Here is a 55,975-nt window from a genome sequence, read left to right as displayed (position 1 = left end):
GCAGCCAATACGCATGACTTGCTTGCCTCAATCGGGGCCGACGACCCGATCATCATGGGTCACTCGATGGGCGGCATGCTGGCCATGCGATATGCCGTCCAGTACGGCGAGGCGGTCTCAGGTCTCGTGCTGGTCAACCCGATCGGTCTTGAAGACTGGCGCGCCAAGGGTGTACCGGCCGTAACGGTCGATGCGCTTTACGAAGGCCAGCTGCAAACGACCCGCGACAGTATCAAGACCTATCAGCGCGACACCTATTATGCCGGTGAATGGCGGCCGGCCTATGATGAGTGGGTCGACATGCTGTGGTCAATGTATCAGGGCGAGGGCGGCAGGATCGTCGCCTGGCACCAGGCGCTTACGGCGGACATGGTCTTCAACCAGCCTGTTGTCCACGAATTTGACCGCATCACCGCGCCGACCTTGATTCTGATCGGTGAACAGGACACCACCGCGATCGGCAAGGGGCGGGTTTCCGACGACCTGCGCGCCAACCTCGGAAACTATGGCGATCTTGCGCAAGAGACAGCCGCCGCTATTTCGAACGCCAGGCTCGTGACCTTTCCCGAGCTCGGGCACAGCCCGCATATTCAGGCACCGGAGCAATTCTACGATGCGCTGCTGACCGGCTTGTCAGCGTTTTAGGATGTCTCGATCTGGGGTTAACCCATTCAGCTATTGCCCCGAGACGGCGATGATGGGCACTGGTCCAGAGGAACGGTAGCATTTCCGGACTGCGACAAGGGACCTTTGCCGATCTCTCGCGGCTGAGGCGTCGAGAAGATCGCCGACGAGAAAGTCAGCCTATTTGGCTGCTTCCTTTTCTTCTTCGGCAGGCTTGCGTTCATTGAAGCGATCAGTCAATGCCTCCGCTTTAGCATCGTCGATAGTCTTCCGGGCAAGGTCGAAGACATCTTCTTCTTCCTCATCGACATGGTGTTCGATGTCGTGCTTGAGCTGTTTGAATTTCGTCAGCCAGCCGGGCGAGGACATGTCCATGTCCTCAATCTCCTCAACGAGGTCCGCCGCGTCCTTGTGTTCGGAAACCGAATGCCGGGTCTGGTCCGAGGCTTCGGGATGGCTCATCAGTTCAGCATAGAAAGTCTGCTCTTCGGCAGAGGCGTGGGCTTCGAGCTCGACCCGGTAGCGCCGCCACAGCGCGCGGCGTTCATTGCTGTCGCCTTCCGTCTCGACGATTTTCTCGCCGAGGGCGCGCTGGGTGTCGTGGTCTTTTTTCAGACGGGCGTAGATATCCATGTTGATACTCCTTGCCGTGACTTCAGTACAGCTAAGGAAATATTGTCCTGAAGGTTCCCCAGTCTGACAGTCGATTAATGCAAGCAAGGTTCAGGGCTTCGCCAGACGACCGCCCTTTCTGGCATAGTCTTGCGAACCGCGATGGACCACTTCTGCCTCAGCCAGGATCGTATCAACCGGGTATTTGTCATCAACGCCCTGCAACCGGTCATAGATCGGTCCGAAATCGGTATCGACGGTGGCGTGGAACAGATCCTCATAGCTGTCGATGACGAAATAAGTCTGCTGGAAATCATCGATGCGATAATCCGTGCGCATGACGCGCTCGAGGTCGAATTTCAGCCGGTGGGGTGAGGGGTCCTTCAGCGAGAAGACGCTTTCCGAGGCTGACGAGACAATGCCGGCGCCATAGATGCGCAGGCCATCATCGGTCTGTACGAGGCCGAACTCCACCGTGTACCAATAAAGCGCCGCGAGGTTCTTGAGGCAGCCGGAGTCGAGCGAGCGCAGCCCGCCCTTGCCATAGGCCTGCATGTAATCGGCGAAGACCGGGTTCGTCAGCATCGGCACATGGCCGAACACGTCATGAAAGACGTCCGGCTCCTGGAGGTAGTCGAGCTGGTCAGCGCGGCGGATGAAATTGCCGGCGGGGAAGCGGCGATTGGCGAGGTGGTCGAAGAACACCTCGTCCGGTACCAGCCCCGGCACCGCAACCACGCGCCAGCCGGTCAGGCTTTCAAGCTCGTCCGACATCGTTTCGAAATTCGGGATTCCGCCGCGACCGAGGTCGAGCGCCTTCAAGCCGTCAAGGAAGGATTGCTCCGCCTTGCCCGGCAGCAGCTTGACCTGGCGCTCATAGAGCGTATCCCAGGTCTGGTGTTCTTCGTCGCTATATCCTTCCCAGCCCTGGGGGATGGTGTAGTCATCCGCCATGATTTCGCGGACTTCCCGCGGGAATTGATTAATATCCGTGTGCGTTTCCATAGTCCTAATATAGGACTGAGGCCGCAAAAGTTCCTGCCAATCTCAGGCTTCTCCTTGGCCGGGAATAGCGGGAAAGGGGGCTGCGGGCAGCAGAAAGGCGATAAGAGCCGCTAAAAAGCGGCGCGCAGCAGGAAGGCAGGGGTATGATCGCCCATGCCGACAACCGAATCATCGTCGCCCTTTTTCTTCGAGCGACCACGGGAGGGGGTCCTTTTGCCCGTATCCTCAGCCGATGCCACGGTGCCGCCGGAAGAATTCTGATCCGTCTGGTCGTCGCTCGATGCTTTTCTGGCGGGTGCCTCGGTGCTTTTGGCCGGTTCGTCGCTGGTTCTGGCAGCGCGCTTGCGGGACGGTCTTGCCGTCTTCTCTTCCTTGTCGTCGGGCTTGTCCTGCGTAGCGTCCTTGGCCGACGTGTCCCTGGGTGTTGTGTCCCTGGGGGGCGTGTCCCTGGGGGTCGTGTCCCTGGGGGTCGTGTCCCTGGCGGGGCCTTTTCTCGACGCGCCGCGTGGCTTTCTCTCGGGCTGATTCTGCTCGAAGAAATCGCCAAAATCTGCTTCCTCGATCGCATCGGCACCGATCGTCTTCAGGACTGACTCATAGGCCTTGCTGTCAGCCGGGGTGACCAGCATGAACGCCGCGCCCGGGCGACCGGCCCGGCCCGTACGGCCAATGCGGTGGACATAGTCATCCGCGTGAATGGGCACATCGAAATTGAAGACATGGCTGACAGCGGGAACATCGAGGCCGCGGGCGGCCACGTCGGAGGCGATCAGCAGTTTCAGCTTGCCGGCGCGGAACATGTCCAGCGTCTCGGTACGGAAGGACTGGGCAAGATCGCCATGTATCGGCCTGGCATCATAGCCGTGCCTTTGCAGCGACTTGGCGACGATATCGACATTGGTCTTGCGGTTACAGAAGACGATCCCGTTCTGGACATCGTCATTGTCGATCAGCTTGCGCAGGGCGGCGCGTTTCAGCTTATCGTCGCGGGCCGGCACGCGGACGATCTTCTGGGTGATCGTCTCGGCCGTCGTTGCCGGGCGGGAAACCTCGATCCGGGCTGGAGCAGACAGGAACTGGTCGGTGATGCGCTGGATCTCCGCCGGCATCGTCGCCGAGAAAAACAGCGTCTGGCGCGTGAACGGCGTCAGCTTGAAGATTTTCTCGATGTCCGGGATGAAGCCCATGTCGAGCATGCGGTCTGCCTCGTCGACGACCATGACTTCGACGCCGGTCAGCAGCAGCTTGCCGCGCTCGAAATGGTCGATCAAGCGGCCGGGCGTCGCGATCAGCACGTCAACGCCGCGTGTAAGCTTCATATCCTGTTCCGTGAAGGACACGCCGCCGATCAGGAGCGCCATGGAAAGCTTGTGATACTTGCCGTATTTCTCGAAGCTTTCCGCCACCTGGGCAGCAAGCTCGCGTGTCGGGCACAGGACGAGGGAGCGCGGCATGCGTGCTTTCGAGCGGCCCTTGGAGAGGCGGTGGATCATCGGCAGGGTAAAGCCCGCCGTCTTGCCGGTACCGGTCTGGGCAATGCCGAGCACGTCCCTGCCGGCGAGCGCTTCAGGAATCGCTTTCTCCTGAATCGGCGTCGGGGTTTCATAGCCCGCTTCGGCAAGGGCTTTCAGTATTTTGGGCTCGAGCCCAAGGTCTTCAAAACGCATGAGTGTCCTGGTTGCTTTGTCTGTACGTGGCGGGTCTGGTTTATCTCAACGCCCCGTTGCCGCCAGATGCAAACGATGCGCCATTGCGTGTGTGGATCCCGAAAACGGTAAGTCGACGGGATGTCAGCCGGAAATGGCCCGGCGCGGGCGTCTTACTTTTCGCATGCCAAACGGCAAGGCTGCACCAGCGCGAGTAAGCGGGAATTAGGCAAAATCGGCCTACAGGTCAAGCTGCGCCCCGCCTTCCGCCTGATTAGCACATAGGTGTGCCATTTGTGCAACGCAAGGGCGCAAAGGGTGCGACTGCATCTGGATGGCGACAGGCGAGGCATGCTCTGGCAGGAATAGAGACATGAGTATCGATGACCCGACCCGCGTTTTTGCCCCTGCCGACCTCGACTATCCGCCTGTCGTGCCGGTCGAACCGAAGCGGCATGTCTGTCCGGTCAACGGGCTGGAGCTCAGCTATCTCGTTTGGGGCGATGCAGCCAAGCCGCCGATCGTGCTGGTCCATGGCGGCAAGGATCACGGTCGCATGTGGGACTGGACGGTCGCCGACATGATAGACGAGTGGTGTGTGATCGTGCCCGATTTGCGCGGTCATGGCGATTCGGGCAGGGCGCCAGGCGGCGGCTATGAAGGCGAATATTTCATCTCTGACTTCGCCGGGTTGATGGCGCATCTGGAACGCGAAGGCTTCGCCCTGCCGATGCCGCTGATCGGGCATTCCCTCGGCGGCAATATCGTCCTGAACTATGCCGCGATCTATCCGGACAAGGTAACCCGCCTGATCGCGCTGGAAGGGCTCGGCGCCTCCGAGAAGCATTATACGGAGTTCATGGAGAAGAGCCCGGCGGAGCGCTATCGCTCCTGGATCGACCGGCGGCTGAAGCAGGATGCGATCGACCAGCGCCGGTTCGACAGCCCTGAAGAGATGGTCTCGCGCATGGCCGGCGTGCACAAGAACCTCGATGAGACCCAGGCGCGCCATCTCGCGCTGCATGCGGCCCGGCACTATCCCGATGCCATGGGGGGCGGCTGGGGCTGGAAGCATGACCCGCTGACCGGCATCTGGCCAAGCCCGCGCATGACGGCGCCTGCGGAATATTCGCGGATCTACGCCGAAATCACCTGTCCGGTCCTGCTGATGCGTGGCGAGGATTCATGGGCCTCCGATCCGGAAAAGGATGGCCGCATCGAGGCTTTCAGGGACGCCCGACTGATCAATTATGACAAGGCGGGCCATTGGCTGCATCATGACCGGTTCGACGCGTTCATCCGTGATGTGAAGACTTTCCTGGCGCAGTAAATTGTTGCGGGCAGCGAGACGCGCGATACAGTGCGGCGGGAGAGGAAACCCGTCATGAAAGCCATTCACGTCAAGCTCGCAATCGCGATCATTCTCGATCTGGCCGACTTTTTCATCGGGCGCATTCCCGGCTGGGGGACCGCGTTCGATTTCGTGCTCGCATTGATCGGCTTCGCCATGTTCGGGTGGAAGGGCTTCGTCCAACTGTGGGAGGTGGTTGATTTCACCGACCAGATCGATGGCTTCGTGCCGACCCTGACTCTGATCGCGCTCGCCGAGCTGCGCGAGGAGCGCAACGCAGCTGGCAAGGCTGGCGGCAAGCTGAAATAGATCAACTGTACCTTTTCCTTGGCGGCTGGGCTGAGAGGCCTATCCTCGGTCGCAACAGCCGGAAAATGAAAAGGAAAGGGCCAGCCATGAGCATTCCCGAAACTGCGAAGGAAATTCATCTCGTCGACTACCCCACGGGCAAGCCGACGCCCGAGATTTACGAGGTCGTCGAGGCGCCGGTGCGCGAGCCGGGCGATGGCGAGATCCTGATGCGGGTCGTGTTCATGTCGGTAGACCCCTATATGCGCGGGCGCATGAACCCGCATGTCAAAAGCTATATCCCGCCATTCCAGAAGGGCGAAGCGCTCGATGGCGGTGCGGTCGGGCAGGTCATCAAGTCGAACAGCGAGAAATTCGCCACGGGCGATTATGTCGTTGGCTATAATGGCGGCTGGCGTGAGTATTACACCGGGCCCACGGACGGGTTTAACAAGGTCGATCCGTCGCTGGCGCCGCTCTCGGCCTATCTTGGCGTGCTCGGCATGCCGGGCTTTACCGCCTGGGCCGGGATGAGCCAAATCCTGGAGCCGAAAGAGGGCGACGTGCTGTTCGTCTCCGGTGCGGCCGGAGCGGTTGGCTCCATGGTCGGCCAGCTCGGCAAGCTGAAAGGCTGCAAGGTCATCGGGTCCGCCGGTTCGACGGAAAAGTGCGACTGGCTGACCGGCGAGCTCGGCTTCGACGTGGCGCTCAACTACAAGGATTATGCGAACTCGACGGAGCTGACCAAGGGGCTGTCGCAGGCCGCCGGCAAGGGCGGTGTGAACTGCTATTTCGAGAATGTTGGCGGCATGCACCTGGAAGCGGCGATCAACTGCATTGCCTTTGGTGGGCGCATCGCCCTGTGCGGCATGATCTCCAATTATAACGATACCAAGCCGGAGCCGGGGCCATACAACCTGACGAACCTTATCGGGCGCGGCGTGAAGATGCAGGGCTTCATCGTATCGAATTTCATGCTTCTGGCGCGCGATTTCTATGCTGAAGTCGGTCCGATGCTGGCGGGGGGCAAGATCCATTTCCGCGAAACGGTCTATGAAGGGCTGGAGAAGGCACCGGAAGCCTTCAACGGCCTGTTCGAGGGCGCGAATACCGGCAAGGCCGTCGTGCGGGTCGCTCCGGACACGGCCTGAGGCCAGCTCTTCTGGTTCTTGTCTGGAGTGGAAAAACAGGCTCAATTTTTTCTGCCATGGGCACCCGATAGTGCTTGACGATGCATCGGGTGCCTATTAGACAAACGCTTCTCGCCGTCAGGCGAACCTTGTGAAATGCGCGGGTGTAGCTCAGTTGGTTAGAGTGCCGGCCTGTCACGCCGGAGGTCGCGGGTTCGAGCCCCGTCACTCGCGCCATTTCACGCTTCGATTTCCCATAATACTGTCTCTGCCCCGGTCGCCGATAGCGCGATCCCCTTTATATGGTGCCGTGTAGCAGTGGCTGAACGGGGCATTCAACATGACGAAAATTGCAATCATCGGCGCGGGACTGTCCGGTCTTGTCGTGGCAGAGCGTTTGCATCGGCTCGCAGATGTCGAGATCTTCGAGAAATCGCGCGGTGTCGGCGGCAGGATGGCGACACGCTATGCCGACCCGTTCGAGTTTGACCATGGCGCCCAGTATTTCACTGTCCGGCGGCAGCGGTTCCAGGAGTTCCTCGAACCCTACCTGAACGACGGCGTGGTTGCCGAATGGCCGCTGCGCATGGTCATGCTGGAGGAAGGGCGGACGCCCGAACCGATGGACACGGATCATGTCCGCTATGTCGGTGCGCCAAAAATGAATGCGTTTGCCAAGGCGCTGGCAGAGGACAAGACCGTGCATCTGCAAACGCGCGCTGAGGCCGTGGTGCCGGATGGTGAGAGCTGGCAGCTTGTCAGTGACGATGGACGCGATCTTGGGCGCTTCGACTGGGTCGTGACGGCGGTGCCGTCGCCGCAGGCGTCGTCCATCCTGCCGGACGGATTCGTGCATCAGGATGCAATCGCGCGCGTCGGGATGAGCGGCAATTTCACGCTGATGCTCGGTTTCGATTCCGACCTGCCGCTCGACTGGGACGGTGCGCGAACCCGCTATTCCCCGGTTGGCTGGATCGCGGTCAATTCCGCCAAGCCGGGGCGAGACACGCGAACCAGTCTTGTTATTCAGTCCACGAATGAGTGGGCCGAAACCTTTCTGGAGGAAGACAAGGACAAGGTCATTGCCCATCTGCAGGAAGATGCAGAAAAGCTGATCGGGTTCAGCCTGCCCAAACCGGCGCTTGTGGCGATCCATCGCTGGCTCTACGCCGCTGTGCCGTCGCCTCTGGGCGAGCCATTCCTCGCCGACGAGACACAGCGCCTCGCCGCATGCGGTGACTGGTGTGTCGAAGGCAAGGTCGAGGACGCGTTCGAGAGCGGTATGGCTCTCGCGGATTACCTGGAAGAACGTCTGGGATAGTCACCCACGATCAGCTCGGCAGTCTCAATGATGATGATGGTGCGGCTCGGTGTTCAGCCGGCCGCACTTGCCGCATTTGACGACAACGCCGTGGGCGTCGTGATGGGCGACATTGACGAGCAGTCTGGTCTTGCAGCCGCCGCAGCGATAGGTTTCGTCACCGCCGCCTTCGCGGGCAGGACTGCCGACGGTGTGCTCGACGATGTCTGCGCCTTTGGCCTGGTCTTCTGATAGAATGATCATATCGAACTGCGGCATTCAAGGTCTCCGGATTTGATGGATTGTCACCTTGTCACCAACCGCCTTTTTTTGCAAAGGCGTTTGGCGTCAAGCCTCAGCCTTTCATCACATCCATGACGATTTCCAGTGACCGCAGGCGCGCCGCCGGGTCGTGGATCGAGGAAGCCAGAATGATTTCATCCGGCTCGACCCGGGCAATGAAGCTGCGGAGCTGCTCGCCAACGCGTTCCGGCCCGCCGACAGCGCTATAGGCAAGCGCCTGTTCTATCCCGGCCGTTATTTGCGGTGGAAAATCCAGGCCGCGGCGTGGTGCGGGAAGCGGACCCGCTTTGCCGAGACGCAGATTGGCAAAGGCCTGCTGCAGGGATGTGAACAGGAAATCTGCCTCCTCGTCGGTTGCTGCAGCAATCGCATTTGCCGCCATCATGACCTTTGGCGCGTCCAGATAGGGCGACGGACGGAAACTGTCGCGATAGACCCGGACGGCCTGAAGCAGAGCCTGAGGGGCGAAGTGAGACGCAAAGGCATAGGGCAGCCCGAAATGAGCCGCCATCTGCGCACCGTAGAGGCTGGAGCCGAGGATCCATACCGGCACATCCAGCCCTTCACCGGGAATGGCTCTGACCTGGCGGGAGGTTTCGGGCGCCGAGAAATAAGTGAGCAATTCATCGACATCCTGCGGGAAACGGTCTTCTCCGCCCTGCATCGTCCGGCGCAGGGCGCGGGCGGTGGTATGGTCGCCGCCAGGCGCACGGCCGAGGCCGAGGTCGATCCGGCCCGGATAGAGCGTTTCCAGCGTGCCGAATTGCTCTGCGATGATGAGCGGTGCATGGTTGGGCAGCATGATGCCGCCGGCCCCGACACGGATTGTCGATGTTTTCCCGGCGACGTGCCCGATCAGGACCGACGTCGCGGCGCTGGCGATGCCGCCGATATTGTGGTGCTCGGCCAGCCAGAAGCGGGTGTAGCCCAGCCGTTCGGCGGCCTGCGCCAGCGCGACCGTGCTCTCGAAGGATTGAGCAATGGTGCCGCCTTCTGTGATCGGCGCAAGGTCGAGGATAGATAACGGGATCAAGGCTGACACACTTCCTGAGATATCGAACGGACATTACAGGTAAGGGGTCGTTTGCTCATGTAAAGCGATTGCAGGCAAATTCTCCCGCCTGCGAAACCGATCGCATCGGCACCTGCAGACAGTCAGGGGGCGGTGACGCTCACAAGTCGGACCCTGCGCGCGCCACCGCTGCCTCGCAGCGCTGCATCAGGCCGGTATTCTCCGCACCATGATCTGCCGCGGAGTCTACGGTCACGTCGCCATAGGGCATGAATTCCTGATAGCGGTCCATCAGGGCGATGGTGACCCCGTTGGTCCAGCCAAAGCCGTCCTGGGTCGGATACTCGCCGCCACCGCCGGGCCGGGGTTCGGTGACGTCATATTTCTCGACCATCTTGCCGGTCTGGCAATAGGTGCGGGCGACGGTCTGCAGCCATCGCCTCGCGATGGTGCGCGACAGGTCAGTGTGGCCATAGTCGGCGAGGCCCTGAACCGCGATCCAGTGCAGGGGCGCCCAGCCATTGGGCGCGTCCCACTGCTCGCCGGTCTCGTTCGGCGTGGTCAGCAGGCCGCCCGGCGCAAGCAATTCTTCCTCGATCATGAGCGCTGTCGCGTCGGCTTCGGCCTGGCTGGCAAGCCCGAAGAACAGCGGGTAAAGCGCCGCCGCCGTAATATTGCCCCTGGGCGTGCCGTCGACGAAATCGTAATCGTCATAGGCGCCGGTGTCGTCGTTCCACAGATAGTGCCGCATCGCGTCGGAACGGGCGTCCGCCATCTGCCGGTAGTCTGCCTCGCAGGCGCGGTCTCCCTTGCGGGCGCACGCAGCGGCAATCGCGGTTTCAAGACCATAGAGAATGGCGTTGAGATCCGGCGGGATGATGTCGGTCGTTTCGATGGAGGAAAGGTCTTCGCCCGCAAACCAGCGCGAGGAAAAGTCCCAGCCGCTTTCCGCGCCGGCGCGAAGGTTGCGGTAGACGATCTCCTTCGGGCGGCTGGCCTCCTGCGCCGTGAGGACGTCGGCAAGATAGCTTTCATCGCGCGGAATCGAGAGATCGTCCCAATAGCGGCTAAGCAGTGCGCCGTCGGCAAGGCGCACGACGCGCTCTGCCGCTGTGCCCGGGGCCAGGGCGCCGGCGCCGTTCATCCAGAACGCATGCTCCGCTTTCAGCTGTGGCAGATATTCCGCCCACGAATAGACAGGGTCATTCGGCGTCAGGAGGCCGACCATCTTGAAAAAGAATGGCGGTTGCGACCGGCTGAGATAATAGGTGCGGTTGGCATTGGGGATGAAGCCATAAGCATCGATCAGCCCGGCGAAATTGTCGACCATCGAGCGTTTTATCGCATCATGCTCAGGGCCCATGCCGGTCATCGTGAAATAGGCATCCCAGTAATAGACCTCGCGAAACCGCCCGCCGGGCACGATATAGGGTTCGGGCAGGGAAAGGAGAGATGACCAGCGCTCGGCGCGGACCGCATCATGGGTCAGCTCCGGCCACAGGCTCTCGATATGCGCGCGCATCGACTTGTTGCCGCCGGGGGCAAGGCTGGTTGTCGCTTCCCCGGGCAGTTCGAAAAACTCAGCGACGAAAACGGAAATCTCGAGCCGGCTGGCTGGCTGGCGCTCCTCCCATGCCGCCATGATGATAGCGGGATCTTCAAAGGGCAAAGCATCGACCCAGTCCTTGGCGGGATAGAGCTCTGCCTGTGCGACGGTCTGGAACAGGGCGGGGAAGAGCTGCGACGGCGGCTCGGTCTTCTTTTCTGTCGCGATCGCGGGGACGGGAGCGGCTGAAGCAGCCGGCTCGCCTGGCGCGGGCGGACCTTGCGTCTCGCACGCTGCCAAAATCAACAAAATGCCGCAGAGAAGTGGCAGGAGGGGTCGGCCTAACAGTGTCTCTCTCATGGACAGGAGATAGGATTGACGGCGGGGATGGCCAATTCACGCTGCAGCGAGGCCATCAGACTTGATTTTTCTCCGGCGAGACCGGAATGCTTACCCGGAAACACATGCAGGCTGGAGACCCAAGATGAGCGAAGCAGCGATGCGCTGGCGGCAGGGCGGGTGCCACTGCGGGGCTGTACGGTTCGAGGTGGCGCTGCCCGAGCGGATCGAGATCGAGGACTGCAATTGTTCCATCTGCGCTATGGTCAGGAACACCCATGTCATCTTGCCGGCGCGCCGGTTCCGGTTGCTGCAGGGCGCGGACCGGCTGAAGACCTATACGTTTAACACGCATAAGGCCCAGCACACATTCTGCTCGGTGTGCGGCGTGAAGAGTTTCTATACACCGCGATCAAACCCGGACGGGTTCGCGGTGACGTGGGCCTGTCTCGATGACCCGAAGGATTTCGACGAGGTGGTCGTCAATACCTTCGACGGCGTGAACTGGGAGAAGAACGCCGCCGCGCTGGCGCATAAATCGGTGGAACCGGGCCAAGACGCTTGATGATCCGCTCCTTTTTGACGCAACGGGGCCGCAAATGTTTGACCGGCCCACCGGCAACGCGTAAATGCTCATGAAATCTAGTGACTCGAACGACAGGAATATCCCGTGGCCGGATCCGACTTTTTGCTGGAATATCTGCCTATCCTCATTTTCATTGGGCTCGCTGCCATTATTGGTATCGCGTTTCTGGTGCTGCCGACCATTTTGGCACCGTCAGACCCCGATCAGGAGAAAGTCTCCACTTATGAGTGCGGTTTCGAGGCGTTCGACGATGCCCGTATGAAGTTCGACGTGCAATTCTACATCGTTGCAATCTTGTTCATCATCGTCGATCTCGATGTCGCGTTCCTCTTCCCGTGGGCGGTTGCGCTGTTCAACCCCGAGTTGGGCATGGACCGCGATTTCCAGATTTTCGCCTTCTGGTCAATGTTCGTGTTCCTTGCCGTGTTTTTCATCGGCTTTGCCTATGAGTGGAAAAAAGGAGCGCTCGAATGGCGGTAGATAACAAGAACGCCAAGCAGGGCAGCGGACACAGCCCGGCAACGGGCAGGGACATCATCGCGCCGGCCTATGGCCAGGCGGCGCGGGCGAGCGGCGAAGGCTATCTGCCGACCGAAAAAGACCCCTTCTTCACCCAGCTCTCCGATGAGCTTGCCGACCGCGGTTTCTTCACGACGTCCTCTGATGCCGTGATCAACTGGGCCCGGACCGGCTCGCTGATGTGGATGACCTTCGGCCTTGCCTGTTGCGCGGTGGAGATGATGCAGGCTTCCATGCCGCGCTATGACATGGAGCGGTTCGGTATGGCGCCGCGCGCCTCGCCGCGCCAGTCCGACCTGATGATCGTCGCCGGCACGCTGACCAACAAAATGGCGCCCGCCCTGCGCAAGGTCTACGACCAGATGCCGGAGCCGCGCTACGTGGTCTCGATGGGGTCCTGCGCCAATGGCGGTGGCTATTACCATTACAGCTATTCCGTCGTGCGCGGCTGCGACCGGATCGTGCCGGTCGATGTCTATGTGCCGGGCTGCCCGCCGACCGCCGAAGCGCTGATCTATGGCCTGCTGCAGCTGCAGAAGAAGATCCGCCGCGAGGGCTCGATCGTCAGGTAACCCGCCATGAGCTTCGCCGTTCTCTATCAATGGAAGGTCGATCCGGACCGGATCGCCGACTTCCGCTTGGCCTGGCGTGAGCTGACCAAGGGGTTCATTGAGGAATGCGGCGGCATGGGCTCGCGGCTGCATCACACGAAGGACGGCTGGTGGGCGGCCTATGCGCGCTGGCCCGACGAGGAGAGCCGCGACAAGGCGCGGCTTTCCGAGGCCTATGTCGATGCGAGCACTGTGATGAAGGAGGTCGTCCTGGAGCGCCGCCCGGAGATCACCATGATCATCACCGACGATCTGCTTACGCAGACGCATCACGGAGTGGAGTAATGGTGTTTCACCTGTTCAGAAAATGGACCGCGCTGTCAGTCTTGACCGGTACCCTGTTCGCCCTGGCCCCGGCCCTGGCGCAGGACGTCTCCCGCAAGACCGATCGCGAAATTGCCGCGGCGATGGAGCTGTCCGGTGATGGTGATCGTGCTGCTGCGGTCGCACGTATCAGTAGTCGGCTTGACGATCGCGGGCTGAACGATGCCGACAGGGCCGCCCTGCTGCTGGCGCGGGCCAAGGCCCATGTCGCCGGTGAGGGCGGTGACCTTGGCGCCGCCGAGACGGACCTGCAGGCGGCGCTTGCGCTGCCCGGCGTGCCCGGCTGGCAGCGCGACGAAATCGTTCAGGCGCTGGCCGAGCTCTATGTATTTCAGGGCCGGCCAGAAGAGGCGCTCTCTGTCCTGCGCGAGCATGACCGTCTCTATGGCTCTGCCGACACGATCCAGCAGATGATCCACGAGCTGGAAATCGAGACGGGCGTAAAAATCCCGACCGATCTGCCGGACAGACCGATGAAGCCGGTATCGACCCGCGCGCCGAGCTTCCCCGCCGGGTGTGCACGCGGCGCGCCGGAATACAGGGTCTCGGTGGTGTTCGACGTCTCCGTCACCGGCGACCCGGTCAATATTCGCATCCTCGATTCGACGGACCCGTGTCTTGCGCCGGCGGCCATGACGACTGTGTCGTCATGGCGTTTTGACCCGGCGATCCAAAGCGGCTATTTCGTCATCACGCGGGACGTTCCCGTAACCGTTACCTTCACGGCAGGTTAGGCATTCATGACCAAAGACGAGCTTTTAGAACTCAAGGAACACCTCGAAGCCCAGCTAGGCGACGCGATCATGAGCGCCGAGATCGCGTTTGGCGAGCTGGCGATCACCACCAGTACGTCAACCGTCATCCCTGTTCTTAAATTCCTGCGTGACGACCAGCTGTGCCAGTTCCTGCAGCTGATTGACCTGTGCGGTGTTGACTATCCCGAACGCACCAAGCGCTTCGACGTCGTCTATCATCTGCTCAGCCTGCATGCGAACCAGCGTATCCGCGTCAAGGTCGCTGTCGGCGAGGACCAGACGATCCCGACCTCCATCGACGTCTTTCCGTGTGCCAACTGGTTCGAACGAGAGGCGTTCGACATGTATGGCATCCAGTTCGAGGGCCATCCGGACATGCGCCGTATCCTCACCGATTACGGTTTCGAGGGCTATCCGCTGCGCAAGGATTTTCCGCTGACCGGCCATTACGAAGTGCGCTATGACGATGAACTGTCGCGCGTCGTCTACGAGCCGGTGCAGTTGACGCAGGAATACCGCAATTTCGATTATCTCTCCCCGTGGGAAGGCGCCGAATATGTGCTGCCTGGCGATGAAAAGGCGGAGTAGTGGGTGGCGAATGGTGGGTAGTGAATTGTGAATGGTGAAAAGGCAATCACTGACTATCGCGATCTGGATGTCTGGAAATATGCCATGGATTTGAGCGTAGAGATTTACAGGATTACATCAGCTTATCCGCGTGAAGAACAATTTGGGCTTGTCTCGCAGATGCGTCGCAGCAGCGTTTCAATTCCTTCCAATATCGCAGAGGGATTTGGGCGAGAGACCACTCAGGCTTTTATTCAGTTTTTGCGCATTTCCCAAGGATCCCTGAAAGAACTTGAGACACAAATCCTTTTGTCGCGAAGGTTGGAGTTTATAAAGGAGCAGGAGGCTGGACACTTGCTTGGTCAATCAACCCGCATCGGCAAAATGCTCAATGGCCTTATCCGCAAACTGATTGGCAGGAAAGATCGCTAGCCATGCACTATTCACCAATCACCAATCACCAATCACTTACCGCTGGAGGCGCCACCCATGGCTGACGGAACCAAAGTCGTAACCGTTGAAGACTCCGCCTCCGACAAGGCTGGCGAGCGCAACTTCACCATCAATTTCGGCCCACAGCACCCGGCCGCGCACGGCGTGCTGCGGCTCGTGCTGGAGCTGGATGGCGAGGTTGTCGAACGCGTCGATCCGCATATCGGCCTTCTGCACCGGGGCACGGAAAAGCTGATCGAGTACAAGACCTATTTGCAGGCGATCCCGTATTTCGACCGGCTGGATTATGTCGCGCCGATGAACCAGGAGCATGCCTTCTGCCTCGCAGCGGAGCGCCTTCTGGGCATCGAGGTGCCGCGCCGGGGCAAGATCATCCGGGTCATCTATTCGGAGATCGGCCGTCTTCTGTCGCACCTGTTGAACGTGACGACCCAGGCCATGGATGTCGGCGCGCTGACGCCGCCGCTCTGGGGCTTCGAGGAGCGCGAGAAGCTGATGGTGTTCTATGAGCGCGCATCCGGCAGCCGCATGCACGCAGCCTATTTCCGCATTGGCGGCGTTCACCAGGACCTGCCGCAAAAGTTGATCGACGATATCGATGTCTGGTGCGACCATTTCCCGAAGGTGCTCGACGAGATCGAACAGCTGATCACCAATAACCGCATTTTCAAGCAGCGCAATGTCGATATCGGCGTCGTGACCAAGGAAGAGGCGTTCGACTGGGGCTTTTCCGGCGTCATGCTGCGCGGCTCGGGCGTTGCTTGGGACCTGCGCAAGTCGCAGCCCTACGAGATCTATGACGAGCTGGAGTTCGACATTCCGCTCGGCAAGAATGGTGATTGCTATGACCGCTATCTGTGCCGCATCGAGGAGATGCTGCAATCGGTCAAGATCATCAAGCAGTGCATCAAGCTGCTTGAGCCGGGCCCGGTCATGAGCGAGGACGGCAAGATCGCACCGCCGCGCCGTGGCGAGATGAAGGGCTCGATGGAAGCGCTGATCCATCACTTCAAGCTGTATACGGAAGGCCCGCATATTCCGGCGGGTGAGGTGTATGCCTGCGTCGAGGCCCCGAAGGGGGAGTTCGGCGTCTATCTGGTCTCCGACGGCACCAACAAGCCCTATCGCTGCAAGATCCGGGCGCCGGGCTATGCCCATTTGCAGGCGATGGACTGGATGAACCGCGGCCACATGCTGGCCGATGTTTCGGCGATCATCGGTACACTGGATATCGTCTTCGGCGAAATCGACCGATAGGCGCGTGGAACAGCTGCCGCCAGAGATGATGCTGCTGGCGCAGGGCGTGACCGCTGTGCTGTGGGCGATCATCGTGTTTGCCCTGTCATTCGTCTGGTTCAGGCCGGAGCACCGTGGCGGCAAGCCATGGCTGACCCATCTCGGCGCGCTGATTTTCGGCTTTCTGTTCGGCGGGTTCATCGGCCTCGTCATGGTGCCGCTCGGGCAGGCGGTGACCGAGGGGCGGATCGAGATGTATTCAACCGATTACCTGAAATGGTATCTGCCGGCGCTGGTCGTTCTGATCCTGATGCTGCGTACGGACGTAACCGTGCGCCTGCCGCTATTGGGCGCGCCGATCCGCGCCTATCGCTCGGCCCTGTTGCGCCGCCAGATCGCGCAGGCGCAAAAGCGGCTCGCGAAAATGGAAGGCATGGGCGCAGGGCGGGGACAACAGGATTGATGCAAGGGTATCTTTCCTTGCTTTCAAGGCTTTCATTCTCGTCTCAGCATCTGGTCGATACGTGCTGGGCTCGCCGAAACGAGGGAAGTTCTATGGAAATACCGTTTTTGTTTCAGTTACTAGCGTTCATAATATCCGTCGGCCTCGCTGTATTGATTTTTGTCACGATTGAACGAAACGCCACCTTGGCAGAATTTCTGGGTGGTTTTGTCATATGGGCCAGCGGGGCGGGATTCTTCTGGTTCTGGATTTGGTTTTGCCAGCCTAGTCTTGATATCAGGCTAGGAAATGAGTGGGCGCCTGTTTTGGTGACATTGCCCATGCTGTTGATACCCATGACGCGATCTTTGAAGCTATGCAGTGTTCCCGTTGTTGGCGGTTGGGTTCGGCAGTATCGGATCGCCATGCTAGAGCGCTCAATCCGGCAGGAGGAGAGAGCTCTCGAAAACAAGCGAAAAGCCTTACAGGATCTTTCTGAAATGGCGTGAGCTGTTGCCGCAGCAGGGTTTCCATCTTCTCAAAATATGCTAGTTCCTGTCGCTGAACGATCTTAGCACCAGTGCGCGACTATCATTGAAAGAGACGATCCATGGCATCCCGTAAACCTGCGACCAACCAGCCGGCTTCCTTCCAGTGGAGCGAGGAGAATGCGAACTGGTGCGAGACGCAGGTCGCCAAGTTTCCCGCCGGGCGTCAGGCCTCTGCGGTGATCCCGATGCTCTGGCGTGCCCAGAAGCAGGAAGGCTGGATATCGATCCCGGCAATGGAGACGATCGCGAAGCAGCTGGATATGCCCTATATCCGCGTCTATGAGGTCGCGACTTTCTATACGATGTTCAATCTCGCGCCAGTCGGCGAGTTCTTCGTCCAGCTTTGCGGCACGACCCCGTGCATGCTGCGTGGCGCGGAAGAGCTGAAAGAGGTCTGCCGCGAGAAGATCGGCCCGGAAATGGCGATCAATGGCAGGCTGTCCTGGCTCGAGGTCGAATGCCTCGGCGCCTGCTGCAACGCCCCGATGGCGCAGATCAACGATTACTACTACGAGGACCTGACGCCGGATAATTTCGGTGCGATCCTCGACAAGCTGCAGGCAGGCGAGCATGTCGAGCCGGGCACGCAGAACCCGAACCGTCATACCTCCGATCCGGAAGGCGAGAACACGACGCTGAAGGATGAGAGCCTTTATGATGGCTCGATGGCCAAACCCATCGACAAGCTGCCGAACTCGGAGCCGGCGAAGGCAGAGTAAGAAGCCTATAGCGACCCGCATTGATGGCCATCACCTATCTATTACTAAAGATTTAGTCGTAAATTGCCGCCAACGGTGATGCACTCCCTCAAAAGATACGAGGGAATTAGTAGATGGTCAAGGTCAACGTCTCTGCCACAGTTTTCGCCGCGATCGCGGTGCTGTCCGTTGGCGCCGCGGCAGCCCAGGAGGAAGCGTCTGAGCGGGACCCGGGCAGAGCCGGCTCGCCATTTGCCTATACCGAAGACGGCAAACAGGTTTTTCTGACGGGGTATTTTGAGCGCTTCGCTCCCCAGACCGCGACGGATATGCTGCGCAATGTACCAGGCTTTCAGATCCGCGAGGGCGATGAACGGCGCGGGTTTGGGCAGGGTGGCTATAATGTCCTGATCAATGGTGCACGTGTTTCCGGCAAGTCGAATAATCCGATTTCCATCCTGAGCCAGACTTCGGCAGAGGCAGTCGTCCGTATCGAGATCGTCGATGGCGCGACGCTGGGCATCTCCGGCCTGTCCGGGCAGGTCGCCAATGTTATCCTCGACCAGGAAAAGACGACAGGCAATTGGGAATACCGTCCGCAGTTCCGCAAGGGACTGGCGTCGCGGCTTCTGAACGGGTCTGTATCTGTCAGTGGCAAGAGCAACGATGTGACGTACACGCTCGGCCTCGCCAACAACTCGTTCCGCAACGGGGCGTGGGGAGATGAATTCGTCACCAATGCCGCGAGCGAGCGGCTCGAGCGGCGCTATGAGGAGGTTGAGCCCAAGGGCGAGGAGCCGGAGTTGACCGTGACCCTCGGCCACAAGAGCGCTGCGGGCAATGAAGCCAATTTCAACATGAAGCTCGGCCTGTTCGATTTCGAGAGTTCCGTCTTTTCCGAGAATTACCCGCTGATGCCCGCGGGGCCGCTGGAACTGCGCCGGTTCACCGAAGCCGAGGATGCTTGGAATTCCGAATTCGGCGCGGATTATGCCTTAGATTTCCTCGGTGGCAGGCTGAAGCTGATCGGGTTCAATTATCGCGAAAACAGCGAATACTGGCAGTCCGTTGCCAGCCATGAAGGTGATATCTATCTCGGCGGCGACCGCTATGAGCAGGAAACCTATGAGGGTGAATCGATCCTGCGCGGCGAGCAAAGCTGGGACTATGGCGAGGGCCGGTCCTTCGAACTGGCCGGGGAGATAGCCTATAATTTCGTCGATAATGAAGCCGCGCTCTACATGGTAGCCGAGGATGGCAGCCGCATGGAAATCGACTTCGGCGGCGCCGACAGCAAGGTCGAGGAGCGCCGCGGCGAAGTCTCGGCGACCTATAATTTCCCGCTTGGCGAGAAGCTGGCGCTGCAGAGTTCTCTGGCGGTGGAATATTCCGAGCTCGAACAATCGGGCGAGCTTGCCAACAAGCGCACCTTCACCCGGCCGAAGGGGTTTGTCTCGGCCACATACCACCTGGGCGAAAAAACCGAATTGCGCGGGCGCGTGGAGCGCGAGGTCGGCCAGCTCGATTTCTTCGCCTTTACCAGCTCGATCAACCTGGAGACCGAGAACGGGCAGGTCGGCAATACCGAGCTGGTGCCGCAACAGTCGTGGATTTATGAAGCCGCAATCGAGCGGACCTTCGATGATGAGAGCAAGGTTACACTGAGCATCATTCATGAGGAGATCGAGGATATCGTCCAGCAGGTCCCGATCGGCGATGGCGACGGCCCGGGCAATGTGCCGTCTGCCACCTCGACACGCCTGCAGCTGAACGGCACGCAGATGCTGACCAATTACGGTGTAAAGGGCGGCGAGATCACCTATGATTTGCGGGTGCGCGATTCAGAGATTGCCGACCCCTTCACGGGCGCCATCAGGCGGTTGAACGATCAGACGAAATGGTTCTACCGGTTCGAATACCGCCATGATATTCCGGATACGGATTATGCCTATGGCGCGTCCATCGAGGATTTCGAGCTGTCGCCCGTCTATCGCCGGTCCCAGATCAGTCAGTTCAGCCAGTCCAAGCCGACCGTGGAGATCTATGCCGAGCACAAGGATTTCTTCGGAGCGACCGCGCAGGTCTATGTCTTCAATATCCTCAACTACACCGAGGATTTTACCCGTGATCTCTATGCCGGGTCGCGGGCCGATTCCGCATTCCTGGTCCGGGAGGCGCGGGAATGGGCGTTCAACCCGATTGTCGGCGTGAACCTTTCCGGCACATTCTAGTCCCATTGTGTTTCCAAATGCAGCGGCTTCGGATAGCGTTCGCAAAAGTGGAGAACGGGATGGAAACGATCAAAATTCGTCGATTTGTGAGCCGCGCCATGGCGCTGGCGGTTCTGGCTTTTTCGGTGCCTGCAATGGGGCAGCAGATGACCGGCAAGCGCATCGCGCTGACCTATGACGACGCGCCGATGGGAGACCGGCAAATGGGCGGCGAGGACCGCGCCGCCCTGCTGGTCGATGGTCTGGCTCAAGCGGGGGTGGAGCAGGCGGCCTTTTTCGTCACGACTGACGGCATTGATTCCCCCACGCGCCTTGCCCGAATCCAGAACTATGCTGCCGCAGGCCATGTCATCGCCAACCACAGCCATTCCCATCCCTGGCTGCGCGAGGTGACGGCGCAGGACTATCTCGCCGATATCGATATGGCGGAAGCGATGCTTGCCGTGTTCGAGAACCGCCGCGCCTGGTTCCGCTATCCGTTCCTGAACGAGGCCCCCGATCTTGAGAAGCGCGATGGCGTGCGCGAGGGGCTGGCACAGCGCGGGCTGGCTAACGGCTACGTCACCGTCGATACCTATGACTGGTATCTCGACGGGCTGTATCAGACGGCGCTCGGTGACGGCGAGGCTGTGTGCGAGGCAAATCTCGGCCGTCTTTATACGGACATGATCGTCGATGCGGCCAATTTCTATGACGAGGCGGCGCGCGACTATCTCGGCCGCCCGGTCGCGCACACGCTGCTGCTGCACGAAAATGATATCGCTGCCATGTTCATCACCGATCTGGTCGCTGCACTGGAGGCCGATGGCTGGCAGATCATCACCGCCGATGAGGCCTATGAAGATCCGATTGCTGCGATACAGCCCGACACGCAGTTTCTCGGCATGGGCAGGGTCGCAGCCCTGGCGAGCCTGGCCGGCAAGCCGGGCCCGGAATTCACCTTCCTGGCGGTAGAGGAAGCGGCGATCGATGAGGCCTTCTTCGAGACCTATGACGTGGTGGGGGCGTGCAGCGAATAGCTGTTATTCTGTGGCGATCGGTCCCGACCTGCATTGGCAATGGCAGTGGCCGCTGACAGGGACTAGCCTGGTGTTATCAGAAAGAGGTCCTCACCATGGTCACCCGCCCGCCAACGACACAAGAGATCGAAGCCTATGCCGCGACGTTCCGGGATTTCCCCAAGCCGACCTCTGCGCAATTGCTGGGGTTCGAGCCGGTAGAGATCGACGTGCCCGGCCAGCGCATCGTCATCGACTTCGTGGCGACGGACAGGATGCTCAATCCGGCGGGCAAGGTGCAGGGCGGCATCCTGACGGCAATGATGGACGACACGATGGGGCCTCTGGCGCACATCATGAGTGCCGGGAAAATGCTGCCGTCGACGACGGACATCCACACCCAGTTCTTCCGCCCCTGTGAAGTCGGGCGCTATCGCTGCGAGGCGCGGGTGACCCGCATGGGCAGGACAATGTGCTATACCAGCGCAGATCTCTTCAATGACAGGGGCCAGAAGGTGGCGAGCACGATTCAGACGGCAGTGATGCTGCCATTCGCGCCAGACCGGGAGAAATAGGCCGCGCAAACTGACGCGGGTCGCCACTTGACCGTTGATCTGACGGCAAAATCTGGCCTATGAGAGCCTGACCAATACGCATTCAGACACGGGACGCCCCATGCTTCAGGACAAGGACCGCATCTTCACCAATCTTTACGGCCTGCAGGATTACCGCCTCGAGGCGGCGAAACAGCGCGGCGCGTGGAATGCGACGGCGGAGATGCTGCAGATGGGTCCGGAATGGATCATCCAGCAGATCAAGGATTCCGGCCTGCGGGGGCGCGGCGGCGCCGGCTTCCCGACCGGGCTGAAATGGTCGTTCATGCCCAAGGAAGTGCGCGACCGGCCGCATTATCTCATCGTCAATGCCGACGAATCCGAGCCCGGCACCTGCAAGGATCGTGAGATCATGCGGCACGATCCGCATCTGTTCATCGAGGGCTGCCTGATCGCCTCTTTCGCGATGAAGGCCAATGTCTGCTATATCTATATCCGCGGCGAATATATCTTCGAGCGCGAGCAACTGCAGCGCGCCATCGACGAGGCCTATGCGGCCAAGCTGATCGGCCCGGGCAATATCCATGGCTGGGATTTCGATCTCTATCTCGCCCATGGTGCGGGCGCCTATATTTGTGGCGAGGAAACGGCGTTGCTCGAAAGCCTCGAGGGCAAGAAGGGACAGCCGCGGCTGAAGCCGCCATTCCCGGCCGGTGCCGGCCTCTATGGCTGCCCGAGCACAGTCAATAATGTGGAATCCATCGCCGTGGTCGGCACGATCCTGCGCCGCGGCGCAGGCTGGTTCAAATCGTTCGGCCGTGACAACAATGCCGGCACCAAGCTGTTCTGCATCTCCGGCCATGTGAACAAGCCGTGCAATGTCGAAGAGGAAATGTCGATCCCGCTTCGGACACTGATCGACCGCCATTGCGGCGGCGTGCGCGGCGGCTGGGACAATCTGAAGGCCGTCATCCCCGGCGGCTCGTCGGTGCGCTGCCTGCCCAAGGATATCTGCGACGACGTGCTGATGGATTTCGATGCCCTGCGCGAACACAAATCCGGCCTCGGCACCGCCGCGGTCATCGTCATGGACAAGTCGACCGACATGGTCCGGGCCATTGCCCGCATCGCCTATTTCTACAAGCATGAAAGCTGCGGCCAGTGCACGCCGTGCCGCGAGGGCACAGGCTGGATGTGGCGCGTGCTGACCCGCATGGCCGAAGGCGATGCGGAGATGTGGGAGATCGACAAGCTGCTCGACGTTGCCGGCCAGATCGAGGGCCACACCATCTGCGCCCTCGGCGATGCCGCCGCCTGGCCGATCCAGGGGCTGATCCAGCACTTCCGCCACGAGATCGAGGACAAGATCACCAACTATCGCGCGGGCAAGCCGCACGTTCAGGTGGCGGCAGCGGAGTAATCCGTGGACCACGCTTTAACCGATCTTCTCTTCAAGGACGCCGTGACCTGGTCGCTGTTCTTCTGGCTCCTCAACTGGGGCTGGGCGGTGACGGTGATCTCGACCGGTGTTGCGATATGGTATGCCCGCAAGCCCCATGTCGGCTGGGGCAGGGGCTGGCAATTTATCGCGTGGAGCCTGTTGCCGATCTTCGGCTGGTTCCTGTTTGCCGTTCTGGGCGCGCTTTATTTTGAGCAGCCCGCCACGCCGCTCGGGCAGTGGCTGCTCATCTCGCTATTCATCCTGTGCGTCTTTTCCGGCCTGTTCTATTCCGCCGGATATTTTACCCTCCGTGCCCTGAAGGCGCGCCCCGGCTCCTGACGACCTCACTCCTGAAGCCGCCAGACACGCCGAACCCCGCCGCCTGGAACGCAGGGGCGGGGCAGCTACCGTTGGCTATACGGGGGAGAGAGACTAGCCAGCCGGCAGCAACACGGTGTCGATGACGTGAATAACGCCATTGGACTGCTTGACATCGGCGATGGTCACGGTCGCGACATTGCCATTTTCGTCCGTGATCGTCACATTGCCACCGTCAAGCGCGGCGGTGAGTGTGCAGGTGCCAAGCGTGTCGATTTCGGCGCTGCCGCCGCCAGCTTCGATCAGGCCGATAACAGCCTCGGCCATGACCGTGCCGGAAACGACGTGGCAGGTCAGAACGCCCTGAAGCGTTGCAAGATTTTCATCCATCAGCAGCGTTTCGACCGTGCCTTCGGGCAGCTTGGCAAAAGCATCGTCGGTCGGTGCGAAGACGGTGAACGGGCCTTCGCCGGACAAGGTTTCCGCCAGGCCGGCCTCGGTAACGGCCGTGACAAGCGTTTGGTGGTCGGCCGAGTTCACGGCATTCTCGACGATGGTCTTGCTGGCGTACATCTTGGCACCGCCAACCATCGGGTTGTCGCTCATTTTCTTGTCGCCATGATGATCGGCATAGGCCGCCGTGGCGAAAGCCGCCGTTGAAATAGTGACGGCCGCGAGAGTGGACAGACGTTTGAACATGGGTAGTCTCCTTCCGTTGTTGCGATCTCTTACCTAGGGGGAAACGAAGTGTGGGCGAGGAAAGATGAGCGCCTCACGCATTTCTCACGGGGTGGTGATCGAAAGTATTCAATCAGTATGCGGTATGGGCCGATTTGTGCGGCAGAATGACGCGAGGGATTTCGTGAGCGGGACAGGACAGGACTTTTCGATCAGGCAGGCCAGGCCGGAGGATGCCGATACTCTCGCGGCACTCGGCGCACGTACATTCGACGAGACTTTCGGCCATCTGTATGCCGCCGAAAACCTGGAGAGCTTCCAGCGGGAAAACCACGACCGGCAGGTTTATGACCGGCTGCTGACAAGCGATGACTGTCATGTGCTGATTGCCGAGGCGCCGGATGGGACAATGGCGGCCTACGCCGTCGCCGGGCCGTGCGGCCTGCCGGTCGACGAGCCGGGACCGAACGATATCGAGATCAAGCGGCTCTATGTCGACCGGCCATTCCAGAATTCAGGGCTCGGCCGCGCCCTGCTGGAGCCATTGCTGGAATGGTGCGAGGCCCGTGAGCCGTCAGGGCTTTATCTCAGCGTCTATGCCCACAATCATGGTGCGCAGCGGCTTTACCGGCGCTATGGCTTTGACAAGGTAAAGGAGTACGAGTTTCTCGTCGGGGAGCATCGCGACCCTGAATTCATTTTCAGGAAGCAATAGGAGGGATGATCATGCGCAAGGCAGGAGTGGTGTGGGGGATATTTATGGCGGGTATCGCTGGCGTCTTCGGATGCTCCGAGCCACAGGATGAGGCCGGGCTATCAAGACCTGTCGTGGAAGAGCCGGCAGAGACCGGGATGCCTGTTACGGACCTGACCGGCGCGATCGAGCCGCTTCCGATCTTTGGCGACTGGGTCAGCAATCACTACCGGGAGAGAACCGCTATGTTTTCACAGCGCGAAGTAGAGCCGGGTGGCATCGCCATGGTCGGCGATTCGATCACCGAGGAGGGCGACTGGTCTCAACTGATGCCGGGCGGCAATGCCGTCAATTTCGGCATCAGCGGCGACACCAGCGCCGGCGTTCTGCAGCGGCTGGGCCAGATAAAAGAGGTGCAGCCTTCTACCGTCCTGTTGATGATCGGCACCAACGATCTCGGCAACCACGATATTCCGGTGCAGGAGATCGGTGACAATGTCGAGGCAGTCCTGGAGGAGCTGATGACCTTCATGGATAGTGACGACATCTATGTGCAGTCCGTGCTGCCGCGCGACCCCAGCTTCACCGCCCGCGTCCGCGCGCTCAACGAACGCCTGATGCACGAGGCGTATATGCGTGGCACGTGGTTCGTCTTCTTGGACGACGCTTTCTGGGATGAAAGCTGGACACAGCTCGACCCGTCGGTCACCGACGATGGATTGCACCTGAATGCTGCAGGCTATGCGCGCTGGGTTGACTTCCTGCAGCCTTATCTCGACATGTTTCCGGTCGTGCCGGGGACCGACATCGCCATCCCGGCCCATTATCCACCCGGCGGCAAGACCCATTATGCCCGCCGTGCCGCTGAGTTCGAGGCGCGGGACGTCTCGCCGGGCCGTATCGCTTTCGTCGGCGATTCGATCACCGAAGGCGGCGACTGGGCCTTGATGTTCCCTGAACTGGAAACCGTGAATTTCGGGATTGGCTGGGATCAGACCAGCGGGCTGCTCAACCGCATGGAGCAGATCGAACGCGCCACGCCGTCCCGTGTCGTGCTGATGATCGGTACCAACGATATCGGCAATGGTCGCCCGGTCGCCGACGCGGCGGCGAACAACCATCAGGCGATCCGCAGGTTCAAGGGGTTCGTGACGGCAGAGAACATCCTGCTGCAGAGCGTGCCGCCGCGCGGCGCCGAGCTCAATGCCGAAGTGCTGGAGATGAATGCAAGGCTCGAGCGGATCGCCGCAGAGGAGGGAGTCGACTGGCTGAATATATACGAACCGTTCGTCGTCGAGGATCGCCTCGACCCGGCGGTGACCGAGGACAGCCTGCATTTTACTGCGGCTGGTTACGACCGATGGCAGGGGCTTCTTGAGCCATGGCTGGCCCGATAGGAGGGCTGATTCCAGTCCGGAAACCCTGCTGCGACATTCGCGGCGTGGCCGTCAAAAAATTGACCCAGATCAAATTCTTGGCGTGAATACGGAGGATTGTTCGCATGCAATAAATCTCGAAAAGGAGAGTTTTATGTTTCGTATGCTGACAATATCTGTTGCCGCGGTTTCTGTCGCTACGGTGGCATCCCTTTCGGTAGCCAATGCAGAGCAGGGCGACTGGCTCGTGCGTGCACGCGTGATCGGCGTCATGCCGTCGGAGGATGCCGGAGCCGTGGAACCGGCTTTCCCGGGTGGTTCGGTCTCCGTCGAGGATGCATGGGTGCCTGAGCTGGACTTTACATATTTTGTCACTGACCGGCTGGGGCTCGAGCTGATTCTTGCGACCAGTCCGCATGATATTACTGGCGAGGGCGATCTGTCTGCGCTCGGGACTGTCGCAGACACCATGGCCCTGCCGCCAACGCTGACGCTGCAATATCATTTCAACCCGGCCGGCAAGCTGCGGCCCTATGCAGGCGTTGGGCTCAACTACACGACGTTCTACAGCGAGGATGCCTCGTCATCTCTTGAGGATGCGATCGGGGCAACCAGCATTTCGCTTGACGACAGTTTCGGCCTTGCCGTGCAGGCTGGTGTCGATCTCGATCTCAACGAGACCTGGTTTCTGAATGCCGACGTCAAATACATCGATATCGATACCACCGCTGACCTCAATACCGGTGGCGCGATCAATTCTGTCGATGTCGACCTCGATCCGGTTGTCGCCGGTATCGGCATCGGTCGCCGCTTCTAGCAAAGTCCCGGAATGGCCAGCCCTCCCTCGTTACCTCACACGGCCGTTCCTCAAGCCGCCTCTCCGCAACAGAGGCGGCTTTTTTGTCATATGAATTGAAAATTGACCGAAATCAAAACCATCGCGTGTGTCCCTGTCATATAGCGAAAGTTGCCTCGGCAATGGGGCGGCTCTGATATCTCTCCCCCCTAAACCAGACCGCTTCCGACCGCCGGATGAATCCATCCGGCGGTCGTTTTTGTGCAGGGAGCGGCCTTGCGGCAAAAGCGCGCCCGATACCCACTGGAAATGCCGGGCGTTCTTGTCTAAGACGGCCTGAACATTCAAGGAATCACATCGCAGGACGGATGCTGGCATGAGCGATACACGCACCATCAAGGTCAATGGCAAGGAAATCGACGTCGATCCGGCGCTGACGCTGCTGCAGGCATGCGAGATGGCAGGCGAGGAAATTCCACGCTTCTGTTATCACGAGCGCCTGTCCGTTGCAGGGAACTGCCGCATGTGCCTGATCGAGGTGGCCGGCGGGCCGCCCAAGCCGGTGGCGTCGTGCGCCCAGAACGTCAAGGACCTGCGCCCCGGCCCCGATGGCGCGCCGCCTGAGCTGTTCACAAACACGCCGATGGTGAAAAAGGCCCGCGAAGGGGTGATGGAATTCCTGCTCATCAACCACCCGCTCGACTGCCCTATCTGTGACCAGGGCGGCGAGTGCGACCTGCAGGACCAGGCCGTCGCCTATGGCCGTGACGATTCCCGCTTTGCCGAGAACAAGCGTGCCGTCGAAGAGAAATATATGGGCCCGCTGATCAAGACGATCATGACCCGCTGTATCCAGTGCACACGCTGCGTGCGTTTTGCGACCGAGATTGCCGGCGTCGATGACCTTGGCCTCGTAAACCGCGGGGAAAACGCGGAAATCACCACCTACCTTGAGAAGGCGGTTGAAAGCGAACTGACCGGCAATCTGATCGATGTCTGCCCGGTCGGCGCCCTGACCTCCAAGCCTTACGCCTTTACCGCGCGGCCGTGGGAGCTGCGCAAGACCGAGACCATCGACGTGATGGATGCCGTCGGCTCCAACATCCGGGTCGATTCGCGTGGCCGCGAAGTCATGCGCATCCTGCCACGCCTGCATGCTGAGGTGAACGAGGAGTGGATCGCCGACAAGTCCCGCTTCATCTGGGACGGGCTGAAGAACCAGCGCCTCGACCGGCCCTATGTGCGCGTCGACGGCAAGCTGAAGCCGGCGAGCTGGGAAGAAGCATTCAAGGTCGCCGCCGACAGGATCAACGCCAGCGACCCGTCAAAGGTGGCGGCGCTGGCCGGGGACCTCGTCTCCGTCGAGGCGGTGAAGGCCCTGAAGGACCTGATGGGCCTGATCGGCACGCCCCACACAGACTGCCGCCAGGACGGCGCCCATATTGGCGTGAACGCTGACGGCTCCCGCGCCGAGCGCTCATCCTATCTGTTCAACTCAACCATTGCCGGGCTGGAGCAAGCCGACGCGATCCTGATCATTGGTGCCAATCCGCGCTGGGAAGCGCCGATGGTCAATGCCCGCATCCGCAAGAAATGGCTGAACGACCTGTCGGTGAACATTGCTGTCATCGGCGAGGCGCTCGACCTGACGTATGACTACACCCATCTCGGCGCCGGCCCGGACAGCCTCGACAATCTCGGCGATTTCGCGGACACGCTGAAAAAGGCTGAACGCCCGGCGATCATCGTCGGCATGGGCGTCCTGACCCGCGCTGACGCCCCGGCGCTGCTGGCGAAAATCGCCAAGCTGGCCGGTGACGCCGGCGTCGTAACCGAGGGCTGGAACGGCTATAATGTCCTGCACACGGCTGCAGCCCGCGTCGGCGCGCTCGATCTCGGCTTCTTGCCCGGCGATGGCGGCAAGTCGACGGCGGAGATCCTTGCCGGAGCCGAGAGCGGCGAGATTAAGGTGGTTTACAATCTCGGGGCCGATGAACTCGATACGGCCAAGCTGAAAAACGCCTTTGTCATCTATCAGGGCCACCACGGCGATGCCGGTGCGCATACAGCGGACGTCATCTTCCCGTCTGCGGCCTATACCGAGCAGAATGGCATGTATGTGAACATGGAAGGCCGGGTCCAATTGGCTAACCGCGCCTATTTCCCCTTCGGCGACGCCCGCGAGGACTGGGCAATCCTGCGCGCCTTCTCCGAGCGTCTCGGCAAGGTTCTGCCCTATGACGACCTGTTCGCCCTGCGCCAGGCGGTCATTGCCGATGCGCCGGTGCTTGCCGGTATCGATGCCGCGGTTGAGCCGGTGGCGGTCGACCTGTCCGTGCTCGGGGCTGATGGCTCGGTCGACAGCGCCCCGTTCCTGTCGCCTGTAGCGGATTACTTCCAGACGAATCCGATCGCGCGCGCTTCCAAGACCATGGCGGAATGCTCGGCGACCGTCGTCCGCAAACCGCTTCTTGCCGCAGAGTAGGCGACGAAGTCCATAGCGGTAGGCGCAACCAGCCTGCCGGAAAGGCAGCCCATGCCAGAACGCATCTTGACAGCAGGACCGGCAGCATGGATCGCGCAGGTGATCCTGTGTGTCCTGCTGATCGTGCTTGCTGTCTTCTGTCTCTCGGCGGGGGCGGGGTTTTGGCTGACCTTCCTGTTCTTTCTCGCCGGCATCCTCGGTTTGTGGATCGCCTTCAGGGTCGCGACCGGCGGTGCGTGCCTGATCCTGGACGAGGCAGGGTTCACCAAGAAGACCGTGTTCACGTCGCACCGGGTGGATTGGGTCGGCGTCAGCGCCTTTGCGGTCGCCGAGACCTGGCCGAAAGTCGCAGGCTTCGCCAAGAAGGTCGTCGCGTTCCGCCGCCTCGACGCGGAAGAGCCGGATATGTTTTCGGCGATCACGGACCCGTTCAATCCGGCCAAGGGATTCGGTCACAATTATGATATGGAACCCGACCACCTCGCCGATTTGCTCAATGATTACCGCGCCGCCGCGCTGAAGGCTTCAATGCAAGGCGAAGAGGGCCAAAAAACCTCAGAAATTTCGCCGCAGGGGGATTACTAATGCTTCACGAATTGAAACGGGCAGGCTAGAAGGCGCTCCATGGAAAACGGCTTTTTTGATTTCTTTGTGAACCGGGACTGGTCCGTCTGGTGGTCAGGCGCGCTGACGACCTTCCTGCAGATCACCTTCATGGTCGTTGTGCTGCTCGTCGGCATTGCGTTCCTGCTGCTGTTCGACCGCAAGGTGTGGGCCGCCGTACAGATGCGCAAGGGGCCGAATGTTGTCGGTCCCTTCGGCCTGTTGCAGTCCTTCGCCGACCTGATGAAATTCGTGCTCAAGGAAATCGTCATCCCCGCCGGGGCCGACAAGATCGTCTTCATCCTCGCGCCTTTCATCACGGTCGTGCTCGCCCTCATCGGCTGGGCGGTTGTGCCGGTCGGACCGGGGCTCGTCGTCTCCGACATCAATGTCGGTATTCTCTATCTCTTCGCGGTCTCGTCGCTCGGCGTGTATGGCATCATCATGGGCGGCTGGGCCTCGAACTCGAAATATCCGTTTCTCGGCTCGCTACGCTCCGCCGCGCAGATGGTTTCCTACGAGGTCTCGCTCGGCTTCATCATCATTTCCGTGCTGCTGCTGGTCGGCTCGATGAACCTCTCCGACATCGTCAATTCACAGGATCGCGGCCTCGGTATTCTCAACTGGCATTTCATTCCGCTGTTCCCGCTATTCGTGATGTTCTTCATCTCGGCGCTGGCGGAGACGAACCGCCCCCCGTTCGACCTGCCGGAAGCCGAATCAGAACTCGTCGCCGGATACCAGGTCGAATATTCCTCGACACCCTATCTGCTGTTCATGCTCGGCGAATATGTGAACATCGTCCTGATGTGCGCGATGACGACGATCCTGTTCCTTGGCGGCTGGCATTCACCGATCGACCTGCCGATCCTGAATGCACCGGCCCTCGGCATTGTCTGGTTCGTGCTGAAGGTCGTGTTCATCTTCTTCATGTTCGCCATGGTGAAGGCGATCGTACCACGCTACCGCTATGACCAACTCATGCGGATCGGCTGGAAACTGTTCCTGCCAACATCCATCGCTTACCTCGTCGCCGTCGCCGGCCTCCTGATCGCGTTTCCGGGCCTTGCCGACTGGTTCCACTCCTGGAGGGCTGCATAATGTCCCGTATCGCCCAAGCCATGCGCGGCGCGCTGCTGCTCGATTTCATCAGCGCCTTCTGGCTGGCCCTGAAATATTACATGCGTCCGAAATTCACGGTGAACTATCCGTTCGAAAAGGGGCCATTGTCCCCGCGCTTCCGCGGTGAGCACGCCCTGCGCCGCTATCCGAACGGCGAAGAGCGCTGCATCGCGTGCAAGCTGTGCGAGGCCGTGTGCCCGGCGCAGGCGATCACGATCGAGGCCGAGCCGCGCGAGGATGGCTCGCGCCGCACGACCAAATACGACATCGACATGACCAAGTGCATTTATTGCGGCTTCTGTCAGGAAGCCTGTCCGGTCGATGCCATTGTCGAGGGACCTAATTTCGAATACGCGACCGAAACACGTGAAGAGCTTTTCTATGACAAGGCGCGCCTGCTTGAGAATGGCGACCGGTGGGAACGGGAAATCGCGAAAAATCTGGAACTGGATGCGCCTTATCGCTAGAAGGGCGCGAATCTGGCCCTTAAGCGGCCATCGTAACTCCCGGCCCGCACACTCGCTGCGGGCCTTGTGCCAAACATCCGGCCGTCATTGCTGATGGCGCCATAACAAAAGACGACAACGCTAAACGATTATTGGGGCGTTTTTAGATCATGACATTTGCCGGTATTGCATTCTGGGCCTTCGCGATTTCGACCGTCACCTTCGGGCTGATGGTCATCCTCGCGCGCAACCCTGTCCACTCGGTCCTGTGCCTGATTACGACCTTCATCTCGGTCGCGGGTCTGTTCGTCCTGATGGGGGCTGAGTATCTCGCCTTCCTGTTGATCATCGTCTATGTCGGCGCTGTCGCGGTGCTGTTCCTGTTCGTCGTGATGATGCTCGACGTCGATTTCGCCGAGTTGAAGTCCGGCTTTGCCGACTATCTGCCCTATGGCGTGATCGTTGGCGTGGTCCTGCTGGTCAATATCGGTCTTGTGGTCGCCGCCTGGCAATTGCCCACCGAGGACCAGCGCACGCAGCCCTATCTGACCGGCGCGGAGATGACCGCCAACCCGGAAGGGCCGAATAACGCCGAAGCGCTCGGCATGGTGCTCTACACAGACTACATTCATTACTTCCAGATCGCCGGCATGGTGCTGCTGGTCGCCATGATCGGCGCGATCATCCTGACCTTCCGCGAACGCAAGGGTATCAAGAAGCAGAATGCCGGCGATCAGGTCGCCCGCAAGCGTGAGGATGCCGTGGAAGTTGTCAGCGTACAGACCGGGAAGGGGATCTGATCATGATCGGACTGGGCCATTATCTGACCGTTGCCGCCATCCTGTTCGCCATCGGCGCGTGCGGCATTTTCATCAACCGCAAGAATGTCATCATCATCCTGATGTCGATCGAACTGATGCTGCTCGCTGTCAACATCAACCTCGTTGCGTTTTCCCAGTTCCTGGGCGATCTCGTCGGCCAGGTATTCGCCTTCATGGTGCTGACCGTGGCCGCTGCCGAAGCAGCGATCGGCCTTGCCATTCTCGTCACCTTCTTCCGCAATCGTGGGGACATTGCGGTCGATGACGCCAACCTGATGAAGAACTAGGGGACCCGATGGAACCGCTTGTTGTCTTGCTGCCCCTGTTCGGTGCACTTCTGGCCATGCCTGTCGGCCGGATGCTGAGCGCCCGCGCGGCGGAGTTGACCACCATTGCCTGCATGCTGTTTGCCTGTCTCCTGTCGTGGATCCTGTTCTTCGATGTTGCCATCGGTCACAACGCCCGCACGGTGCAGGTCTTTACCTGGATCAGCTCCGGCAATTTTATCGCCGACTGGGCGGTCAAGCTCGACACCATGTCGGCGATCATGCTGGTCGTGATCACCTCTGTCTCGAGCCTCGTGCACATCTATTCCGTCGGGTATATGCATGATGACGCGTCACGGCCGCGCTTCTTTGCCTATCTGTCGCTGTTCACCTTCGCCATGCTGACGCTGGTGACGGCGGACAACTTCATCCAGCTGTTCTTCGGCTGGGAAGGGGTTGGGCTCGCCTCCTACCTGCTGATCGGCTTCTACCATCACAAGAAATCCGCCAATGACGCGGCGATCAAGGCGTTCGTCGTCAACCGTGTTGGCGATTTCGGTTTCGCGCTGGGGATCATGGCGATCTTCTTCGTCTTCGGTTCGGTCGGTTTCGAGGAAGTCTTCCAGGCCGTGCGCACCGATGCTGTCGTTACGCCGTTCAATGCCGTTGACGGTGCGCCAATCAGCGAGTTGACGGTGGGTTTTCTCGGTCTCGAGTTGCACGCGCTGACCTTGATCGGCATCCTTCTTTTCATCGGCGCCATGGGTAAGTCCGCGCAATTCCTCCTGCACACCTGGCTGCCGGACGCGATGGAGGGCCCGACACCGGTCTCCGCGCTGATCCACGCCGCGACCATGGTCACCGCCGGGGTATTCCTTGTCTGCCGTTGCTCTATCATCTATGAAAATGCGCCTGATGCAGCGACGCTCGTGACCTTTATCGGCGCGACCACGGCCTTCTTCGCCGCGACGGTCGGACTGCTTCAGGACGATATCAAGAAGGTCATCGCCTATTCGACCTGTTCGCAGCTCGGCTACATGTTCTTTGCCGCAGGCGTCGGTGCCTACGGCGCGGCCATGTTCCACCTGTTCACCCACGCCTTCTTCAAGGCCCTGCTGTTCCTCGGTGCAGGCTCCGTGATCCATGCGGTGCACCATGAGCAGGACATGAAGAAGATGGGCGGTGTGCGTCATATCCTGCCGTTTACCTATGCGATGATGATCGTCGGCACGATCGCCATCACCGGCGTCGGCTTCCCGTTCCTTTATGATATTTTCCACATCCCGGTTGGCACGGCGGGCTTTGCCTCCAAGGACGCAATCATCGAGGCGGCTTACGCCGCTGGCACTGAGGGCCGGGCAGGGGCTTACTTTGCCTTCGCCATGGGTCTGATCGCGGCTGTCTTCACGTCCTTCTATTCATGGCGCCTGATCTTCCTGACATTCCATGGAAAGTCGCGCGCCCCGGATCATGTCATGAAGCATCCGCATTTCCCGCCGAACTGGATGCTGCTGCCACTCGTCGTGCTCGCCTTCGGCGCGCTGTTCGCGGGCATGTTCGGCTACAAGTCCTTTGTCGGCGACAACGCTGCCGAATTCTGGGGCAACTCGATCTACATCGCCGGTGATGCCCATGCCGGGGGCGAGAGCCACGCCGTCGAGGCCTATGCTGCCGGGGTAACACCCCCCGTGGAAGGCGATCGTGCCGAAACGCCGGCTATCGCTTCGGCGGAAGATCCCGCTGGTGCTGCCCATGACGAGGCGGAGGAACACACCGACAGCTATGGCGAAGCAGGTGAGGGGCATTACTTCCCGCTCTGGGTCCTCTACGCGCCGCTCCTCGCGATGATTATCGGGTTCGGGTCGGCCTATACCCATTATATGCGCGGCAACAACCCGCTGCGCCCGGGCTTGCTGCGCGAGGGCGGCATCCTCTACGGCTTCCTCAAGAACAAGTGGTATTTCGATGAAGTCTATCGCTTCCTGTTCCTCAACCCGTCGCGCCGTCTCGGTCGCATTCTCTGGAAGGTCGGGGACGGACGGATTATCGACGGGCTTGGGCCTGACGGCCTGTCCGGCCTTGCGGGTATCGGCTCGCGCCTGATCGTGCGCTTGCAGTCCGGCTACATCTATCACTATGCCTTTGCGATGCTCGTCGGCATCGGCGTCATCCTTCTGATCGTGCGGCTGGGAGGGGCACAATGACCGAAAGTTTCATCGACCAGCCCTGGCTGTCTTTCACCACGTTCCTGCCGATCTTCGGCGCCCTGCTGATCGTCCTGCGGCGTCTGCTGTCGCGCGGGGACGAGACCGCGCTCGTCGACAATGCCGCCCGCTGGGTCGCGCTGCTGACGACCGTCGTCACCTTTATCGTGTCGCTGGTCGTCTATGTTTTCTATGACCCGTCGCTGCAAGGCTTCCAGCTGGTCGAGGAAATGGACTGGCTCGGCTCCGGCATCAGCTACAAGATGGGCGTCGATGGCGCGTCGATCCTGTTCGTGCTGCTGACGACCTTCATCATGCCGATCTGTATCCTGGCATCGTGGAATTCCGTCACCAAGCGTGTCGCTGATTACATGATCGCTTTCCTGGTGCTGGAAACGCTGATGATCGGCGTGTTCTGCGCCCTCGATCTGGTCCTGTTCTACGTGTTCTTCGAAGCCTCGCTGATACCGATGTTCCTGATCATCGGCATCTGGGGCTCGGAAGGCGAGCGCACCTTCATGGGCGCGATCGTGAAGAACCGCATCTATGCGACGTTCAAGTTCTTCCTCTACACTCTGCTCGGCTCGCTACTGATGCTGATCGCACTCGTTTGGATGTATATGGAAGCCGGGACGACCGATGTCGTCGCGCTGCAGACCTATGACTTCCCCGTCGGCGCCCAGAACTGGCTCTGGCTTGCATTCTTTGCCTCCTTCGCCGTGAAGATGCCGATGTGGCCGGTTCATACCTGGCTGCCTGACGCACACGTACAGGCCCCGACGGCGGGCTCGGTCGTGCTCGCCGCGATCCTGCTGAAGATGGGCGGCTACGGCTTCGTGCGATTCTCCCTGCCGATGTTCCCGCTCGCCAGCGATTTCTTCGCGCCCTTCGTCTTCACGCTGTCGGCGATCGCCATCGTCTACACCTCGCTTGTTGCCTTCGCGCAGGAAGACATGAAGAAGCTGATCGCCTATTCATCGGTCGCGCATATGGGCTTCGTCACCATGGGCCTGTTCACGGCGACCGAGCAGGGCATCGAAGGCGCGCTGTTCCAGATGCTGTCTCATGGCTTCATTTCCGGCGCGCTCTTCCTGTGTGTCGGCGTCGTCTATGACCGCCTGCACACGCGTCAGATCGCGGCCTATGGCGGCCTAGTGAAGCACATGAAGTGGTATTCCTTCTTCTTCCTGTTCTTCACCATGGGCAATGTCGGGCTGCCGGGTGTCTCCGGTTTTGTCGGCGAGATGCTCACTCTGGTCGGCGCCTACAAGGTCTCCACCTGGACGGCAGCCGTTGCGACGCTGGGCCTGATCTTTTCGGCGGCCTACGGTCTCAGGCTCTATCGAGAGGTGGTCTTCGGCACGGTACATAATGAACAGGTGCTGACGATGCCTGATCTCGGCAAGCGCGAATGGGGTATGCTGGCCGTGCTCGCCATCATGGCCCTGTGGCTCGGCGTCAACCCGAGCCCGACACTCGAAGTATTCAGCCCGGCCGTTGATTCCGTGCTCGGACGATATGATGCCGCTCTCGCGGCAGCAGGACGCTAGGAAACAGACATGACGGACCTCTCGATCTGGGACAATATCAGCTTCGCCTTTCCGGAGATCTTCCTGGCCATCGCCGCGATGGTCCTGCTTCTGACCGGCGTTTTCCTGAACGGGAAATATGTTCGGGAGATCGGCTATGGCGCCGTGGCCGTGCTGGTGATCGCCCTGTTCCTCGTCAATTTCGGCACGGCCAGCCAGGACGCGGTGCTCTTCAATGGTGCCTTCGTGACGGACGGTTTTGGCCAGTTCTCCAAGTCGGTCATCTATATCGCCGCGATTTTCGCCATCATCCTGTCGGACCGGTTCATGGACCGCGAACGGCTGGCCCGGTTCGAATATCCGGTGCTGATCCTGTTATCTGTGCTCGGTATGTCGCTGATGGTGGCATCGACCGATTTGATCTCTGTCTATATGGGCATCGAGCTGCAGTCGCTCTCCCTCTATATCCTCGCGACCTTCAATCGCGACTCGCGCCGCTCGACCGAAGCGGGTCTGAAATATTTCGTGCTCGGCGCGCTGTCCTCCGGCCTCATGCTCTACGGCATGTCGCTGATCTATGGCTTTACCGGCGCGACGACGTTCGAGGCGATCGCAATTGCCGCCGATGACGCCAACCGCATCGGGCTCGTGTTCGGGATGGTGTTCCTCATCTCCGGCCTTGCCTTCAAGGTCTCTGCCGCACCGTTCCACATGTGGACGCCGGACGTGTATGAGGGCTCGCCGACGCCGGTAACGGCTTTCTTCGCCGCGGCCCCGAAATTCGCCGGAATGGCGATCTTCGCCCGCGTCCTCGTCGAGGCATTTCCGGCAGCCACCGGTGCCTTGTCCGACTGGCAGCAGGTCATCGTGCTCGTCTCGATCCTGTCGATGGTGGTCGGTGCCTTTTCGGCCATCGCCCAGAAGAACATCAAGCGCCTGATGGCTTATTCCTCGATCGGTCACATGGGGTATGCCCTGATGGGCCTCGCGGCCGGCACGAGCCAGGGTGTTTCCTCGGTGTTGATCTACATGACGATCTACGTGATCATGACGATCGGTACCTTTGCCTGCATCCTGATGATGCGGCGGCCGGAGGGCATGGCCGAGAATATTTCCGACCTGTCGGGCCTCGCCCAGACGCGCCCGGGCATGGCGATCATGTTCTCCGCGCTGATGTTCTCGCTTGCTGGTATTCCGATTTTCCTCGGCTTCTTCGCCAAGCTCTATGTCTTCATGGCGGCGGTCAATGCCGGGCTGTTCGTGCTCGTCGTCATCGGTGCCCTGACCAGCGTCATCGCGACATACTACTATCTGCGTGTGGTGAAGATCATCTGGATGGACGAACCGGCACCGGAATTCGAGCGTGACGAGGGCGCTGGCGTCAAGGGCGTCGCGATCCTGTCGACGGTTCTCATTGTTGCCGGTATTGCCGTCATCATGCCGTTCCTGAACGTCGCTGCCGACGCCGCGGCCGCGACCCTGTTCTAGGGCGCCGGTGAAGGCGCTCTCCTCAGGCGTGCCGCTTCAGGTCCACGACAGTCTCGATTCAACCAGCCTTGAGGCGTTGCGCTATCTCGATGGCGGCGGGTGCGGGCCGCTCTGGATTCTGGCAAGGCTTCAAACTGCAGGCTATGGCCGCCGTGGCCGGGCCTGGCAGCAAGAGACCGGCAACCTCGCTGCCACGCTGGTCCTAAAGCCTGCCGGCACTCTGGCCGAGCAGCCGGCGGCGGCCGGCTTTGCCCTGTCTCTCGCCCTCGGGGCGGCACTCGAACAAGCGCGAGTGAAGCCGCGTGATATCCAGCTGAAATGGCCTAACGACGTTTTGCTGGCTGGCGGCAAGGTGTCAGGCATCCTGCTCGAACGGCACATGGTCCAAGGCGACGCCTTTCTCGCCATCGGTGTCGGTGTCAATCTGGTCCACAAGCCGGACCTGCCGGATTATCCGACCGCCGCGGTGAAGGACGCGACCAGCGAAGCGCCTGATCCGGAGGCATTTCTCGACACCCTCGATAAGGCCTTCCAGCACTGGCTTGGATTGCTGGAACGACAGGGCTTTGCTCCGTTGCGCGATGCCTGGCTGGAGCGCGCAGGCGGTCTTGGCCGCCAGATCACCGTGCGTTTGCCGAACGAAACGCTGCACGGCGTCTTCGAGGGACTTGACGAGACTGGCGCCCTCATTCTGCGTCAAGGGGAAGTGATCAGCCGCATCAACACTGGCGACGTGTTTTTCTGAGCGGCCTGTGCTAGCAACGCTCGGTACTGATCAGGCCACGGGCCGGGAGACAAGAAAAATGCTGCTCGCCATCGATGTCGGCAACACCAATACCGTGTTCGCGCTTTACCAAGGCGACAAACCGGTTGCCCAGTGGCGTGCCTCCACGGCGACGACACGAACTGCCGACGAATATGCCGTCTGGCTCTACCAGTTGATGGCGATGAGCAACTTCAAGATGGCGGAGGTGAAGGACTGCATCATTTCCACCGTGGTGCCGCAATCGCTGTTCCAACTGCGCAATCTGTCGCGGCGCCATTTCTCGGTCGAGCCCTATATCGTCGACTCAACCAATATTCCGGGTGTCGATGTCAGGATATCCAAACCATCCGAGGCTGGCGCAGATCGTCTCGTCAATGCTGTCGGGGCCCATGCAAGCTATAAGGGATCGCTGATCGTGGTCGATAGCGGCACGGCGACGACCTTCGATATCATTGCCGGGGATGGCGGGTTCGAGGGCGGCATCATCGCCCCCGGTATCAACCTGTCGATGCAGGCGCTGCACGATGCGGCAGCGCGGCTGCCGCGCATCGCGATCGAGAATCCGGGCAAAGTCGTCGGTACCGACACTGTCGGCGCCATGCAGTCGGGCATCTTTTGGGGCTATATCGGCCTTATCGAAGGCCTGATCGACCGGATCAAGAAGGAGCGCGGCGAGACCATGACTGTTGTCGCGACAGGCGGGATTTCCTCCCTGTTCGAGGGCGCGACTGACAAGATAGACCATTTCGACCCGGACCTGACGATCCGGGGACTGATCGAGATTTACAGGCGCGTGAAATCCGCTTGAACTGATTTAAAGGATTTAAATGGCTGAACGGAGCGAACTGATTTTCCTGCCCCTTGGCGGGTCGGGCGAAATCGGCATGAACATGAACCTCTACGCCGTGGGTCCGGCCCACAAGCGGCAATGGATCATGATCGATTGCGGTGTCACCTTTGCCGATGAGCGCGACCCGGGGATCGAGCTGATTTGCCCTGACCCGGATTACATCGTCAACGAGGTCACCCAGGGCGGGGGCGAGCTGCTCGGCCTTTTGCTGACCCATGGCCATGAGGACCATATCGGCGCGGTCGCGCTGCTGTGGCCGCGGCTGAAATGTCCAATCTACGCGACCCGGTTCACTGCCGGGCTCGTCGCCCGGAAGTTTGCCGAAAAGGGCATCATCGATCCGCCGATGACGATCCTCGACATGGGCGATTCGCTCGAGCTTGGCCCGTTCGACATGCGTTTTGTCACGCTTACCCATTCGATCCCCGAGCCGTCTGGCATCATTATCAGGACCGAGTTCGGCACGGTGCTGCATACCGGCGACTGGAAGATAGACACGGACCCGACGCTCGGGCCGGTTACCGACCACGAGACGCTGACACGCATCGGCGATGACGGCGTGCTCGCCATGATCTGCGATTCAACCAATGTCCTGTCTACCGGCGAATCCGGCTCGGAAATGGGCGTGCGCGAGAACCTGATCGAGCTGATCGGCAAGCAGAAGGGCAGGGTGGCGGTCACGACCTTTGCCTCGAACGTGTCCCGCCTCGTCTCGATCTGTGAAGCCGCACGGGAAAATGACCGCTCCGTCTGCCTGCTCGGCCGGTCGATGCTGCGCATGATCGATGTCGCGCGCGAGACGGATATCCTGCCGCCGGCGTTGAGCTTCGTGGAGCCCGACGCGGCCGGCTATCTGCCGCGCGACAAGGTGCTGTATCTGTGTACCGGGTCGCAGGGCGAGACCCGCGCGGCCCTTGCCCGCATCGCCCGCGACGATCATCGCGACCTCGTGCTGGAGGATGGCGATACCGTCATCTTTTCCTCCAAGATCATCCCCGGCAATGAGCGCGGTATCTTCGACCTGCAAAACCAGCTGGTCGAACTCGGCGTGCGCGTGATCACCGAAAAGGACGAACATATCCATGTCTCCGGTCATCCGTGCCGGGATGAACTGGAACAGATGTATAAATGGGTGCGTCCGCAAAAAGCCGTGCCTGTCCATGGCGAGGCGCGCCATCTGGAAGAACATGCAATCTTTGCCGCGGAGCTCGGCGTCGACGACACGCTGGCGCCGCGCAATGGCGAAGTTATCCGTCTGGCGCCTGGGCGCCTGGCCGTTATCGACGAAGTGCCTTCAGGCCGCCTGATGCTGGATGGCAACCTGCTGCTGCCGGAAGGCTCCGGCGCGGTGAAGGAAAGGCGCAAGCTGTCCTGGGGCGGGCAGGTGGTCATCGCCGCAGTTCTCGACCGGAATGGCCTTGTCGCGCCGCCGGAGGTCTCCATGATGGGCGTGCCGCTGGCCGATGCGGAGGGCGAGGAGATGCAGGCGCTTCTGGAGGACAAGGCCGAGGATGTCCTCGATGGCCTGCCGAAATCGCGGTTGAAGGATGACGGCGAGGTCGAGATGTCCCTGCGCCGCGCCATCCGGAATCTTCTCAATGATCGCTGGGGCAAGACTGCCCATATCAATGTACTGATTATCAGGGTTTAGGACATGAGCATTGCCGGTGGCATCGTCGTTTATCTGATCGTCTGGTGGACCGTGCTTTTCGCCGTGCTGCCCTGGGGCGTTCGCGGCCTGTGGGAAGATCCCGACAAGCCGCAGCCGCGCGGCGCGGAGCCGGGGGCGCCGCAAGATCCGCAGCTGCTCAAGAAGGTTATCCGCACGACGTGGATCAGCGCTATCGTTTGGCTGGTCGTCTTCGCGGTGATCCAGAGCGGAATCATTGATTACCGGGACTAAGGCTGTTATCCTGTTGAAGTCGGTAGGTTTTTACCTTCGACACCAGTTTTTGCCGCCATATCCACTATTCATCCTCACCCATGGGAGATGACGGGCATGAATGAGCCGTCCGCCATCGAAAACACACGTCCGGAGGAAACCGACATGCCACCGGGCACGCCGGATCATGAGCCTGATGAGCCTCGCCCGGAGGACGAAGGACATGATTTGAGTGCGGAGTTTATCCGTGAGGTCCGCGAGTCGATCGACGAGGGCGACGGGACTCATGTCCGTTCCCTCTGCGAGGAACTGCACCCCGCCGACGTTGCCGACCTTTTTGAACAGATCAGCGATGATCAGCGAAAGGCACTGGTTGGCATCCTCGGTCAGATGCTCGACCCGATCACGCTGGTTGAGGTCGACGAGGATGTGCGCGACCTGATCATTGAGGCGATGTCGACGGGCCAGCTGGCGGATGCGGTGTCCGAACTCGACACCGACGACGCGGCCTTCGTTCTCGAGGACATGGACGAGGAGGCCCGGCTGGAGGTTCTTGCCGAGGTGCCGGTTGCGGAACGTCTCGCGCTGTTGTCGGCGCTCGAGTATGAGGACGAGACTGCCGGTCGCCTGATGCAGCGGGAGGTCTTCGCCGCGCCTGCCTATTGGACCGTCGGGCAGATCATCGACCGGTTGCGCTCACCGGAGGAACTGCCGGAAACCTTTTACGAGGTTTTTGTCATCGACCCTGCTTTCAAGGTCATCGGCTCGGTGCCGCTGGCGCAATTCCTGCGCAATCCGCGTGAGACCGTCATTGGCGATCTCGTCGGAGAGCAGGAACTGCGCCGCATTCCGGCGGACATGGACCAGGAAGAGGTCGCCTACCTGTTCGAGAAATACAATCTCATCTCCGCGCCGGTGGTAGACAGGGGCGACAGGCTCGTTGGCATGATCACCGTCGACGACGTTGTCGAGATCGTTCACGAGGAAACCCACGAAGACATGCTGGCGCTCGCCGGTGTCGAGGCCGAACAGAGCGGTATCTCCGGCTCGCTGCGCGCGACCGTCTCCTCCCGATTTTCATGGCTGGCCGTAAACCTGTTCACGGCGATCCTTGCCTCGGTCGTGATTTCCTTCTTCGACGCGACGCTGGAACAGGTGGTCGCGGTTGCCATCCTCATGCCCATTGTCGCCTCCATGGGTGGTAATGCCGGCACACAGACGCTGACCGTTGCCGTCAGGAACCTTGCAACGCGCGAACTGACGGCGGCGAACGCCTTGCGCATCGTCGGACGGGAAACGCTGGTCGGACTGATCAATGGCTGTGCCTTCGCCGTACTGATGGGCTGTATATCCGGTGTATGGTACGGCACCATCGGTGGCGGCGGCGGCGCTGAGGCGGGGCTGGTGCTAGGCCTGGTGCTTGCCGCGGCGATGATCATCAACATGATCATGGCGGGTCTTTCCGGTATCCTCATCCCGCTGGTGCTTCAGCGGGTTGGTGCTGACCCGGCGGTCGCCTCTGCGGTTTTCGTTACCACGGTCACCGATATTGTCGGCTTCTTCGCTTTCCTCGGTCTTGCCGCTATCTTCATCGTCGGCTGACCGAGCCGCATGAAAAAAGCCCCGCCGGTCTGGCGGGGCCTTTTCGTTGTGCAAGTGTCCGTGCGAGCAGTCGGAAGGTATGCCCTTACATGATGTAGTCGGAACCACCGGGCGGGATCGAGGGTTGCGGGCCGAACCCGGTCCACGGGAACGTGCCGTAGCAGCCGACATCCGAAAGCCAGCCATAGCCCGTGCCGTCGGTATAGGGGTCCTGCGTGTACTGGCCCGGCTTGTATTCGCAGCGCTCGGCAACGACGATCGGCTGTTCCGGCACGATCGGGGTGACCGGTGTTTCCGGCAGGTCGACGCGCGGGATCAGCGGCTGCTCCGGCGGCAGCTCCGTGACCAGGACCGGCGGGATCTGCTCGACCAGGCACGGATTGGTGTCGGCAAAGGGATTGTCGACTGTGCCCGGGCCGGTATAAACGGTGCCGTCTTCACGCAGACACGGATTGTCCAGCGGCGTGTAGCGGTTGTCCGGCAACGGTTGGTTCTCTGTATAGAAGTCGGCGCTGTCCGGCTTGTCGAGACGGCGGTTCTCCGTGAAAAAACGGTCCGTATCCGGCTTGTCGATCGGCTTGTTCTCGGTGTAGTAGCGATCGCTGTCCGGCTTATCGATTGGTTTGGTCTCGGTGTAGTAGCGCTGGGTATCCGGCTTGTCGACCGGCTTGCCGTTTACAGTGTAGAAGGTCTCGGAGTCTTTCTTGTCGATACCGATCTGGCGGGCGGTCGTGTTGATCCCGGCGGTTGCGGATTGATTTTCTTCCCTCGCCTGATTGTCCTCCTTGGCCTGGTTGTCTTCCTTGGGCTGGCTCATGGTAGAGCCATTGGCTGCCGTGCGCTCGGCGTCAGCGCCCCGCAGTGGCGTGCGCGCGGCGGGCTTTTCCCCGCTCTCATCGGACTGAGAAATTGAACCTTCATTGGCGTTCCGCGTTTCGCCCGTGGCGATGCCGGTCTGCGATTGCCCGGCTGCATTCCCTTCGCCCGGCCCCTCGTCAGTGTCCCGTGATGTTGCCTCCTCGGTCTGTGCAATGTCACGCGCATTGGAAGCGGTCCTGGCTGGTGCCTCGTTCGCCTCTTCTTCGCGCGCGTCGCGAGCGTTTTCGCCAGTACCGGCGACGTCAGCCGTGTAAGGGTCCTCGCGGCCGTCACTTTCGGCATCGCTCAGCATGTCTTCCGCCGCACCGGCTGTCTGACGGAATTTTTCCTCGGCCTCTGCCAGGGTTTTGTCGGCCAGTTGCTCGATTTGCGACTGATCCCCGTCATCGCCGCCGTCCCGGGTCAGGGCATAGCCTGTAACCACAACGGCACCACCAAGCAGCAGGGCAGCCAGAAGATTGAAAAGTCCGTTCATACTCTCACCTTGTCAGCTGCCTTTAACCCACTGACGGGACGGAAGTGTCCCGGATTGGTGCAGCTGTCCTCCAGAAATGGAAAACTCTCTGGTAACCACACAAATCTGATGCCAGTTGAATGCTCCGCATGTGAGAAAAGCCCGGATTTTCGGAGTTTTGGAGTAAAACCAGACAGTTAAAGAGGGTTTCCGATTGCACAGAACCAACCGGGCAGAGCGCTGGTGCCCTGAGGACGAGTTCTGCAATCTCGGGACCAATGATCGAAAATTCCCCTGACCCGTCTCATAAAAACAACTTGGTAACCAACCTTAACGGGGGTTATAGTTTGGAGAAGTCGTGGATGTGCGAAGGACGGGATAGCTATGGCCAATAGTATCGGGGAGACTGGTCTGAATCTCATCAAGGCCTATGAGGGCCTGCGCATGTCTGCCCAGTATACACCGAGCCAGGAATGGTCGGTAGGTTACGGCCACCGCTCGACAGCGCGCCATGGCATGAGCGTGACCGAGGGGGATGCCATTCGTCTGTTGAAGGATGACGTCAAGCCGCTCGAACAGGTGATCAGCAGCACGGTGCGTGCGCCGCTGAACCAGAACGAGCACGACGCGCTGGTCTCGCTGATATTCAATATCGGCGAAGAGAATTTCAGGCGCTCGACAGTCCTGCGCAAACTGAATGCCGGCGACAAGCTGGGCGCGGCTGAAGCTATCGAGAAATGGACCAAGGCCAAGGTCAATGGCGAACTCGTCACCCTTGACGGCCTGGTTCGCCGCCGGGCTGCCGAGAAGTCGCTGTTCCTGATGCCGACGGATGCCTCGCTTGTCGTGCCGACCTCCGATGTCGCTCCGGCGCCGGAATGCGACGGTGCGCTTCTTTCCGATGAAGAACTGAAAGCCACGCCACTGGTCGATTTCGACGAATTCCGCGACCGCAGGTCCCAGGAACTGTCGGAGGAGGAGCAGGCGTCGCGGATCCGGGCATTGTTCGCCGCCTCGCAGAGCCTGTCCGGCGATCCGTCCAAGATGATCATCACCAAGGCGGAAGAGCGCGAAGATATCGGCGTTACCATCGGTGCCGCGCTCGCCGGCATTCTTGCTTTCACGCTGACCATTCTGGGCGCGGCCCTGATGCTCGGCCTGCGCTGGCCATCTGTTGCCCAGGCGCTCGGGCTTGGTCCGGACCGTCTGGCGCTTCTGCTCGACAACATGCCGGCCTGGCTCGCCGCCATCGGTGCGGCAATGTGCTACTTCATCCTTTATGTGCTTGTAAAACGGGCCGCACGCCACGACCTTAAAAAGCGTCGGGCGAAGGAAGTCGCCCGCGTAACCCTGCAGAGCTGACCGCGAACCATTGACCATTCATTTAAGAAAACTGTGCGTTGGTGCCGACAGCATCGACGATCTGTCCCGTTACGTAGATCGCATCGTTGCCCAGCGCCGCAAGGCAGGTGACGTGCCCTTGTATCAGCACACGACCCGAATGTGGCCCAAGAAAGAGGCTGACCTGCAAAAGGGCGGGTCCATTTACTGGATCATCAAGGGAATGATCTGCGTACGCCAGACCATTGCCGGGTTCGAGGAATATGTCTCTGCTGACGGCGTGCGTTATTGCCGGATCCTGCTCGAGCCGGACCTGATCCGGGTTGACCCGCGGCCGCATCGACCGTTTCAGGGCTGGCGCTATCTCAAAGCGGACGAGGCGCCGCGCGACCTCAGCGCCGACGAGCAGAAGATGGAGCCGGAACTGGCCCGGGATCTCGCGGAATTGGGGCTGATCTGACGCTTCAGACGTCCGTGACCTTCATATTGTCGATCAGTCGCGTCCGGCCAAGCATTGCGGCGACGAACACCCGGGCGTGCTCCTGGTCTTCAGGTGTCAGCTTGCCGGGGCCGAGCAGGGTCAGGTCCTTGCCAGATCGCGCCTCCAGATAATCTATCGTACTGAATCCGGCATGTTTCAGCAGGGCGTGACCGTCCTCAATCGAGCCGAGCACATCGCCGCCCTGGGCGATCTTGAGAGCTGTCTGGCGCAGCACCTTGTTGAGCTGCCCGGCGATCCGTCTCTCCACGGACGAAAGATAGGCGTTGCGGGACGACATGGCGAGGCCGTCTTCCTCGCGCACGATCGGCCCGCCGATAATCTCCGTACCGATATCGAGATCGGCATTGAGGCGGCGGATAATGAGCAGCTGCTGATAATCCTTCTCGCCGAAGATCGCGATGTCAGCCCGGACCTGATTGAGCAGTTTGGTGACGACCGTGGCGACGCCGCCAAAGAAATGCGGTCGGGACTGGCCGTCCAGTGGCTCCGACAGCCCTTCGATCCTGACCGATGTCGCGAAACCATCCGGGTACATTTCCGCTGGCTGGGGCAGGAAGACGAGATCGCATCCGGCATCGGCCAGCATTTTCAGGTCCTCGTCCTCCCGGCGCGGATAAGTGCCGAGATCTTCATGGGCAGCAAACTGTTTCGGATTGACGAAGATGGAAGCAACGCAGCGATCAGCCCGTTGCTTGCCGAGGCGAACAAGGGAAAGATGCCCATCATGCAGGGCGCCCATGGTCGGCACCAGGGCAATGGTTTCACCTCGGGCTCGCCACATCGCGATATGGGCGCGCAAGCCCGCTACCGTTTGCGTGCTGTCGGGGATAGAATCGTTCTCTACTTGCTCTGACATAGTCGTGTTCCGGGATTTTGAGACGAACCGCTGCGGCTGACGGATGATATAGATGAAGATGAACCGCTACCCAACCGCTATCGGCCCCGCTGTCATGCACCGGGCAGGGATGGTCATCATGATCGCGTCGGGTGTGGTCCTGACGGCCTGCGAGTCCTTCAGCGATGACCTGCCCGCGGCACCGGGCGAACCGGTCAGTGCATCGGTCAGCAAACCGTCGTTGCAGGGAACAGCGCGGTCGACGCCAGATCCGTATGGGCAAGATCCGTATGGGGAATCGGGCTCCTATACCGGTGAAACGGCGCCAGCAGCTGACCCTGCTCAGCGGTATGCGACGCAAGGCGGCACGGCGCCGGGGGTTCCCGCCGCGCCCTACACATCGACGCCGCGCTATGACAGCCAATATCCCGACTACTGGGAGAGTGTGCAGGAAGACAGCGCCAGCATCGATGATCTGCGCCGTGCCGAGCAAGATGGGCTGATCGTCACCGACGGGGCAGTGATGCCGTCCCGGCCGCGACAATATCCCGGCCAGACGCCCGCGAGTGCCGATCCCGGCTATGCCGATGCTGGGGCGACACCGCCAATGCCTCAGCGTGCTGCAACCGCCCAGCCGGTCACCGGATCGGCATATGGCGGCGAGCCGGAAATTCCCGAGGCCCCGGTTTCCACGCCGTCCTATGGCAGCCGCAATGCGTCGCCCCGGCGCGGCAGTGATGGGCTGCCTGTTTATGGCGAGACTCAAGCAGCCGCCACGCCGGAACGGCGCCCCGCGAGCAGTGAGGCAGCGAGGCCGACAGCTGGCGGGCTGTATGGTCTGCATCTCGCGTCCTATCGCGTCATCGATAACGCCTATTCGGGGTGGGATGTCCTGCTTGGCCGTAACACCGAGGAGCTTGGCCTGCTGGAGCCGCGAATTGCTGCGGCGGATATTCCCGGGCTCGGCCTGCACTACCGGCTCAAGGCCGGGCCGCTGGCCACGCGCGAGGAGGCAATATCGCTCTGCGAAAGGATCAAGTCTGGCGGCGACTATTGCGCCGTCATGGCGTTCGATGGCGATCCACTCTGACGATCCCCCCGCGAGTTACCTAAAATAACTTCCGGACTCGTGAATCAACGTAATCTGAATACCGTGCAGCGTTGCCTGCACTACAGTCGCGTCCAAGCCAGATCGGTACTCAATAATGTCCAACCCGTTCAGATCCGTGCCGGATTACACGCCCGAAGACAGGCCCGCCGGGTCCGAGAGCGAGGACTCCCGGATGGGTGCGGACCAGCAGGCCGAGACCCATGTGATTGTCATTGGCAATGAAAAGGGCGGCTCCGGAAAGACGACGGCGGCCATGCACCTCATCATATCGCTGATGAAGGCAGGGTATGAAGTTGGTGCGCTCGATCTCGATATCCGGCAGAAGAGCCTGTCTCGCTATCTGGAGAACCGGGTTAAATGGGGGATCCAGAACGAGGTAGACCACGCCGCGTTGCCTGTGCCGCTAATCCTGCCGCCACCCTTCAGCAAACTCGACAGCCGTGAGCAGGCTTATTCAGCCGAAACAAGGGGCTTCCAGGATATCCTGATGAAGTTTGCGCGCTGCGACTTCCTCGTGATCGACTGCCCGGGTGCCGATACCCATCTTTCCAGGCTGGCGCATGCCCATGCCGATACGATCGTCACGCCAATGAATGACAGTTTCGTCGACTTTGATCTGCTTGCCCGGATCGATAGCAATACGGGCGAGATCGAAGGGCCGAGCCTTTATGCCGAAATGGTCTGGGAAGCACGCCAGACCCGCGCCCGCGCAGGCATCATGGGCGGCATCGACTGGGTGGTGATGCGTAACCGGATGGGCGCGGTCAACGCCAATAACAAGAAGCGCGTCGGCAAGATGCTCGACCAGTTGTCGAAGCGGATCGGCTTCAGGCTGTCCAAGGGCTTCGGCGAACGGGTGATCTATCGCGAACTGTTCCCGATGGGCCTGACGCTGCTCGATCTTGGTGCCGATGGTGTGCCACGCTCCATGACATCGATGAGCCATGTGACCGCGCGGTTCGAGATCCGTACCTTTCTTGCCTCGCTCAACCTGCCGGACAAGCGCGGTCTGAAAAAGGTCGCCTGACAGCCTGAGACTGACTCCCCGAGCCCGAGCCGGACCTGGAAGATGTGATTTGGCGGGAACGGGCTTTACACGTGACCGTCACTGGTCCGATGATGATTGTCACGAAATCGAGGGTAGTCCGTGCTGGCCATATTGATCATCATCGCCGCCATATCCGGCATCTTCCTGTTGCCGCCGCGCTATACAGACCATTTTGGCATCAAATTGCCCCGTCCACGCCGGACGCAACGGCTTTATCAGGGTGTCTTCATTTTCGCCCTGATCCTTATCGCGTTGTATCTCAAGATCATTCCCTTTGCCTTGATCCTCGGTGTCATCGGCGTCGGCCTCATCATCATGGATCGTATCCGGGAAGCGCTGCTCGACAATGACGATCTACGTGAGGATACGAAGCCATCTCAGGGTGGCAGCCAGCAGACCGACTGGCGCCCGCGCAGCAGCGCCATGGAGCCGACCGAGGCCTATTCGGTCCTCGGCCTGAAAGAAGGGGCGAGCGTCGAAGAGGTTGATATCGCTTACAAACGCCTCATCGGCCAGCTGCATCCCGACCGTGGCGGTACGGATTATCTTGCGGCCAAGTTGAACGAAGCGCGCGATGTGCTGAAGAAAAGGCTTACGGGCAGCTAGATCGTTTCAGCATTCTGTGGAAACGCGGAAACGACCCAGACTCCTTGTTTGTCGCGTTTCCTGACGGTGAACCGGTTTCCACTTCACCGGGAAACGCTTTAGGCCGCCTGCATCACGCCGCCCAGTCGATCACGACCTTGCCGGACTGGCCGGAGCGCATGACGTCGAAACCCTTCTGGAACTCATCCGCCGTCACGTGATGGGTGATGATCGGCTTCAGATTGAGGCCGCTCTGGAGCAGGGCACCCATCTTGTACCAGGTCTCGAACATGCGCCGGCCATAAATGCCCTGGACCTGCAGACCCTTGAAGATGACCTTGTCCCAGTCGATGCCTGCTCCCTTGGGCAGAATGCCGAGCAGGGCGACATGACCGCCATGATTCATCGTGTCGAGCATGGACTGGAAAGCCGATGGCACGCCTGACATTTCAAGACCGACGTCGAAGCCCTCGGTCATGCCGAGTTCGGACATCACATCGCGCAGGTTTTCCTTGGCGACATTGACGGTTCGGGTTGCCCCCATGGTCTTTGCCAGACCGAGGCGATAGTCGTTCACGTCGGTGATGACGATATTCCGTGCGCCAACATGGGCTGCGACGGCGGCGGCCATGGCCCCGATGGGGCCGGCACCGGTGATCAGCACATCCTCGCCGACGAGATCATAGGTCAGGGCGGTATGCACGGCATTGCCGAAAGGATCGAGGATTGCGCCGAGATCATCCGTCACCGCATCGGGCAGCTTGTAGATATTGATCGCCGGCACCGAAATGTAATCGGCGAACGCCCCGGCCCGCGACACGCCGATACCGACGGTGTTGCGGCATAGGTGACGCTTGCCGGCGCGGCAATTGCGGCAATGGCCGCAGGTGATATGTCCTTCGGCAGAGACGCGGTCGCCGATGGAGAGGCCCTTCACCTCGGAGCCGAGCTCGACGATCTCGCCCATGAATTCATGGCCGACCGTCATCGGTACCGGAATGGTGTTCTGCGCCCATTCATCCCAGTTGTAGATGTGGATGTCTGTGCCGCAGATCGCGGCTTTTCTCACCTTGATCAGCACGTCATTGTGCCCGACCGTCGGCGCCTTGACCTCCTCCAGCCAGATGCCTTGCTCTGGCTTCGACTTGACGAGAGACTTCATGGATTGATCCTCAGATAACGCCGAGTTCCTTGCCGGCAGTGGTGAATGCGTCGATGGTGCGGTCGATCTGCTCTGGCGTATGGGCAGCAGAGATCTGCGTGCGGATGCGCGCCTTGCCCTTGGGCACGACCGGATAGAAAAACCCGGTGACATAGATGCCCAGTTCGAACAGCCGGTTGGCCATTTTCTGCGACAGGGCAGCGTCGTGCAGCATGACCGGAATGATCGGATGCTCGCCCGGCAGCAATTCGAACCCGGCGTCGGTCATCCCCGTACGGAACTGTCTAGCGTTCTCGAACAGCTGCCGGCGCAGGTCGGCGCCCTCGCGCACCAGCTCGATCGCCTTGATCGAGGCACCGACGAGAGACGGCGTCAGCGCGTTGGAGAACAGATAGGGGCGGGCGCGCTGGCGAAGCAGATCGATCACCGGCTGGGCTGCACAGATATAGCCGCCCATCGCACCGCCCAGCGCTTTGCCAAGCGTGCCGGTCAGGATATCGACCTTGTCCATGACGCCATGATGCTCCGGCGTGCCGCGGCCGCCTTCGCCCATGAAGCCGGTGGCGTGGCAGTCATCGACCATGACGAGGGCGTCGTATTTCTTGGCGATCTCGCACAGACGGTCGAGATTGGCGATGTAGCCGTCCATGGAAAAGACGCCATCGGTAACCACGAGCTTGGTGCGGGCGCCATCGGCATCGGCCTGTTTCAGCTGCGCTTCCAGGTCGTCTGCGTCGTTATTCCTGAAACGATAGCGGTTGGCCTTGCACAGGCGGACACCGTCGATGATCGAGGCATGGTTCAACTCGTCCGAGATGATCGCATCGTCAGCCGTCAGCAGCGGCTCGAACACGCCGCCATTGGCATCGAAGCAGGCGGCGAACAGGATCGAGTCGTCATAGCCAAGGAAGTCGGCGATCGTGTGCTCAAGTTCGCGGTGGATGTCCTGGGTGCCGCAGATGAACCGGACGGAGGCCATGCCGTAGCCGTATCTTTCTGCAGCATCATGGGCAGCACGGATCAGGGCCGGGTGGTCGGCAAGACCGAGGTAATTATTGGCGCAAAAATTGAGGACCCGCTTTTCCTGACCATCCTTCTTTACGGTGATCTCGGCCGACTGCGGTGAGGTGATTTCGCGCTCGATCTTGTAGAGGCCTTGATCCTCGATTTCCTTCAGCGTGTCGCTGATCCTGGATAGAAAGCTGTCCGACATTCTGGTCTCCTTTGGCGGGAATGTAGTGGGAATGGGCAGGTCGAACAATCTTTGCCCCACGCAAGGGAGGATCAAGCGGACAGAACGCCATAAAGTTGTGCGAAATCAGGTCTTTATGGCAGGAATTTGCTATTTCGTTTGACTGGTTGAAATAGTTAATTCAAATTAATGCCGGTTGAACAGGCGGGGTCATGGCTGCCTGTTCGTCCCGGTCATCCTGATCCGGGGGAGAGTATAGTGGGGTCTTAAATCATGATGAAGAAATTCAAATACGCTATCGCACCGCTGGCCGTCGCCGCTTTGCTGGCCGGATGCGAGAGCACCATGGAGCCAGCGCCAGGGGTTTCGGCGCCGTCCGTCGAGGCGGAGCGCATGTCGGAGCTGGAACGCCAGAATTCTGCCCTGCGCCAGCAGAATGCCAGCCTTCAAACATCTCTTGAAACGCAGTCAAGCCTGTCGACGAGCGACAATACCGGCACCTACGCCGATTTGCCCCCGGCAAAACCCGGCGAATGCTATGCCCGCATCCTGATCCCGGCCGAGTATGAAGCCTATTCCGACCGGTTGCTCGCCCAGGAGGCTTCCGAGCGGGTCGAAATCATCCCGGCTCAATATGAGTGGGCGGAAGAGCGGGTTGTCGTCAGCGAGGGTGGCGAGCGTATCGAAGTCATGCCAGCGACCTATCGCATGGTCACCGAGACGGTCGTCGTCGAACCGGCGCGCGTCGAACTGACAACGATCCCGGCCCGATACGAGACCCGTACCGAGCGCGTTCTCGTGCGCGAGGGCTATACCAAATGGGTTCAGGGGCAGGGTATTATCGGCCAGTCCATGCATGGTGGTACGGTTACCGATGTTCGCGGCACACCGACAGGCGAGATCATGTGCCTGATCGAGGTTCCGGCTGAGTACAACACCATCGAGAAACAGGTGCTGGTCTCTCCGGCGCGAACCGAGCAGGTTCAGATCCCGGCCGTGACCCGCACCGTGACCAAACGCGTCGTGGACACGCCGGCAACAACCCGTGTCGTGCCGATCCCGCCGACCTACGACACAGTTCGTGTCCGTCGCGAAGTCGCCCCGGCATCGGAACGCCGTATTCCGGTTCCCGCGACCTACAAGACCGTGACCAAGCAGCGTAAGGTCAGCGACGAGAAGCTCGTCTGGCGTGAGGTGCTGTGTGAGACAAATACAACACCGGACGTAATTCGTCGCGTTCAGAGCGCCTTGCGCCGCGAAGGCTACGATGTTGCCGTTGACGGTGTTCTCGGGCCGGGTACGATGAACGCGATCGAAGCCTATCAGCGGCGCGAAAATTTGGGCACAGGGGGGCTGACTATGGCGACTGTGCGTAGCCTCGGCGTAATGTAGAAAAACGCCGGCCAAGGCCATCAGAGGGAAAAAACGGCCGGCATAGCGTCCGGCCGTTTTTTTTGCTATCTGGACGAGGCGGCGAAAAACGGGATTGCGATTTGCGGGTGGCTTCTGTATCAGAAGCTTTCCCTGTGCCGGGACCGATAGGGGTATAGCTCAGCTGGTAGAGCATCGGTCTCCAAAACCGAGGGTCGCGGGTTCGAATCCTGCTGCCCCTGCCATTTTCGGCAATTCGGCCCGGCAAGAGAAAACCTCCCGAAAAACTATTTGTCTTACAGCGAGTTAGGGTTACGCTTGCAAAAAATGACAAGCGCTAACAGGCGCATCCGGGAGGTAATGACATGTCTGAAACGGAAAAGCCCGTCAACGGTGGCTCGCGCCCCGATAACTCGGCCTATTGGCGAGCGACCCTGACGCTCACGCTGTCCCTGCTGGCGATCTGGTTCATCGTTTCGTTCGGCGCTGGCATCCTGTTTCGCGATTTTCTCGATCGATTCTCTATCGGCGGCGCACCGCTCGGCTTCTGGTTCGCACAGCAGGGAGCGATCTATGTCTTCGTTGTACTGATCTTCATCTATTGCATCGGCATGAACCGCATTTCGCGCAAATACGGCATCAAGGGATAGAGCCATGGATCAGACATTCTGGAGCTATCTCTTCGTCGGGCTTTCATTCGCCCTGTATGTCGGTATCGCGATCTGGGCCCGGGCAGGATCGACCAATGAGTTTTATGTCGCAGGGCATGATGTCCATCCCACGCTGAATGGCATGGCGACTGCGGCGGACTGGATGTCGGCGGCTTCGTTCCTGTCGATGGCGGGGCTGATTGCCTTTCTCGGCTATGGCGGATCGGTCTATCTGATGGGCTGGACCGGCGGCTATGTGCTGCTGGCCATGCTGCTGGCACCTTACTTGCGCGAATTCGGCAAGTTCACCGTGCCGGATTTTGTCGGCGACCGGTATTACTCGACCTTCGCCCGTGTCGTTGCCGTCGTCTGTGCGTTGTTCGTCTCCTTCACGTATATAGCGGGGCAGATGAAGGGCGTCGGCGTTGCCTTTTCCGGCTTCCTCGGCATTCCGTTCGAATGGGGCATCGTCATCGGCATGGTCGTCGTTTTCTTCTATGCCGTGCTCGGTGGCATGAAGGGCGTTACCTATACCCAGGTCGCCCAGTACTGTGTCATGATCTTCGCCTATACGGTCCCCGCAATCTTCATCTCCCTGACGATCACCGGCAATGCGTTCCCGCAGCTCGGGTTTATCTCGGATGTGCGCGGCGAGGATATCTCGATGCTGGCGAAACTCAACGGCGTACTTACCGATCTCGGTTTTGCCGAATATACCTCGACCAACAAGACGATGATCGACATCTTCTGCATCACCGCGGCGCTGATGTTTGGTACCGCCGGCCTGCCGCATGTGATCGTGCGGTTCTTCACTGTCAAGAGTGCCAAGGCCGCGCGCATTTCCGCCGGCTGGGCGCTCCTGTTCATCGCTCTTCTCTACACGACGGCCCCGGCGGTCGGCGCCTTTGCCCGGCTGAATTTCATCGATACCGTCAACGAGGCGACCTATGTCGGCGAGGAAGACTACGCGGCGCGCACAGTGGCGATCGAGGCCGATGGCGGCAAGGTCGTGCCTGAATGGTTCAAGCATTGGGAGCCGACGGGGCTTGTTTCCTTTGAAGACAAGAACGGAGACGGCCGCATGCAGATCCGCGGGCCTGATGCACCGGACGGGCTGGAGAACGAAGTCGTCGCCAATAACGACATCTTCGTGCTGGCTAATCCGGAAATTGCCCGTCTGCCAGGCTGGGTCATTGGCCTTGTCGTCGCCGGCGGCATGGCGGCAGCGCTGTCCACGGCGGCAGGCCTGCTGATGGTCATCTCCTCCGCCGTCAGTCACGACCTTTGCCGGCGCACCCTGTTCAAGGGGATGAGCGACACGACCGAACTCAGGATCGCCCGTGTCGCGGCTGCCGGGGCCGTGTTCGCCGCTGGCCTTGTCGGGCTCTTCGCCGACAGGCTCGGCTTCGTCGCGCAGGTGGTCGCCTTCGCCTTCGGGCTGGCAGCGGCCTCGCTGTTTCCTGTCATCTTCCTCGGCATCTTCTGGAAGCGCATGAACAGGGAAGGCGCTATCGTCGCCATGCTGACAGGTCTAATCACCACGTTCGGCTATATCTATTTCTTCAAGTTCGGTGGCGGCACCCCGGACCAGTACCTGTTCGGCATCTCGCCGGAGGGGATTGGCTTCCTGTTCATGTGGCTGGCGCTGATCGCGGGGATTGTCACGGCTCTTCTGACGCCGGCACCGTCGCAGGAAATCCAGGACCTGGTCGAGGATATCCGTGTGCCTGGCAGCCGCACGATGCATGGCCTCGGTGACGAGGCCATGCCGCCCGGTTAAGGGGCGGGTGAGCGGAA

The 55,975-nt window shown here is 60.4% G+C and carries 57 protein-coding genes and 2 tRNA genes (1 of these 59 running past the window's edge); 48 read left to right on the top strand and 11 right to left on the bottom strand.

The features are described from left to right. Nucleotides 1-645: the 3' portion of an alpha/beta hydrolase gene (locus IEV88_RS07125; RefSeq protein ID WP_188159101.1), read on the top strand. It extends 348 nt beyond the left edge of the window; the window shows 645 of its 993 coding nt (coding positions 349-993); its start codon lies beyond the left edge, outside the window; its stop codon occupies nt 643-645. A 159-nt stretch (nt 646-804) separates the two neighbouring features. Here IEV88_RS07125 and IEV88_RS07120 read toward each other — a convergent pair whose 3' ends face one another. The 3 genes from IEV88_RS07120 to IEV88_RS07110 form a co-directional block, all read right to left on the bottom strand. Then, on the bottom strand, nt 805-1,257 hold the full coding sequence (locus IEV88_RS07120; RefSeq protein ID WP_188159102.1) for a hemerythrin domain-containing protein: 453 nt from the start codon (nt 1,255-1,257) through the stop codon (nt 805-807). Nucleotides 1,258-1,347: 90 nt separating this feature from the next. Then, the gene (phhA, locus tag IEV88_RS07115) at nt 1,348-2,190 is read right to left on the bottom strand and encodes a phenylalanine 4-monooxygenase (RefSeq protein WP_229731431.1); all 843 of its coding nucleotides are present in this window, start codon (nt 2,188-2,190) and stop codon (nt 1,348-1,350) included. Nucleotides 2,191-2,351: 161 nt separating this feature from the next. Further along, on the bottom strand, nt 2,352-3,908 hold the full coding sequence (locus IEV88_RS07110) for a DEAD/DEAH box helicase (protein WP_188159104.1): 1,557 nt from the start codon (nt 3,906-3,908) through the stop codon (nt 2,352-2,354). A 352-nt stretch (nt 3,909-4,260) separates the two neighbouring features. Between IEV88_RS07110 and IEV88_RS07105 the strand changes: the two genes are divergently transcribed. From IEV88_RS07105 to IEV88_RS07085, 5 genes are all read left to right on the top strand, one after another. After that, on the top strand, nt 4,261-5,217 hold the full coding sequence (locus IEV88_RS07105) for an alpha/beta fold hydrolase (protein ID WP_188159105.1): 957 nt from the start codon (nt 4,261-4,263) through the stop codon (nt 5,215-5,217). Nucleotides 5,218-5,271: 54 nt separating this feature from the next. Continuing rightward, nucleotides 5,272-5,547, top strand: a complete 276-nt coding sequence (locus IEV88_RS07100) for a hypothetical protein (protein ID WP_188159106.1) — start codon at nt 5,272-5,274, stop codon at nt 5,545-5,547. Between the two features lie 86 nt (nt 5,548-5,633). Beyond that, nucleotides 5,634-6,677: an NADP-dependent oxidoreductase gene (locus IEV88_RS07095; RefSeq protein ID WP_188159107.1), complete on the top strand. Its 1,044-nt coding sequence runs from the start codon at nt 5,634-5,636 to the stop codon at nt 6,675-6,677. Between the two features lie 139 nt (nt 6,678-6,816). Then, nucleotides 6,817-6,893: transfer RNA gene (locus IEV88_RS07090), tRNA-Asp, on the top strand. A gap of 103 nt (nt 6,894-6,996) precedes the next feature. Next, on the top strand, nt 6,997-7,977 hold the full coding sequence (locus IEV88_RS07085) for an NAD(P)/FAD-dependent oxidoreductase (RefSeq protein WP_188159108.1): 981 nt from the start codon (nt 6,997-6,999) through the stop codon (nt 7,975-7,977). A 24-nt stretch (nt 7,978-8,001) separates the two neighbouring features. Here the strand turns inward: IEV88_RS07085 and IEV88_RS07080 are convergent, their stop codons facing one another. The 3 genes from IEV88_RS07080 to treF all read right to left on the bottom strand — a co-directional run bounded on the left by IEV88_RS07080 (nt 8,002) and on the right by treF (nt 11,123). Next, nucleotides 8,002-8,235 carry an MJ0042-type zinc finger domain-containing protein gene (locus IEV88_RS07080; RefSeq protein WP_188159109.1) on the bottom strand — a complete coding sequence of 78 codons (234 nt, stop codon included), beginning with the start codon at nt 8,233-8,235 and terminating at the stop codon, nt 8,002-8,004. 76 nt (nt 8,236-8,311) lie between these two features. Beyond that, nucleotides 8,312-9,292 carry an LLM class flavin-dependent oxidoreductase gene (locus IEV88_RS07075; RefSeq protein ID WP_188159110.1) on the bottom strand — a complete coding sequence of 327 codons (981 nt, stop codon included), beginning with the start codon at nt 9,290-9,292 and terminating at the stop codon, nt 8,312-8,314. Nucleotides 9,293-9,431: 139 nt separating this feature from the next. Continuing rightward, the gene (gene treF / locus IEV88_RS07070) at nt 9,432-11,123 is read right to left on the bottom strand and encodes an alpha,alpha-trehalase TreF (protein ID WP_206711258.1); all 1,692 of its coding nucleotides are present in this window, start codon (nt 11,121-11,123) and stop codon (nt 9,432-9,434) included. Nucleotides 11,124-11,301: 178 nt separating this feature from the next. On the opposite strand from treF, the gene IEV88_RS07065 reads away from it, so the two are divergent. The 16 genes from IEV88_RS07065 to IEV88_RS06990 all read left to right on the top strand — a co-directional run bounded on the left by IEV88_RS07065 (nt 11,302) and on the right by IEV88_RS06990 (nt 23,461). Next, nucleotides 11,302-11,721, top strand: coding sequence for a GFA family protein (locus IEV88_RS07065; protein ID WP_206711259.1), 420 nt, complete (start codon nt 11,302-11,304; stop codon nt 11,719-11,721). A 105-nt stretch (nt 11,722-11,826) separates the two neighbouring features. Next, the gene (gene ndhC, locus IEV88_RS07060) at nt 11,827-12,222 is read left to right on the top strand and encodes an NADH-quinone oxidoreductase subunit A (protein ID WP_188159112.1); all 396 of its coding nucleotides are present in this window, start codon (nt 11,827-11,829) and stop codon (nt 12,220-12,222) included. Continuing rightward, nucleotides 12,213-12,833: a NuoB/complex I 20 kDa subunit family protein gene (locus IEV88_RS07055; protein WP_188159113.1), complete on the top strand. Its 621-nt coding sequence runs from the start codon at nt 12,213-12,215 to the stop codon at nt 12,831-12,833. Before ndhC ends, IEV88_RS07055 begins: the two co-directional genes overlap by 10 nt. Nucleotides 12,834-12,839: 6 nt before the next feature. After that, a complete protein-coding gene (locus IEV88_RS07050; protein ID WP_188159114.1) occupies nt 12,840-13,157 on the top strand; it encodes an antibiotic biosynthesis monooxygenase in 318 nt (105 codons plus the stop codon). Next, on the top strand, nt 13,157-13,930 hold the full coding sequence (locus IEV88_RS07045; protein WP_188159115.1) for an energy transducer TonB: 774 nt from the start codon (nt 13,157-13,159) through the stop codon (nt 13,928-13,930). Before IEV88_RS07050 ends, IEV88_RS07045 begins: the two co-directional genes overlap by 1 nt. A gap of 6 nt (nt 13,931-13,936) precedes the next feature. Further along, nucleotides 13,937-14,539 (top strand): NADH-quinone oxidoreductase subunit C, encoded by a 603-nt coding sequence (locus IEV88_RS07040; RefSeq protein WP_188159116.1) that lies wholly within the window; start codon nt 13,937-13,939, stop codon nt 14,537-14,539. Nucleotides 14,540-14,566: 27 nt separating this feature from the next. Further along, complete coding sequence (locus tag IEV88_RS07035; RefSeq protein WP_206711260.1) at nt 14,567-14,950, top strand: four helix bundle protein; 384 nt, start codon at nt 14,567-14,569, stop codon at nt 14,948-14,950. A gap of 57 nt (nt 14,951-15,007) precedes the next feature. Continuing rightward, entirely contained in the window at nt 15,008-16,228 is a 1,221-nt protein-coding gene (locus tag IEV88_RS07030) for an NADH-quinone oxidoreductase subunit D (protein ID WP_188159117.1), read from the top strand. Between the two features lie 4 nt (nt 16,229-16,232). Beyond that, nucleotides 16,233-16,670 (top strand): hypothetical protein, encoded by a 438-nt coding sequence (locus tag IEV88_RS07025; RefSeq protein WP_188159118.1) that lies wholly within the window; start codon nt 16,233-16,235, stop codon nt 16,668-16,670. A gap of 92 nt (nt 16,671-16,762) precedes the next feature. Continuing rightward, entirely contained in the window at nt 16,763-17,158 is a 396-nt protein-coding gene (locus tag IEV88_RS07020) for a hypothetical protein (RefSeq protein ID WP_188159119.1), read from the top strand. 101 nt (nt 17,159-17,259) lie between these two features. After that, entirely contained in the window at nt 17,260-17,919 is a 660-nt protein-coding gene (gene nuoE / locus IEV88_RS07015) for an NADH-quinone oxidoreductase subunit NuoE (RefSeq protein ID WP_188159120.1), read from the top strand. A 113-nt stretch (nt 17,920-18,032) separates the two neighbouring features. Further along, a complete protein-coding gene (locus IEV88_RS07010) occupies nt 18,033-20,129 on the top strand; it encodes a TonB-dependent receptor plug domain-containing protein (RefSeq protein ID WP_188159121.1) in 2,097 nt (698 codons plus the stop codon). Between the two features lie 59 nt (nt 20,130-20,188). Further along, entirely contained in the window at nt 20,189-21,148 is a 960-nt protein-coding gene (locus tag IEV88_RS07005; protein ID WP_188159122.1) for a polysaccharide deacetylase family protein, read from the top strand. Nucleotides 21,149-21,243: 95 nt separating this feature from the next. After that, nucleotides 21,244-21,702 (top strand): PaaI family thioesterase, encoded by a 459-nt coding sequence (locus tag IEV88_RS07000; RefSeq protein ID WP_188159123.1) that lies wholly within the window; start codon nt 21,244-21,246, stop codon nt 21,700-21,702. A 100-nt stretch (nt 21,703-21,802) separates the two neighbouring features. Next, nucleotides 21,803-23,101 carry an NADH-quinone oxidoreductase subunit NuoF gene (gene nuoF, locus IEV88_RS06995; protein WP_188159124.1) on the top strand — a complete coding sequence of 433 codons (1,299 nt, stop codon included), beginning with the start codon at nt 21,803-21,805 and terminating at the stop codon, nt 23,099-23,101. A 3-nt stretch (nt 23,102-23,104) separates the two neighbouring features. Beyond that, complete coding sequence (locus IEV88_RS06990; RefSeq protein WP_188159125.1) at nt 23,105-23,461, top strand: hypothetical protein; 357 nt, start codon at nt 23,105-23,107, stop codon at nt 23,459-23,461. A 93-nt stretch (nt 23,462-23,554) separates the two neighbouring features. Here the strand turns inward: IEV88_RS06990 and IEV88_RS06985 are convergent, their stop codons facing one another. Further along, nucleotides 23,555-24,139 carry a fasciclin domain-containing protein gene (locus IEV88_RS06985; protein ID WP_188159126.1) on the bottom strand — a complete coding sequence of 195 codons (585 nt, stop codon included), beginning with the start codon at nt 24,137-24,139 and terminating at the stop codon, nt 23,555-23,557. Nucleotides 24,140-24,302: 163 nt separating this feature from the next. Here IEV88_RS06985 and IEV88_RS06980 point away from each other — a divergent pair, with 163 nt between their 5' ends. From IEV88_RS06980 to mgtE, 17 genes are all read left to right on the top strand, one after another. Next, entirely contained in the window at nt 24,303-24,833 is a 531-nt protein-coding gene (locus tag IEV88_RS06980) for a GNAT family N-acetyltransferase (RefSeq protein ID WP_188159127.1), read from the top strand. Nucleotides 24,834-24,877: 44 nt separating this feature from the next. Further along, nucleotides 24,878-26,209 carry a GDSL-type esterase/lipase family protein gene (locus IEV88_RS06975; RefSeq protein ID WP_188159128.1) on the top strand — a complete coding sequence of 444 codons (1,332 nt, stop codon included), beginning with the start codon at nt 24,878-24,880 and terminating at the stop codon, nt 26,207-26,209. Nucleotides 26,210-26,351: 142 nt separating this feature from the next. Continuing rightward, entirely contained in the window at nt 26,352-27,005 is a 654-nt protein-coding gene (locus IEV88_RS06970) for an OmpW/AlkL family protein (RefSeq protein WP_206711261.1), read from the top strand. 355 nt (nt 27,006-27,360) lie between these two features. Continuing rightward, nucleotides 27,361-29,469 carry an NADH-quinone oxidoreductase subunit NuoG gene (nuoG, locus tag IEV88_RS06965; protein ID WP_188159130.1) on the top strand — a complete coding sequence of 703 codons (2,109 nt, stop codon included), beginning with the start codon at nt 27,361-27,363 and terminating at the stop codon, nt 29,467-29,469. A 51-nt stretch (nt 29,470-29,520) separates the two neighbouring features. Next, nucleotides 29,521-30,054 (top strand): CD20-like domain-containing protein, encoded by a 534-nt coding sequence (locus tag IEV88_RS06960; protein ID WP_188159131.1) that lies wholly within the window; start codon nt 29,521-29,523, stop codon nt 30,052-30,054. A gap of 39 nt (nt 30,055-30,093) precedes the next feature. Next, nucleotides 30,094-31,173, top strand: coding sequence for an NADH-quinone oxidoreductase subunit NuoH (gene nuoH, locus IEV88_RS06955; RefSeq protein WP_188159132.1), 1,080 nt, complete (start codon nt 30,094-30,096; stop codon nt 31,171-31,173). Continuing rightward, a complete protein-coding gene (gene nuoI, locus IEV88_RS06950; protein WP_188159133.1) occupies nt 31,173-31,661 on the top strand; it encodes an NADH-quinone oxidoreductase subunit NuoI in 489 nt (162 codons plus the stop codon). Before nuoH ends, nuoI begins: the two co-directional genes overlap by 1 nt. Before the next feature lie 149 nt (nt 31,662-31,810). Next, nucleotides 31,811-32,440: an NADH-quinone oxidoreductase subunit J gene (locus IEV88_RS06945; protein ID WP_188159134.1), complete on the top strand. Its 630-nt coding sequence runs from the start codon at nt 31,811-31,813 to the stop codon at nt 32,438-32,440. A gap of 2 nt (nt 32,441-32,442) precedes the next feature. Next, the gene (nuoK, locus tag IEV88_RS06940) at nt 32,443-32,748 is read left to right on the top strand and encodes an NADH-quinone oxidoreductase subunit NuoK (protein ID WP_155138092.1); all 306 of its coding nucleotides are present in this window, start codon (nt 32,443-32,445) and stop codon (nt 32,746-32,748) included. Between the two features lie 8 nt (nt 32,749-32,756). Continuing rightward, nucleotides 32,757-34,931: an NADH-quinone oxidoreductase subunit L gene (gene nuoL / locus IEV88_RS06935; RefSeq protein ID WP_188159135.1), complete on the top strand. Its 2,175-nt coding sequence runs from the start codon at nt 32,757-32,759 to the stop codon at nt 34,929-34,931. Next, nucleotides 34,928-36,481 carry an NADH-quinone oxidoreductase subunit M gene (locus IEV88_RS06930; protein ID WP_188159136.1) on the top strand — a complete coding sequence of 518 codons (1,554 nt, stop codon included), beginning with the start codon at nt 34,928-34,930 and terminating at the stop codon, nt 36,479-36,481. Before nuoL ends, IEV88_RS06930 begins: the two co-directional genes overlap by 4 nt. 9 nt (nt 36,482-36,490) lie before the next feature. Beyond that, nucleotides 36,491-37,948: an NADH-quinone oxidoreductase subunit NuoN gene (nuoN, locus tag IEV88_RS06925; protein WP_188159137.1), complete on the top strand. Its 1,458-nt coding sequence runs from the start codon at nt 36,491-36,493 to the stop codon at nt 37,946-37,948. A gap of 7 nt (nt 37,949-37,955) precedes the next feature. Next, nucleotides 37,956-38,693 carry a biotin--[acetyl-CoA-carboxylase] ligase gene (locus IEV88_RS06920; RefSeq protein ID WP_188159138.1) on the top strand — a complete coding sequence of 246 codons (738 nt, stop codon included), beginning with the start codon at nt 37,956-37,958 and terminating at the stop codon, nt 38,691-38,693. 58 nt (nt 38,694-38,751) lie between these two features. Then, complete coding sequence (locus tag IEV88_RS06915) at nt 38,752-39,522, top strand: type III pantothenate kinase (protein ID WP_188159139.1); 771 nt, start codon at nt 38,752-38,754, stop codon at nt 39,520-39,522. Between the two features lie 19 nt (nt 39,523-39,541). Then, nucleotides 39,542-41,215 carry a ribonuclease J gene (locus IEV88_RS06910; protein WP_206711262.1) on the top strand — a complete coding sequence of 558 codons (1,674 nt, stop codon included), beginning with the start codon at nt 39,542-39,544 and terminating at the stop codon, nt 41,213-41,215. Between the two features lie 3 nt (nt 41,216-41,218). Continuing rightward, nucleotides 41,219-41,467, top strand: coding sequence for a DUF1467 family protein (locus IEV88_RS06905; RefSeq protein ID WP_188159140.1), 249 nt, complete (start codon nt 41,219-41,221; stop codon nt 41,465-41,467). Between the two features lie 96 nt (nt 41,468-41,563). Beyond that, complete coding sequence (gene mgtE / locus IEV88_RS06900) at nt 41,564-43,048, top strand: magnesium transporter (RefSeq protein ID WP_229731430.1); 1,485 nt, start codon at nt 41,564-41,566, stop codon at nt 43,046-43,048. An 85-nt stretch (nt 43,049-43,133) separates the two neighbouring features. Here the strand turns inward: mgtE and IEV88_RS06895 are convergent, their stop codons facing one another. After that, complete coding sequence (locus IEV88_RS06895) at nt 43,134-44,402, bottom strand: hypothetical protein (protein ID WP_188159141.1); 1,269 nt, start codon at nt 44,400-44,402, stop codon at nt 43,134-43,136. Between the two features lie 363 nt (nt 44,403-44,765). On the opposite strand from IEV88_RS06895, the gene IEV88_RS06890 reads away from it, so the two are divergent. Next, a complete protein-coding gene (locus IEV88_RS06890; RefSeq protein WP_188159142.1) occupies nt 44,766-45,743 on the top strand; it encodes a lysozyme in 978 nt (325 codons plus the stop codon). Nucleotides 45,744-45,753: 10 nt separating this feature from the next. Further along, the gene (locus tag IEV88_RS06885) at nt 45,754-46,182 is read left to right on the top strand and encodes a DUF1489 family protein (RefSeq protein ID WP_188159143.1); all 429 of its coding nucleotides are present in this window, start codon (nt 45,754-45,756) and stop codon (nt 46,180-46,182) included. Nucleotides 46,183-46,186: 4 nt separating this feature from the next. On the opposite strand, the gene panC is transcribed toward IEV88_RS06885, so the two are convergent. Next, the gene (gene panC, locus IEV88_RS06880; protein ID WP_188159144.1) at nt 46,187-47,080 is read right to left on the bottom strand and encodes a pantoate--beta-alanine ligase; all 894 of its coding nucleotides are present in this window, start codon (nt 47,078-47,080) and stop codon (nt 46,187-46,189) included. Nucleotides 47,081-47,138: 58 nt separating this feature from the next. Here panC and IEV88_RS06875 point away from each other — a divergent pair, with 58 nt between their 5' ends. The 3 genes from IEV88_RS06875 (at nt 47,139) to IEV88_RS15235 (ending at nt 49,824) form a co-directional block, all read left to right on the top strand. After that, nucleotides 47,139-48,149 carry an SPOR domain-containing protein gene (locus tag IEV88_RS06875; RefSeq protein ID WP_188159145.1) on the top strand — a complete coding sequence of 337 codons (1,011 nt, stop codon included), beginning with the start codon at nt 47,139-47,141 and terminating at the stop codon, nt 48,147-48,149. A 193-nt stretch (nt 48,150-48,342) separates the two neighbouring features. After that, a complete protein-coding gene (locus IEV88_RS06870) occupies nt 48,343-49,197 on the top strand; it encodes a division plane positioning ATPase MipZ (protein ID WP_188159261.1) in 855 nt (284 codons plus the stop codon). A gap of 120 nt (nt 49,198-49,317) precedes the next feature. Beyond that, a complete protein-coding gene (locus tag IEV88_RS15235; protein WP_206711263.1) occupies nt 49,318-49,824 on the top strand; it encodes a J domain-containing protein in 507 nt (168 codons plus the stop codon). A gap of 112 nt (nt 49,825-49,936) precedes the next feature. Here the strand turns inward: IEV88_RS15235 and tdh are convergent, their stop codons facing one another. Beyond that, complete coding sequence (gene tdh, locus IEV88_RS06860) at nt 49,937-50,965, bottom strand: L-threonine 3-dehydrogenase (protein WP_188159146.1); 1,029 nt, start codon at nt 50,963-50,965, stop codon at nt 49,937-49,939. Nucleotides 50,966-50,975: 10 nt separating this feature from the next. Further along, nucleotides 50,976-52,178, bottom strand: coding sequence for a glycine C-acetyltransferase (locus tag IEV88_RS06855; protein WP_188159147.1), 1,203 nt, complete (start codon nt 52,176-52,178; stop codon nt 50,976-50,978). 252 nt (nt 52,179-52,430) lie between these two features. On the opposite strand from IEV88_RS06855, the gene IEV88_RS06850 reads away from it, so the two are divergent. The 4 genes from IEV88_RS06850 (at nt 52,431) to IEV88_RS06835 (ending at nt 55,958) form a co-directional block, all read left to right on the top strand. Continuing rightward, the gene (locus tag IEV88_RS06850) at nt 52,431-53,549 is read left to right on the top strand and encodes a peptidoglycan-binding domain-containing protein (RefSeq protein ID WP_188159148.1); all 1,119 of its coding nucleotides are present in this window, start codon (nt 52,431-52,433) and stop codon (nt 53,547-53,549) included. A gap of 148 nt (nt 53,550-53,697) precedes the next feature. After that, nucleotides 53,698-53,773, top strand: a tRNA-Trp gene (locus tag IEV88_RS06845). A gap of 120 nt (nt 53,774-53,893) precedes the next feature. Beyond that, nucleotides 53,894-54,178 carry a DUF4212 domain-containing protein gene (locus tag IEV88_RS06840; protein ID WP_188159149.1) on the top strand — a complete coding sequence of 95 codons (285 nt, stop codon included), beginning with the start codon at nt 53,894-53,896 and terminating at the stop codon, nt 54,176-54,178. 4 nt (nt 54,179-54,182) lie between these two features. Next, nucleotides 54,183-55,958: a sodium:solute symporter family protein gene (locus tag IEV88_RS06835; protein ID WP_188159150.1), complete on the top strand. Its 1,776-nt coding sequence runs from the start codon at nt 54,183-54,185 to the stop codon at nt 55,956-55,958. Nucleotides 55,959-55,975 lie beyond the last annotated feature (17 nt).

The sequence above is a fragment of the Aquisalinus flavus genome (genome assembly GCF_014640095.1).
In the GTDB taxonomy this organism is placed as follows: Bacteria; Pseudomonadota; Alphaproteobacteria; order Caulobacterales; family Parvularculaceae; genus Aquisalinus; species Aquisalinus flavus.
Note: the sequence above shows the minus strand (reverse complement) of the source record. Positions and strands in the feature narration are given on the sequence as shown.

What these genes read in the sequence shown, in the direction of transcription:
- IEV88_RS07120 (WP_188159102.1), bottom strand. Translation starts at nt 1,257, where the DNA reads ATGGATATCTACGCCCGTCTGAAAAAAGACCACGACACCCAGCGCGCC.
- phhA (WP_229731431.1), bottom strand. Translation starts at nt 2,190, where the DNA reads ATGGCGGATGACTACACCATCCCCCAGGGCTGGGAAGGATATAGCGAC.
- IEV88_RS07110 (WP_188159104.1), bottom strand. Translation starts at nt 3,908, where the DNA reads ATGCGTTTTGAAGACCTTGGGCTCGAGCCCAAAATACTGAAAGCCCTT.
- IEV88_RS07105 (WP_188159105.1), top strand. Translation starts at nt 4,261, where the DNA reads ATGAGTATCGATGACCCGACCCGCGTTTTTGCCCCTGCCGACCTCGAC.
- IEV88_RS07100 (WP_188159106.1), top strand. Translation starts at nt 5,272, where the DNA reads ATGAAAGCCATTCACGTCAAGCTCGCAATCGCGATCATTCTCGATCTG.
- IEV88_RS07095 (WP_188159107.1), top strand. Translation starts at nt 5,634, where the DNA reads ATGAGCATTCCCGAAACTGCGAAGGAAATTCATCTCGTCGACTACCCC.
- IEV88_RS07085 (WP_188159108.1), top strand. Translation starts at nt 6,997, where the DNA reads ATGACGAAAATTGCAATCATCGGCGCGGGACTGTCCGGTCTTGTCGTG.
- IEV88_RS07080 (WP_188159109.1), bottom strand. Translation starts at nt 8,235, where the DNA reads ATGCCGCAGTTCGATATGATCATTCTATCAGAAGACCAGGCCAAAGGC.
- IEV88_RS07065 (WP_206711259.1), top strand. Translation starts at nt 11,302, where the DNA reads ATGAGCGAAGCAGCGATGCGCTGGCGGCAGGGCGGGTGCCACTGCGGG.
- IEV88_RS07055 (WP_188159113.1), top strand. Translation starts at nt 12,213, where the DNA reads ATGGCGGTAGATAACAAGAACGCCAAGCAGGGCAGCGGACACAGCCCG.
- IEV88_RS07050 (WP_188159114.1), top strand. Translation starts at nt 12,840, where the DNA reads ATGAGCTTCGCCGTTCTCTATCAATGGAAGGTCGATCCGGACCGGATC.
- IEV88_RS07045 (WP_188159115.1), top strand. Translation starts at nt 13,157, where the DNA reads ATGGTGTTTCACCTGTTCAGAAAATGGACCGCGCTGTCAGTCTTGACC.
- IEV88_RS07040 (WP_188159116.1), top strand. Translation starts at nt 13,937, where the DNA reads ATGACCAAAGACGAGCTTTTAGAACTCAAGGAACACCTCGAAGCCCAG.
- IEV88_RS07030 (WP_188159117.1), top strand. Translation starts at nt 15,008, where the DNA reads ATGGCTGACGGAACCAAAGTCGTAACCGTTGAAGACTCCGCCTCCGAC.
- IEV88_RS07020 (WP_188159119.1), top strand. Translation starts at nt 16,763, where the DNA reads ATGGAAATACCGTTTTTGTTTCAGTTACTAGCGTTCATAATATCCGTC.
- nuoE (WP_188159120.1), top strand. Translation starts at nt 17,260, where the DNA reads ATGGCATCCCGTAAACCTGCGACCAACCAGCCGGCTTCCTTCCAGTGG.
- IEV88_RS07010 (WP_188159121.1), top strand. Translation starts at nt 18,033, where the DNA reads ATGGTCAAGGTCAACGTCTCTGCCACAGTTTTCGCCGCGATCGCGGTG.
- IEV88_RS07005 (WP_188159122.1), top strand. Translation starts at nt 20,189, where the DNA reads ATGGAAACGATCAAAATTCGTCGATTTGTGAGCCGCGCCATGGCGCTG.
- IEV88_RS07000 (WP_188159123.1), top strand. Translation starts at nt 21,244, where the DNA reads ATGGTCACCCGCCCGCCAACGACACAAGAGATCGAAGCCTATGCCGCG.
- nuoF (WP_188159124.1), top strand. Translation starts at nt 21,803, where the DNA reads ATGCTTCAGGACAAGGACCGCATCTTCACCAATCTTTACGGCCTGCAG.
- IEV88_RS06985 (WP_188159126.1), bottom strand. Translation starts at nt 24,139, where the DNA reads ATGTTCAAACGTCTGTCCACTCTCGCGGCCGTCACTATTTCAACGGCG.
- IEV88_RS06975 (WP_188159128.1), top strand. Translation starts at nt 24,878, where the DNA reads ATGGCGGGTATCGCTGGCGTCTTCGGATGCTCCGAGCCACAGGATGAG.
- IEV88_RS06970 (WP_206711261.1), top strand. Translation starts at nt 26,352, where the DNA reads ATGCTGACAATATCTGTTGCCGCGGTTTCTGTCGCTACGGTGGCATCC.
- nuoG (WP_188159130.1), top strand. Translation starts at nt 27,361, where the DNA reads ATGAGCGATACACGCACCATCAAGGTCAATGGCAAGGAAATCGACGTC.
- IEV88_RS06960 (WP_188159131.1), top strand. Translation starts at nt 29,521, where the DNA reads ATGCCAGAACGCATCTTGACAGCAGGACCGGCAGCATGGATCGCGCAG.
- nuoH (WP_188159132.1), top strand. Translation starts at nt 30,094, where the DNA reads ATGGAAAACGGCTTTTTTGATTTCTTTGTGAACCGGGACTGGTCCGTC.
- nuoI (WP_188159133.1), top strand. Translation starts at nt 31,173, where the DNA reads ATGTCCCGTATCGCCCAAGCCATGCGCGGCGCGCTGCTGCTCGATTTC.
- IEV88_RS06945 (WP_188159134.1), top strand. Translation starts at nt 31,811, where the DNA reads ATGACATTTGCCGGTATTGCATTCTGGGCCTTCGCGATTTCGACCGTC.
- nuoK (WP_155138092.1), top strand. Translation starts at nt 32,443, where the DNA reads ATGATCGGACTGGGCCATTATCTGACCGTTGCCGCCATCCTGTTCGCC.
- nuoL (WP_188159135.1), top strand. Translation starts at nt 32,757, where the DNA reads ATGGAACCGCTTGTTGTCTTGCTGCCCCTGTTCGGTGCACTTCTGGCC.
- IEV88_RS06930 (WP_188159136.1), top strand. Translation starts at nt 34,928, where the DNA reads ATGACCGAAAGTTTCATCGACCAGCCCTGGCTGTCTTTCACCACGTTC.
- nuoN (WP_188159137.1), top strand. Translation starts at nt 36,491, where the DNA reads ATGACGGACCTCTCGATCTGGGACAATATCAGCTTCGCCTTTCCGGAG.
- IEV88_RS06915 (WP_188159139.1), top strand. Translation starts at nt 38,752, where the DNA reads ATGCTGCTCGCCATCGATGTCGGCAACACCAATACCGTGTTCGCGCTT.
- IEV88_RS06910 (WP_206711262.1), top strand. Translation starts at nt 39,542, where the DNA reads ATGGCTGAACGGAGCGAACTGATTTTCCTGCCCCTTGGCGGGTCGGGC.
- IEV88_RS06905 (WP_188159140.1), top strand. Translation starts at nt 41,219, where the DNA reads ATGAGCATTGCCGGTGGCATCGTCGTTTATCTGATCGTCTGGTGGACC.
- mgtE (WP_229731430.1), top strand. Translation starts at nt 41,564, where the DNA reads ATGAATGAGCCGTCCGCCATCGAAAACACACGTCCGGAGGAAACCGAC.
- IEV88_RS06895 (WP_188159141.1), bottom strand. Translation starts at nt 44,402, where the DNA reads ATGAACGGACTTTTCAATCTTCTGGCTGCCCTGCTGCTTGGTGGTGCC.
- IEV88_RS06890 (WP_188159142.1), top strand. Translation starts at nt 44,766, where the DNA reads ATGGCCAATAGTATCGGGGAGACTGGTCTGAATCTCATCAAGGCCTAT.
- panC (WP_188159144.1), bottom strand. Translation starts at nt 47,080, where the DNA reads ATGTCAGAGCAAGTAGAGAACGATTCTATCCCCGACAGCACGCAAACG.
- IEV88_RS06875 (WP_188159145.1), top strand. Translation starts at nt 47,139, where the DNA reads ATGAACCGCTACCCAACCGCTATCGGCCCCGCTGTCATGCACCGGGCA.
- IEV88_RS06870 (WP_188159261.1), top strand. Translation starts at nt 48,343, where the DNA reads ATGGGTGCGGACCAGCAGGCCGAGACCCATGTGATTGTCATTGGCAAT.
- tdh (WP_188159146.1), bottom strand. Translation starts at nt 50,965, where the DNA reads ATGAAGTCTCTCGTCAAGTCGAAGCCAGAGCAAGGCATCTGGCTGGAG.
- IEV88_RS06855 (WP_188159147.1), bottom strand. Translation starts at nt 52,178, where the DNA reads ATGTCGGACAGCTTTCTATCCAGGATCAGCGACACGCTGAAGGAAATC.
- IEV88_RS06850 (WP_188159148.1), top strand. Translation starts at nt 52,431, where the DNA reads ATGATGAAGAAATTCAAATACGCTATCGCACCGCTGGCCGTCGCCGCT.
- IEV88_RS06840 (WP_188159149.1), top strand. Translation starts at nt 53,894, where the DNA reads ATGTCTGAAACGGAAAAGCCCGTCAACGGTGGCTCGCGCCCCGATAAC.
- IEV88_RS06835 (WP_188159150.1), top strand. Translation starts at nt 54,183, where the DNA reads ATGGATCAGACATTCTGGAGCTATCTCTTCGTCGGGCTTTCATTCGCC.